This window comes from Rhodoplanes sp. SY1, assembly GCF_046000175.1.
Lineage (GTDB): Bacteria > Pseudomonadota > Alphaproteobacteria > Rhizobiales > Xanthobacteraceae > Rhodoplanes.
Genome location: NZ_JBEOMB010000028.1, coordinates 1 through 57,348, shown reverse-complemented (window position 1 = coordinate 57,348; position 57,348 = coordinate 1). Strand labels below are relative to the sequence as shown.

Genomic DNA, 57,348 nt, shown 5'->3' with positions numbered 1-57,348 from the left:
CGACCGTGCTGGAGCATCACCGCGCCGTCTATCTCCTGCTGCTGGAACGAGAGACCCGCTCGTTCACCGACATCGAGCGCGGCATCCACGCGCAGCGCCTGAAGGCGGCGCTGCAGCGGCTGTGGCGCACCGGCGAGATTCAGCTCGAGCGTCCGGCACTCGACAACGAGATCCGCACCGTCTTCCATTATCTGGAGCAGGTGTTCCCGGATGTCGTCGAGCTGCTCGACCTTCGCTTCCAGCAGGCCTGGCGCGACATCTTCGGGTCCGGCGCCGCGGCGCCGGCGCTGCCGCGGCTCGGCTTCGGCACCTGGGTCGGCGGCGACCGCGACGGCCATCCCGGCGTGACGCCCGAGGTGACGGTGCGGATGCTGGAGCGGCTGCGCGCCGGCGCGCTGCGTCTCCTGCAGACGCGGCTCGGCCAGCTCGCCCAGAAGATCAGTCTCGCGGCCGACGGCGAGGCGATCCCGTCCGGTCTTCGCGAACGTCTCGCGTCGACCGCTTCCTTGTTGGGCGAGTCGAGCCGCGCCGCGATCGCCCGCAATCCGCGCGAGCCGTGGCGGCAGATGGTGAACCTGATGATCGCGCGGCTGGAGCAGACCCGGCTCGGCCGCGACGCGCCGGGCGCCTACGCCGCGCCGGACGCGCTGGTCGAGGATCTGGTCGCGCTGGAGGCGGCGCTGGCCGAAGCCGGCGCCGCGCATGTCGCCGCGGCCGACGTACGGCCCGTCACGGCGCAGGTGCGGGTGTTCGGCTTCCACTTCGCCCGGCTCGACCTGCGCCAGAACAGCTCCTATCACGACCGCGCCATCGCCGGCCTGCTCGCCGCCGCCGGCCTGCCGCGCACCGACTATCCGGAGTGGAGCGAGGCCGAGAAGCTCGCCTTCCTGAACGCCGAGCTGAAGAGCCCGCGGCCGTTCACGGGCGTCCACACCCGGCTCGACGGCGAGGCCGACATGACGGTGCGGATGCTGCACGGGCTGCGCGGCCACATCGAGCGGCACGGCGCCGACGGCATCGGCCCGATGGTGGTCAGCATGACGCGCGGCGTCGCCGACCTGCTCGCCATGTATCTGCTCGCCCGCGAGGGCGGGCTGCTGGTCGAGACGGCCCTCGGCCCCGCCTGCATGCTGCCGGTGGTGCCGCTGTTCGAGACCATCGACGATCTTTCCGCCTGCGACACCATCCTGGACGGCTTCCTGTCACATCCCGTGACCAAGGCGACGCTGGAGCATATCCGCGTGCGGGACGGCCGGGCGACGCCGGAATGCGGCGTCACGCTCGGCTACAGCGACTCCAACAAGGACGGCGGGATTCTCGCGAGCCACTGGGGTCTGCATCGCGCCGAGGAGCGGCTCGCCGCCGTCGCGTGCGGGCACGGCGTGCGGATCGCCTTCTTCCACGGCCGCGGCGGCACCATCGGGCGCGGCGCCGGGCCGACGCATGCCTTCCTGGACGCGCTGCCGGCCGGCACCCTCCAAGGTCGGTTGCGGGTCACCGAGCAGGGCGAGATGATCGCCCAGCAATACGCCAACCGCGTCACCGCGACGTTCCATCTGGAGCGCTTTCTCGCGGGCGTCACCCGCACCTCGCTCCTGCATCGCGGCGGGCCGGTGCCGCCGCATCCGCTCCGCGACGTCTGGCAGGAGGTGGTGACGCGCAGCTACGAGGCGTACCGGACGCTGATCGGCGCCGACGGCTTCGTCGACTTCTTCCGCGCCGCGACCCCGATCGACGCCATCGAGCAGGCCCGCATCGGCTCGCGCCCGAGCCGCCGCACCGGCCGCACCGCGATCGCCGATCTGCGCGCGATCCCGTGGGTGTTCTCGTGGAGCCAGGCGCGCTTCCACCTGCCCGGCTGGTACGGCGTCGGCAGCGCCCTCGACGGGCTGCGCCGCGAGCGCCCCGACGACTTCGCGGCGATCCGGGCCGTGCTGCCGCGCTGGCGCTTTCTCGGCTACGTGCTCCACAATGTCGAGGCGAGCCTGATGATGGCGGACCCCGAGATCATGGGGCTCTACGCCGCGCTGGTCGAGGACGAGGCGCTGCGCGATCGCATCATGGCGACGATCCTGGCCGAGCACGCCCGCACCCGCGATGCCGTGGCGGCGCTGTTCGGCGCGCCCGTGGAGGAGCGCCGCCCGCGCATCCTGCGGATCACCCGGATGCGGGCGCGCGGTCTCGACTGGCTGCACCGCGAGCAGGTGCGCCTCCTGCGCCGCTACCGCGCCGCCCCCGACCCGAAGACACCCGACGCGGCGACGCTCGACGCGCTCCTGCTCACCGTCAACGCCATCGCCATGGGCCAGAAGACCACGGGGTGATCCGACATGCTCCGGCGGCGCATGCCGAGGGATGAAACGTCTCTCCCGATGCTCGGCCTCGCGCCCCGGACAAGGCGCGGCAGGCCGAAGGCCTGGCGCGTCGCAGAGCCGGGGCCCAGAGGCCGCACGACGGGCCGCACGACGGGCCGCACACGACGGGCCGCACGGCAAAGCGTTCGCCGGCCGCCTCGCTCGATCGCCCCTGGGTCCCGGTTCGCGGCGCGTCGCGCCGCGCCCGGGACACGAGGCCTTTGCCGAGGCGACGCAGCGGACCTGCGAGTGTCCGGCTCCCAGCCCCGACTTTCGGCGCGACGCAGCGTCGCGGGCTGGCACATTGCCTGCATGAGATTCGCCCGGCACAGGAGACCGCGTCACCCCCGGCGCAAGCCCTTCGGCCACAGGCAGTCCCGATGAACGCTCCCGCTCCGCTGCGCGACGAGTTCGCCAAATGGTCGGCCGACTTCGACGCCCTGCTCGACGTCTTCTGCGAGGTCGTCGAGGAGCACCGGCCGGCGGCCGGCGTCGCCGGCTTCGTGCGCGGCTGCTTCGAGGCGACCGACGGGCCGCTATCCGACGACGGCCGGGACGGCGCGCTCGCCCGCTGCCAGGCGCTGTCGATCGCCTTCCAGCTCCTCAACATCGTCGAGGAGAACACGGCGAACCAGATGCGCCGCCGCGCCGAGGGCCGCCGCCACGAGCGCGAGCCCGGCCTGTGGCGCCACGACCTCGGCGACCTGCAGGGCCGCGGCCACGACGAGGCGAGCATCCGCCGCACCATCGCGAACGCCTCGCTGGAGCCGGTGCTGACCGCGCATCCGACCGAGGCGAAGCGCGCCACCGTGCTGGAGCATCACCGCGCCCTCTACCTGATGCTACTCGAACGTGAGACCCGCTCGTTCACCGAGATCGAGCTCGGCATCTATCGCCGCCGCCTGCGCGCCGCCCTGCAACGGCTGTGGCGCACCGGCGAGATCCTCTTGGAGCGGCCCGACGTCGAGAGCGAGATCCGCACCGTCCTGCACTACATGGAGACGGTGTTTCCGGACGTCGTCGAGCTTTTGGATCTGCGCTTCCAGGAGGCCTGGAGCGACACGTTCGGCAGCCCCCCGCCGGCGCTGCCGCGGCTCGGCTTCGCGACCTGGGTGGGCGGCGACCGCGACGGCCACCCGTTCGTCACCACCGCGGTGACGATGGGCATGCTGACGCGGCTGCGCGCCGGGGCGCTCGCGCTCCTGCACGCCCGCCTCTCGGCGCTCGCGGTGCGCATCAGCCTCGCCGGCAACGGCGACGACGTGCCGGCGGCGCTGCGCCGCCGCCTCGACGAGACCGCGGCGCTGATCGGCCCCGAGAGCGGCGCGGCACTCGCCCGCAACCGCGGCGAGCCGTGGCGCCAGATGGTGAACCTGATCCTCATGCGGATCGCGCGCACCCGCGACCACGCCGCCGGCGGCTACGAGGCCGCGGCCGAGCTGGTCGCCGACCTGGAGGTCCTGGAGGCGGCCGTGAGCGAGGCCGGCGCGCCCGACATCGCCACCACGGACGTGCGGCCCGTGACGGCGCAGGCGCGCGTCTTCGGCTTCCATTTCGCCCGTCTCGACGTCCGCCAGAACTCCGCCTTCCACGACCGCGCCGTCGCCGGCCTGCTCGCCGCCGCCGGCCATCGCCGCACCGACTATCCGGACTGGAGCGAGGCCGAGAAGCTCGCCTTCCTGGAGCGCGAGCTGACCAGCCCCCGCCCGTTCACGGGCGACCACACGTCGCTCAGTGGCGAGGCCGAGGCGACCGTGTCGCTTCTGCGCGCGCTGCGCCGCCATCTCCTCGCGCACGGGCCGGACGGGCTCGGCCCGCTGGTGATCAGCATGACGCGCAGCGTCTCGGATCTGCTCACGCCCTATCTGCTGGCGCGCGAGGCCGGCCTGCTGATCGAGACGCCGCAAGGGCCGGCCTCGATGATCCCGGTGGTGCCGCTGTTCGAGACCATCGCGGACCTGGCCCGCTGCGACACCATCTTCGACGCCTTCCTGGCGCATCCGATCACCCGCGCGACGCTCACTTATCTGCGCCTGCGCGACGGCAAGGCGGTGCCGGAATGCACCGTGATGCTCGGCTACAGCGACTCCAACAAGGACGGCGGCATTCTGGCCAGCCATTGGGGCCTGCATCTCGCCGAGGAGCGGCTCGCCGCGGTCGGCAGGGCGCATGGCGTGCGGGTCGAGTTCTTCCACGGCCGCGGCGGCACCATCGGCCGCGGCGCCGGGCCGACGCACGCCTTCCTCGACGCGCTGCCGCCCGGCAGCCTGACCGGACGGATGCGCGTCACCGAGCAGGGCGAGGTGATCTCGCAGCAATACGCCAACCGCGTCACCGCGACGTTCCATCTCGAGCGGCTGCTCGCCGGCGTGGTGCGCACGACGATGCTGCACGCCGCCGGCCCGGTGCCGCCGCACCCGCTGCGCGGCCTGTGGCAGGAGGTGGTGGACGAGAGCTTCACGGCCTATCGGCGCCTCGTCGAGACCGACGGCTTCATCGACTTCTTCCGCGCCGCGACGCCGATCGACGCCATCGAGCAGGCCCGCATCGGCTCGCGGCCGAGCCGCCGCACCGGCCGCGCGACGCTCGCCGATCTGCGCGCCATCCCGTGGGTGTTCTCGTGGAGCCAGGCGCGCTTCCATCTGCCCGGCTGGTACGGGGTCGGCAGCGCCATCGCGTGGCTGCAACGCGAGCGCCCCGACGGCTTCGAGCAAATCCGGACCGTGCTGCCGCGCTGGCGCTTCCTCGTCTACGTGCTCCACAATGTCGAGGCGAGCCTCCTCATGGCAAACCCCGCCATGATGACGCTCTATGCCTCGCTGGTCGAGGACGAGGCACTGCGTGACACCATGATGGCGAGCATCGTCGAGGAGCACGAGCGCACCCGCGCCGCCGTCGCGGCGCTGTTCCCGGCCCCGCCCGAGGAGCGCCGGCCGCGCTTCCTGCGCACCATCGAGATGCGGGCCCGCGGCCTCACCTGGCTGCATCACGAGCAGGTGCGCCTGCTGCGCCGCCACCGCGCCGCCCCCGACGAGGCGACGCTCGACGCTCTCCTCCTCACCGTCAACGCCATCGCGATGGGCCAGAAGACCACGGGGTGAGGAGCGGGTTCGTCATTCCGGGGCGGCGCGTCAGCGCCGAACCCGGAATCCAGCCGCGAGTCCAGAGATTGCCGCTGGATTCCGGGTTTGCGGCTTCGCCGCGCCCCGGAATGACCGGCGACTGATCAACCGAACCTCGAAGCTCACCCCTTCGGAAACCCGAAAAACTCGGTCGGGTTGTCGACCAGCATCAGCTGGCGGGTGCGCTCGTCCTCGGCGATCTGCGGGATCAGGTCGACGAGCTCGCCGTCGTTGGGCATGAAGCGCGAGATGTTGGGGTGCGGCCAGTCGGTGCCCCACAGGACGCGCTGCGGCGCGTGCCGGGCCAGCGCGCGGGCGAGCGCGACCGCGTCGGCGAAGGGCGGGCCGGCCCGCGAGATGCGGTCGACCCCGGACAGCTTCACCCAGATGGTGCCGCGGTCGAGCAGCCGCTTGAGCGCCCCGAAGGCGAAGCCCGACGTGCCCTCGGCGACGTCGACGCGGCCGACATGGTCGATCACCACCTTGGCCTTGATCGACGTGATCAGGTCGAGGCTGTCGAGCAGCTCCTTGCCGGTGACGTGGACCTCGACGTGCCAGCCGAACGGCGCGACCTTCTCCATCACGGCCTTCATCCCGTCGAGCGACGGCCGGCCGCCGAGATGGGACAGGAAGTTGAAGCGCACGCCGCACACGCCGGCCGCGTCCAGGCGTGCGATCTCGTCGGCCGGCGTGTCGGGATCGAGCAGCGCGACACCCCGATAGCGCCCGTCCGTGGTCGCCAGGAGATCGAGCAGCGCCCGGTGGTCGGTGCCGTGGCAGGTCGACTGCACGAAGACGCCACGCTCGAAGCCGAGGAAGCGGTGCAGCGCCAGCAGCGTCTCCTTCGGCTGGTCGTGCGGCGTGAACGGCCGCTTCGGCGCATAGGGGAACACGTCCCCCGGGCCGAAGACGTGGAAATGCGAGTCGCAGGCGCCTTGCGGCGGGACGTAGGTGGGCTTTCTCGGATGAGGATCGGGCGGCGGGCAGGTCGGCTCCGGGCTCGGCTGTCGGACCGCATTGGTCGTCGGACTCATGCTCGCCTCCCGCAGGTTGGCGGCTCGTATCGGCCGTCCTGATAGGAGCATACCCCAGAACGGCTGGTCCGGCGACGGCATCGCGCCCTTGGCGAGTGGACTTTCGGTCGCGGTCGGCGCGACCCGGCGCGTGACGTTTTCTCACACCGCGGCGATCGGAGACGCATTGGCCGAGTTCGGCCCGACAGGCGCGAACGCCGCCCTCATGGTGAGGAGCGCTCCGAAGGAGCGCGTCTCGAACCATGCAGCCCGGACGGCCCTTTCGACGTCATCGCCGGGCTTCGACCCGGCGATCCATCTCTCCGCGACAAAGCACTTCTTCGGCGAAGCTGATGGATGCGCGGGTCGAGCCCGCGCATGACGAGTCCCGGTTCGTGCCGACCCGCGTCACATCTGCACGCCCTTGTCGGCGAAGTACTTCAGCGCGCCGGGGTGCCAGGGGATCGAGGAATTGGCCTTGAGCTGGTTCTTGTAGTCGATGCTCGCGGCCTCCTTGTGGACGGCCACGAGGTCGGGCTTCTTGTCGAAGATCGCCTTGACGATGTCGTAAGCCATCTGGTCCGTCATCTTGTCGCTGGTGACCAGCACGTTCCACACCACCGAGATCTTGTTGTCCTTGTCCTGGCCCGGATAGGTGCCGGCCTTGATGGTGTCGGCCGCGTAGAGCTTGCCGTGCTTGGCGTTCATCTTGTCGACCACCTCCGAATGGTCGATCATCTTGATCTTGACGCCCGGGGTCGCGCCGAGATCCGTCACGGCGGCGGTCGGCAGGCCGCCGACCCAGAAGAAGGCGTCGATCTTGCGATCCTTGATGGCGTTGACCGACTCGGCGACGCCGAGCCGCTCGCGCTTCATGTCCTTGTCCTTGTCGAGCCCGGCCGCCTCGATGACGCGGAACGCCATCACCTCGGTGGCGCTGCCGGGTGAGCCGGTGGAGACGCGCTTGCCCTTGAGGTCGGCCATCGTCTCGATGCCGGTGCCCTCGACCGTCACGACATGCATGCGGTTCGGGTAGAGCACCAGGAGGGTGCGGACGTCGATCTTGTTGCCCTTGAACTTGTCCTGGCCCTGCAGTGCGTCGAGCGCCGCGTCGGCCATCGAGAAGCCGACCTCGCTCTGGCCGGAGCCGATCAGCTTGAGATTGTCGACCGAGCCGCCCGTCACCTCGGCGGTCGCCTGGACGTCGGGCAGCGTCTTCGACAGCACGGCGGCGAGCCCGCCGCCCATCGGATAGTAGACGCCGCCGGTGCCGCCGGTGCCGATCGCGATGGTCTTCTGCTGGGCGACCGCGGTGCCGGCGGCGACGAGCGCGAGCGCCGCCGCACCGGCGACGGCGCGGCGGAGTGTCAGGCGGCGGATTTTGATCGTCATGGCGTTCTCCCTTGATGGTCAGGCTTCTTCCGTCGTCTGTCGCGACGGCATTCAGGTGGTCTCATGCAGGCGGCTTCATGCGAGCAGAGCGGTGTCCACCGACGTCGACCCACACTCCGTTCGTTCCCGCGCACGCGGAAATCCAGGGCGTCACGTTCTGCGGCCGCTGGGTCCCCGCCTTCGCGGGAACGAGCGGACCTCGGGGCCGACTTTGACACTGCCGACACAGCTCGATCACGCATGCGCCTGCGCCCGCGTCCTGATCTGCACGAAGAGTAGCAGAGCCACGAGCGCGAGACCAAGCCAGGCGGGCTGCGGCACATCGATACCGAGCGCCCATTCGGTCGCTCCCTCGAGCAGGCTCGGGAACACCAGCAGGAGCCCGGCGAGCGTCCACACCGCCCGCTCGACGCCGGCGACGCGCCGCATCGCGAAGCCTTGCGCCGCCACCGCGAGCGCACCGAGCCCGACCGCGGTCTTCACCGCGATCAGCACGACGTCGATCCAGGTGCCGCCCTTCGGCACCGTCATCAGGAGCCCGACGCCGAACGGGTCGAGGATGAAGACGAACGGCACCAGGAAGGCCGGCAGCGTGTATTTCCACGCCTGCAGGGTGGTGCGGTAGGGATTGCCGCCCGTGATGGCGGCGGCCGCGAACGGCGACAGCGCGGTCGGCGGCGACACCTCGGACAGCACCGCGTAGTAGAAGATGAACATGTGCGCGGCGAAGTCCGGCACGCCGAGCTTGATCAGCGCCGGCGCCGCGATGACGGCGCAGATGATGTAGGAGGCCGTCACCGGCACGGCGAGGCCGACGATCCACACGATCAGGGCCGTGTAGAGCGCGGTGAGGAGCAGGCTGTTGCCCGCATAGGCGAGCACGATCGAGGAGAACTTCAACCCGAGCCCGGTCAGCGTGACGACGCCGACGATGATGCCGGCGCTGGCGCAGGTGGTCGCCGCGTTGAGCACGCCGATCGTGCCGTCGGCCAGCGCCTTGACGAGCTTCCTCGGCCACAGCGCCGTCTCGGGGCGCAGGAACGACAGGCCGAAGGCGAGCAGCGTCGACCAGAACACCGACAGCATCGGCGAGAAGCCGGCCACCATGAAGCCGATCACGGCGATCAGCGAGACGAAGTGGAAGCCGTAGCGCCACAGCATCTGCGGGATGGTGAGGGACGTGTCGTAGGGCACCGTGCGGGCGCCGAACTTCTTCGCGTCGAGCTCCACCATGAACAGGAGAGACAGGTAGTAGAGGGCGGTCGGGATGATCGCCATCCAGATCACGTCGAGATAGCTGATCTTCAGGAACTCGGCGATCAGGAAGGCGGCGGCGCCGAGCACGGGCGGCGACAGGATCGCGCCCAGCCCCCCGGCCGCGAGCAGGCCGCCCGCGGCATTCCGCTCGAAGCCGGCGCGCGCCATCATCGGATAGGCGACGGCGCCGATCGTCACCGTGGTGGCGACGCCGGAGCCGGACGGGCCGCCGAGCAGGAACGAGGAGAGCACCACGGTGCGGCCGGCGCTGTTCGGCTTGCCGCCCATCACGGCGAGCGAGAAGTCGATGAAGAACTTTCCGGCGCCGGAATGCTGCAGGAAGGCGCCGTAGATCGTGAACATGATGATCAGGCTCGACGACACGTCGACGGCGACGCCGAAGATGCCCTCGAGCGTGATGAACAGGTGCCCGACCAGCCGCGTGAAGGTGTAGCCGCGATGCGTCCAGGGCGGCGGCAGCTCGGGCCCGATCAGCGCGTAGACAATGAACAGGATCGCCACCACGGGCATGATCCAGCCGGTGGTGCGGCGCGTCGCCTCGAGCAGCAGGACGATGAAGATCACGCCGAGAATCACGTCGAGCCGGTCCGGCACGGCGGCCCGATCGGTGAACGCCTCGCCGCCCAGCAAGGCGTAGCCGAGAATGCCGACGCAGGCCGCGGCGGCGAGCACGTCCCACCAGCGGATGGCGTTGCGGAAACGCGTCGCGAGCGGGAACAGGAGAAAGCCCAGCACCAGCACGAAGCCGACATGGACGTAGCGCAGCTCCTGGGTCGGCACGATGGCGTAAGCCGCATAGAGGTGGAACAGCGTCGAGACGACCGCGATCGTGGTGACGATCAGGCCGGCGCGGCCTGACAGCCGGTTCGCCGCGCCCTCCTCCTGCTCGATATAGGCCTCGGCCTTGCGCAAGGCCTCGTCCGAGATGGCGCCCTGGGTGGTGAGACGGACGTCGGGCAGCGCCGAGTCGACCGGCGCGGGACGGCCCGAGGAGCCCGGCACGTAGCCGGGCGGTGGCTCCAGCGGCCGGAACGGATGGTCGGCGCCGTAGGCGTGGCTCGACGCGGCGGAGGGCGTCGAGGCCGGTGTCGATGGCGGGGTCGCCCCGGCGGGCGTGGTCGACGGAGGTGGTGCAGCGGGCGTCGTCCCCGCCGGTGTCGCGGCGGTCGTAGGCTGCTCGGCGGGCGCCCCATCCTGCTCCCGGTCACGACGAGACTGCGGCGCGCCGGGCGCGCCGGTCCGCTGGTCCACCATGCGCATGTCCTGCCCTGGGCCGCCCGGACGGGCAGCCGTCACGACGGGCTCTGCGGCCCGCTTCGACCGGAAGCCTCACAGGCCCGCGCGGGAATGTCCAGTGGGACGAACGGATGACGGGAGCACGCGGTGGGCGAGACGGGCGAGACGGGGCCGCCGCACCGCGGCGGCGTCTTCCCTCTCCCCGCACGCGCTGTCTTCCCTCTCCCCGCCGCGCGGGGAGAGGTTCGCCCCCTGTGCGGGGAGAGGTCGTCTGCCGAAGCAATAAAGACTCGCGGAAGCTGTAGAGAGAGGCGTCGCGCCGTCAGATCCGCTCCGGCCGCGCCACCGGGCGACCGTCCTCGCGTGTCACGCGGATGGCGAAGTCGTAGCGGCCGATGTCGAGGCAGATGTCGAGGTCGCCGGGATGCATGTGGGCGACCTCGGGGTCGCGGAACTCGGCGATCTGGCCGCCGGCGAGGATCAGGTCGCGCACCGCGGCGACCGCGCCGGGGCGGCCCTCCAGCAGGTTGCGCAGATGGATGGCGCAGACCTCGTCCTCGTCGGTGCGCTCGCGGCCGGCCCGGCCCATGGCGACCAGCGTCGTGCGGGCCGGTGCGCCGGCCAGCACGGCGCGCGCCGTCGCCGGCGCCGTCACCAGGGCCCCGGCATAGAGGCGGTCCGCCCCGCCGAGCGCGGCGACGATCCCCTGCGTGCCGGCGCTGGTGCGCTGGACGATGGTGCGGCCGGTGACCTCGCGCTGCGACGCCTCGTAGGGGGAGTTGCCGAGGTCGAAGCCCGGCACCTTCACGCCGTCGATCTCGCCGATGACCAGGCTGCCGACGCCGGCGTCGCGCAGCGCGAAGGCGGCGTCGACCGTCTCGGTCATCACGATCTTGTCGGCGCCGCGGGAGAACAGCACGGCCGCCGTGGTGAAGGCGCGGAACACGTCGATGACGACGACGGTCCCGGTGGCGCGGCGAGCCCCCTCGAGCAGGCTGTCGATGACGATCTGCACGCGAAGAGCCCCCCGCCCCGTCGCCCGTCCATGCGTCCGCCTATTCGTCCGTCCGACCGACCGGCCGTGGCCGGTCGATCGTCGCATCGGTCGTCGCGTCCGCGGACGCGGTCGCGGCGCCTACTTCTTGGCCGGCGCGGCGTTCGGGGTCGGCGCCGGAGCGGGAGCCGGAGCCGGAGCAGCGCCGGCCGCCGGAGCGGCAGCCGGGGACGGGCTGGCCTCGGGCTTGTCCATCCGCTCGATCTTGGCCTCCTGGCGCAGCTTGTTCAGGAGCTCGATCTGCGCCTTGCGGGTCACGAAGGTCTCGATCTGGTCCTTCACCTGCTCGAAGGGGGGCGCGGCGCGCTTGCGCTTGTCCTCGAGCTTGATCAGGTGCCAGCCGAACGCGGTCTTCACCGGCTCGGAGACCTGGCCCTTGTCGAGCTTGAAGGCGGCCTCGGAGAACTCCGGCACCATCTGGTCCTTGGTGAACCAGCCGAGATCGCCGCCGTCGGCCTTGCCGGGCGGATCCTCGGTGAGCTCCTTGGCGAGCGTCGCGAAGTCCTCGCCCTTCTTGATCCGGGCGAGCGTCTCCTTGGCCTTCGCCTCGGCCGCGGCGGCCGCCTTCTGGTCGCTCGCGTCGGCGACCCGGAACAGGATGTGGCGCGCATGCGCCTCCTGCTCCTCGCCCATCTGCTTCACCGCCTCCTGATAGACGTGCTGCATCGCGTCGGCGGTGGCGCCGGCCTGGCCGACGTCGCGCAGCATGGTCTCCATCAGGGCCTTGTTGCGCACATAGGCGAGGCGCTTCTTGAAGTCGGCCGTGTCCTGGACCTTCTTGGCCTCGGCCGCCTTGGCGAGCAGCATCATGTCGGTCAGGTAGTTGACCAGCCAGTCGCGCTTGGCCTCCGGGGTGCCGGCCGGGATGTTGGAGCCGACGTCCTCCTCGGCGAGCGCGAGGTCGCTCTGCCGGATCTCGGTGCCGTCGATCTTCGCCACCACCGGATCCTGCGCCGGCGCACTCTGGCCGGCGGCCGGGGCGGGCGCCGTCGCCGGGGTCTGGGCGACGGCCGGGCCGGCCACCAGCGCCGCGGTCACGAGGAGAGCCGTCCCGATACGGGCACGGCGACGCGCCGGGCAGCCCGGACGCGCGGATGAGCTTTGCGTAATCATCGAGAATCCTTGGGAAAGACGGGCTTTCGCACCCGCCGTGACGGCCCCGCACCCTCGCCCAACGCGCTGCGGTTGGCAACCGGAAGGTCTGCTATCGGCAAACGACGGCATGATTGCGGCACGGACGATGACACGTTCGTCATGACAAAGCCTTGAGCGGCAAGGCCCGAGCCGCTTTTCGCCGGGTCCGGGCCGGATTGACAAGGCCCGGACCCCCTCCTATCTGTGCACCGCTCGCCGGTGTAACCCGTGGGATGTGCGACGTCGCGCGTCCGCGTCTTTTCCCCCGATGGCGCCGTGAACGCGGGCTGCTCCGGGCCACAGCGGGTCGCCCGGCGCATCCGGACGGGCCCGCATTCTCCTCGGGGCCGGAACCACCCGAGGCCTAAAGAAAGGACCTCCGGGATGTTCGGCGCTGTCGTCCGCAAGCTGTTCGGTAACGCGAACGACCGGCGCATCCGCGCCTACCGCCCCCGGGTCGACCAGATCAACGCGCTCGAGCCCGAGCTCGCGGCCCTCTCCGACGAGGCGCTGCGCGCCCGCACCGACGCCTTCCGCAAGGAGCTCGCCGCGGGCAAGACGCTCGACGACATCCTGGTGCCGGCCTTCGCCACCGTGCGCGAGGCGGCCAAGCGCACGCTGGGCCAGCGCCACTTCGACGTGCAGCTGATCGGCGGCATGGTGCTGCACGAAGGCGCCATCTCCGAGATGAAGACCGGCGAAGGCAAGACGCTCGTCGCCACCCTCGCCGTCTACCTCAACGCGCTCGCCGGCCGCGGCGTCCACGTCGTCACGGTCAACGACTATCTGGCCAAGCGCGACTCCGAGTGGATGGGCCAGATCTACAAGTTCCTCGGGCTCACGGTCGGCGTCATCGTCCACGGCCTCGACGACGAGCAGCGCAAGGAGCAGTACGCCTGCGACGTCACCTACGGGACCAACAACGAGCTCGGCTTCGACTATCTGCGCGACAACATGAAGTACCGGCTGGAGGACATGGTCCAGCGCGGACACGTCTACGCGATCGTCGACGAGGTCGACTCGATCCTGATCGACGAGGCGCGCACGCCGCTGATCATCTCCGGCCCGCTCGACGACCGCTCCGAGTTCTACAACACGATCGACACCTTCATCCCGCGGCTCGGCAAGGAGGACGTCGAGATCGACGAGAAGCAGCGCACCGTCGTCATGACCGAGATCGGCATGGAGAAGATGGAGCGCATGCTGCGCGAGGCCGGCCAGCTCAAGAGCGACTCGCTCTACGACGTCGAGAACGTTTCGGTCGTCCATCACGTCAACCAGGCGCTGCGCGCCCACAAGCTGTTCCAGCGCGACAAGGACTACATCGTCCGCAACGGCGAGGTGGTCATCATCGACGAGTTCACGGGCCGCATGATGCCGGGCCGGCGCTTCTCGGAGGGCCTCCACCAGGCGCTCGAGGCGAAGGAGCGCCAGCCGGTCCAGCCCGAGAACCAGACGCTCGCCTCGATCACGTTCCAGAACTACTTCCGCATGTACGAGAAGCTGGCCGGCATGACCGGCACGGCACAGACCGAGGCGGACGAGTTCCTCGACATCTACAATCTCGAGGTCGTCGAGGTGCCGACCAACCTGCCGATGCAGCGCATCGACGACGACGACGAGGTCTACCGCACCGCCGCCGAGAAGAACCGCGCGATCCTGACCCTGATCGAGGACTGCAAGGCGCGCGGCCAGCCCGTGCTGGTCGGCACGACGTCGATCGAGAAGTCCGAACAGCTCGCCGACATGCTGCGCGCCAAGGGCTGGGAGGCGCACGACTTCTCCGACCCGAACGCCTTCGCGGCGCTGTATTCGGGCGACGAGGGCGCCACCAAGGCCAAGGTGTTCGCCATCCTGAACGCGCGCTATCACGAGCAGGAGGCCTATATCGTGTCGCAGGCCGGCGTGCCCGGCGCCGTCACGATCGCCACCAACATGGCCGGCCGCGGCACCGACATCCAGCTCGGCGGCAACGCCGACATGCGGGTCCGCCAGGAGCTCGCCGACGTCGCCGACGAGGCCGAGCGCCACGCCCGCATCGAGGAGATCAAGGCTCAGGTGACGCGCCTGAAGGAGAAGGCGCTCGCCGCCGGCGGCCTGTTCGTGCTCGGCACCGAGCGGCACGAGTCGCGCCGCATCGACAACCAGCTGCGCGGCCGCTCCGGCCGCCAGGGCGACCCCGGCCACTCCAAGTTCTTCCTGTCGCTCGAAGACGACCTGATGCGCATCTTCGGGTCGGACAAGCTCGACGGCATGCTGCAGAAGCTCGGCCTGCGCGAGGACGAGGCGATCGTCCATCCGTGGATCAACAAGGCGCTGGAGAAGGCGCAGCAGAAGGTCGAGGCGCGCAACTTCGACCTGCGCAAGAACCTCCTCAAGTTCGACAACGTGATGAACGACCAGCGCAAGGTCATCTTCGAGCAGCGCATCGACTGGATGCGCGACGAGGTGACCAACGAGGTCGTCACCGACATGCGCCGCAGCGTCGTCGACGACCTGGTCGGCAAGCACGTCCCCGAGAATGCCTATCCGGAGCAGTGGGACACGCCCGGCCTGGAGGAGGAGCTCAAGCGCGTGCTCGGCCTCGACCTGCCGGTGCACGACTGGGCCAAGGAAGAGGGCATCGCCGACGAGGAGCTGACCGCCCGCATCGAGCGCAAGGCGGACGAGCACATGGCAGCCAAGGCGGCCCAGTGGGGCCCCGACGTGCTGCGCTACGTCGAGAAGTCGATCCTCCTGCAGTCGCTCGATCATCTGTGGCGCGAGCATCTCGTGATGCTCGACCATCTGCGCAACGTCGTCGGCCTGCGCGGCTACGCCCAGCGCGACCCGCTCAACGAGTACAAGGCCGAGGCCTTCGCCTTGTTCGAGGCGATGAGCCAGAACCTCCGCGAGGCCGTGACGTCGCAGCTGATGCGGGTCGAGATCGTCCAGCAGCAGCCCGACGAGGCGCAGCTCCCCTACATGGAGGCGACCAAGCTCGACCCCTCCACGGGCGAGAACGAGTTCGCGCCGGCCGAGGTCGGCGTCCTGCTCGGCAGCCGCCAGGACGGCGACACCGTCGCGGCCGCGGCGCGCGATCCCAAGAACCCCGCCACCTGGGGCAAGGTGGGCCGCAACGAGGCCTGCCCGTGCGGCTCGGGCAAGAAGTACAAGCACTGCCACGGCCGCTACGCCTGACCGCCATCCGGGCGATCCGCCCGGAGACGACCCGGCCGGAGTAGACCCGGCCGGCGACGGCTACGCGGCGGCGCCGAGCGTCTCGGCCCGCAGGCGGAACAGCCGGGCGAGCGGGCTCTCCGGCTTCGCCGCGGTCCGCTCGGCCGCCAAGGCCGCCGCCAGCCCGCCGTCGCCCGCCCGCAGCGCCGCCTCGATCAGGGTCAGGTCGATCACGTCGCGCTGGGCGTGGCTGCCGCCGAACCGATGGGCGATGCCGCGCACGGTACGCAACAGCCGCACCGTCTCGGCGAAGCGCCCCTCGCCGAAGGCGACGATCGCCTCCGTCACGGGCCGACCGACCTCGCGCGTGAACGCCGCGTTGTCGCCCGGCCCCGCCATGGCGACGCGCTGCGCCTCCATCACGCGCGCCGCCGAGTCCGGGCGGCCGGCACCGACGAAGGCCATCACGGCGTGCACGTCGTTGAAGGCGTAGAGCCCGGCACCGGCGACCGGCTCCCAGGCGTCGGCGAGAACGGCGAAGCGGTCCCCGACATCGATGCCACGAAGATGCAGGCGCCACAGCATCGCCGAGGCGTCGATCATCTCCAGGATCAGGGTCGCCTGCCCGCCCCGGATCGGGCCGTCATAGAGGGCCTTGACGGCATCGATCTCGCCCCGCTCCAGGTGATAGAGCGCGAGGTGCCACCAGTTGTGCACGGCCAGGAAGCTGCCGTCCGACCAGGCGTCCGGCCGGCGCCGCATCCAGGCGATGCCCTCCTCGGTGCGGCCCTGCATCTCCATCACATGGGCGACGGCGTGCTGGGCCCAGGCGTCGCGCGGCTCCGTCTCGACGGCGGCCCGGCCGGCCCGCTCGGCCTCGGCATAGGCGCCGGTCTCCTCCAGCCCGAAGGCCGCCATGCCGAGCACGGCGTGATGCTGGGGCACGGCCGGCGACCAGGCCGGCCGGGCGCGGGCGATGCGGTCGCGCAGCATGCGGGAGTCGCCGCGGAAGAAGTCGAGCTGGTGGCCGGCGAACAGCGCGAGGAGGTCGCGCGGATGCGCGATGGTGACGTCCTCCAGCACGCGCGCTGCCGCGTGCCAGCGGCCGTCGACGAGATGGGCGAGCGCCGCGACATGGCCGCGCTCCTGCGCGGTCGCCGCCCGGTCGGCGACGCCGGCGAGCGCGGCGCGTGCCACCGGCAGGCCGGCCGGCTCGGTGCCGAGCAGATGCAGCCACGCCTTCAAGGCGTGCGCCATCACGAAATCCGGGCTGTCGGTGAGGGCCGCGTCGACGGTCGCCACCGGGTCGTCGCGCAGCAGCACGAGCTGCTGCACGGCGGCGTCGTAATGGCGCGCGGCGGGGGCGCTCGCTCCGGTCAGGCGGTGGCCACGGATGTCCGTCACGATCATGGGGGTGCCTCCCGGCGCGACGCGCCGCTGGTGTCGTGCGAAAAAACGGCCTGGACCCTATCGGCCCGTCCGTCGCGGCATCAGTGAACCCGTGGTGCGGCCCGGTTCACGAAGGCGTCAGTCCTGATTTCAACCGCTTATGGCGCAAGTGCGCGGGGCCGGACCGACCCGCGCCGGCCCCCCCGCCGACAAGACCGTACCCGTGGTACAGTTCGCGATCGCCGCGAACCGGAGCCCCCGCCGATGTCGACCGCGATGCCCCAGCCGCGCCCGCGCCGCCGCGGCGAGACCCGCGAGCGTCTCCTCGCCGCCGCCGAGGCCGCCGTGCTGGCGAAGGGCTTCGCCGCCACCTCGATCGACGAGCTGATCGCGGCGACGGGCCTGACCAAGAGCGGCTTCTTCTATCATTTCAAGGACAAGGGCGAGCTCGCCAAGGCCCTGCTGCGGCGCTATCTGGAGCGCGACGAGGAGATCCTGGACGGCCTGTTCGCCCGCGCCGACGCGCTCAGCGACGACCCGCTGCACGGCTACCTGATCTTCCTGAAGCTGTTCGCCGAGATGCTGGCCGATCTGCCGGGCGCCCATCCGGGGTGCCTCGCGGCGTCCTATTGCTATCAGGAGCAGCTCTTCGACCAGGAGATCCGCGACCTCAACCGCGCCGGCGTGCTGGCCTGGCGGGCGCTTCCGCGCCCGCCTCGACCGTATCGCCGAGCGGACGCCGCCGCGGCTGCCGACCGACCTGGACGCCGTCGCCGACATGGCGGCGACCCTGGTGGAGGGCGGCATCGTGCTGGCGAAGCTGCTGCGCGAGCCGGCCGTGCTGCCCGGCCAGGTGCTCGCCTATCGCGACTACGTCCGGCTCCTGTTCGGAGCGGCGTGATCGCCGTCACTCCTCGGCCGCTGCCGCGGCGGCGGCCGGCTCGGCGGGGTCCGTCTCGGCCTCGGCGTCGGGCTCCTCGGTCGGAGCGGGCTTGGCCGGCTTGGTGTCCGGCTTGACGTTGGGCTTGGCCGGCGGCTTCCAGGAGGCGTCGCGCACCTCCCATTTGCACAGCTTGGTGCCGCTGCGCCGCTCGGCGAGATCGAGATGCACGTGGCTCTCGTGGTAGCCGTCCGAGCCCGGCCCGAGCACGGTCATGAACCGCCCGCAGACCGACTCGGCGAGCGCCGTGCGCACGCCCTTGTCGGCCAGGTGGTCGGTCAGCACCAGATTGCGGCCGCCGCCGAAGCTGACGGCCCGCACGTCGATCGCGTTGCCGGTGCCGTGCTCGCTCATCTTGGCGCCGACGACGCGGTTGCGGGTGCGGCACTCGGTCGAGGAATCGACCAGGAGACCCGTGACCGGGCCGGACGACGCGGTCAGCGCCACCACGTCCTCGCGCACCCATTGGGCGAAGGCCTCGGCCATCGTGCAGCGCAGCCGCGTCTGCGGCTGGAACGGCGCGTGGATCGCGATGCGGCCGCCGCCCGGCAGCCGGATCGCGGTGAGCTTGACGAGCTCGCGCGTCTCGCAGCCGGCCGGGCCGAGCACAGGCGGCTCGGGCTCCGCCTCGGCGAGGCCGGCGAGCCGGGCGAGGCAGGCGGTCTGGGCGGCGTCGCGCTCCGGATCGCCCACCGGTCCGGGGATCGGCAGTCCGGCCTCGTCGCGCGGCGGCCCCGGCCGCGGCAGCGGCGCCGTGACGGGCAGGCCCGCGGGCAACGGCGGCGGCGCGGGCGGCAAGATGATGGTGGTGGAGGCGGAGGCCGGCTGAAAACCCTGCCCTGGCGCGGCGGCCGGCCGCGGCCGCGGCAGCGGCACGGCGGCCCGGTGCGGCATGGGCATGCGCGCCGGCGCGGCGGCCGATGATGATGGGGCTGACGATGATGGGGCTGACGACGACGAGGCGGACGGCGCCACGGTGCCGCGCGGCAGTGGGGGCGCAGCCGACGGCGCGCCTTCGGGCGCCGCGACCGCCACACCGGCCGCGGCGGCCAGAATCATCGCCGCCAATGCAGACCCTCGCATGCGCCCTCGCCGTCCCGCCCGCCGCCGAAGCCGGCCGGCCCCCGTCGCGCCGCAGCCGGCGCCAGAGCGGTCTCGGGCGCCATTGTGGCGGCAGCGGGACGCGCGTTCGCGGGCCCGCCCTGCAAGGGGCGTCGCCTCGCCCGGACGGGCGAGTGCCCCTCCTTACGGGCGAGGCTCAGCCGCGCGCGTCGGCGGCGACCGGGCGCCAGACCAGGAGGCGGCGCTCGATCATGCTGACCAGGATGTCGATGACGATGACGAAGGCGGCCAGCACCGTCATGCCGGCGAACACGCCGGCGACGTCGAACACGCCCTCGGCCTGCTGGATCAGGTAGCCGAGGCCGGCCGCCGAGCCGAGATACTCGCCGACCACGGCGCCGACCACGGCGAAGCCGACCGAGGTGTGCAGCGACGAGAACATCCACGACAGCGCCGACGGCCAGTAGACGTGACGCATCAGCTGGCGCTCGCTCATCCCCAGCATGCGGGCGTTGGCGAGCACGGTCGGGCTCACCTCCTTGACGCCCTGATAGACGTTGAAGAACACCACGAAGAACACCAGCGTGACGCCGAGCGCCACCTTCGACCAGATGCCGAGCCCGAGCCACAGTGCGAAGATCGGCGCCAGCACGACGCGCGGCAGCGCGTTCATCATCTTCACGTAAGGATCGAACACGGCGGCGATCAGCGGCTTCCTGGCGAACCAGAAGCCGACCAGCACGCCGCCGAGCGAGCCGATCACGAAGGCGAGCACCGACTCGGTCAGCGTGATCCACAGATGCATCCAGATCGAGCCGTCGGCGAACCACTTGACGATCCGGGCGGCGACGTCGCCGGGCCGCGAGAAGAAGAACGGCGGCAGCAGGATGGTGCCGAAGATCGGCACGCTGGTCAGCACCTGCCACAGGCCGATGACCGCGACCGCGACGAGAATCTGCAGCGCCAGGAGAGTCAGGCGGGACATCGGCAGCCTCCGCTTCCATGCAGGGCGTCGACCAGGCGCTCCGTCACCTCTCCCCAGCGGGGAGAGGTCGACGCGCAAAGCGCGTCGGGTGAGGGGGTGCCGAGCCCTCCATGAGCGCCGTAAACCCTCACCCCGGTCGCGAGCTGCGCTCGCGCGCGACCCTCTTGTCGCGCAAGCGCGCGACCCTCAGGGAGAGGGTGCGGAGGGCGCGGCGGCTCTTCACACAACGCGACCATCATCCCAATCCCCCGGTCTGAGCGTAGCCCTTCATCACCTCGTCGCGGAGCACCGCCCAGATCTCGCGGTGGAGATCGTGGAAGGCCTTGTCGAGCTTGATCTCGGCGACCTCGCGGGGCCGCGCCAGCGGGATCGTCCAGTCGCCGATGATGCGGGCCGCCGGGCCGGCCGACATGATCACGACGCGGTCGGCGAGCGCGATCGCCTCCTCGAGGTCGTGGGTGACGAACATCACGCCCTTGCGGTCGCTGCTCCACAATTCGAGCAGCAGGTTGCCCATGATCTGCCGGGTCTGCGCGTCGAGCGGGCCGAACGGCTCGTCCATCAGGAGGATCTTCGGGTGGCGGATCAGCACCTGGGCGAGGCCGACGCGCTTGCGCTGGCCGCCCGAGAGCATGTGCGGATAGCGGTCGGCGAAGCCGCCGAGGCCGACCCGGGCGAGCCAGCGCGCCGCCTCCGCGCGCGCCTCCTGCTTCGCCGTGCCGGCGACCTCGAGCCCGATCGCGACGTTCTCGATCGCGGTCTTCCACGGGAACAGCGAATCGGCCTGGAACAGGTAGCCGGCCGATCGGTTGAGGCCGGACAGCGGCGCCCCGAAAATCTCGACCGCTCCGGCGGCGGGCGTCAGCAGCCCGGCGGCGGCGTTGAGCAGGGTCGACTTGCCGCAGCCGGTCGGCCCGACGATGGCGACGAACTCGCCGTCGGCGACCGACAGCGTGGCCTCCCGCACCGCCGTGAAGACCGAGCGGTCGGCGAGCCGGAACGCGATGGTGAGGTCGTCGAGATGCACGGCGCGCGGCGCCGCCGGCTCCCGGGCTGCCGCCTGCTGCACGCCCTTCCCCTTCCCTGATGGCCCATCATGATCCGCGCCGGTCGGCCTGCCGGCGCGGTGACGGATCGCGCAATAGCGTGCGCCGGCGCAAACGTCCATACGCCGAGAGGCGAACCGACCCCGGCGAAGACGCGACGACGACGCGACGACGTCGCGACGGCGACATCGCACCGCGACGTCCCGACGGCCGGCCGGCTTGGCGGCGGGCGCCGGTCGTGGCTTACTTCCCGCGGGGACGCGAACGCCGCACGGGGACGTGCGGGAGAACCGGACGGAGTCCGACACCGGGGTGTCCATGACCGGCAAAACGACGACCGGGATTTCGGCGACCGCGACTTTGAAAACCGCGCCTGCGGCGGCCGGGATGCAGGTTCGCTTCTGGGGCGTGCGCGGCAGCGTCACCTGCCCGGGTCCCGCGACGCTCCGTTACGGCGGCAACACGGCCTGCCTGGAGGTGCGCTGCGGCGACCGGCTGATCATCTTCGACGCCGGCTCCGGCCTGCGCCTGCTCGGCCTGGCGCTCGCCGCCGGCGGGGAGACCGCCGTGCCGGCAACCGGCCGGCCAAAGCCGGTCGACGCCGACATCTTCTTCAGCCACTGCCATCTCGACCATGTCTGGGGCCTGCCGTTCTTCCAGCCGGCCTACGAGCCGGGCGCCCGGCTGCGCCTGTGGGCCGGCCACCTGCTGCCCGACCTGACGCTCGGCGAGGCGATCCGCCGTCTGGTCGGCCATCCGCTGTTCCCGGGCGGCGGCGACTTCTTTCGCGCCGACATCGGCTTCACCGACTTCCGCTGCGGCGACACGCTCAGCCCCCATCCCGGCATCGTGCTCGCCACGGCGCCGCTCGACCATCCGGGCGGCGGCTGCGGCTATCGGCTGGAGTACGGCGGCGCCTCGCTGGCCTATGTGACCGACACCGAGCACCGCGGCGGCGCGCTCGACCCGTCCGTGCTGGCGCTCGCCGCCGACGTCGACCTGTTCGTCTACGACTGCACCTACACGGAGGCCGAGTACGCGGCCCATGCCGGGCGCGGCCATTCGACCTGGCAGCACGGGGTGCGGCTCGCCGCGGCGGCCGGGGCGAAGCGCCTCGCGATCTTCCACCACGACCCCAGCCACGACGACCCGACCCTCGACCGCATCGCCCGCGAGGCCGAGGCGATGCGGCCCGGCACCCTGGTCGCCGCCGAGGGCCTGACGCTGCGGCTGCCCGCCGCCCCGGCCACCCGCCCGGCCGAGATCCGCGAGGACGACGGCACCCCCTGGCTTGTGTGATCCGCTTCACATAACGCGGGCGCGGCAGGGCCTATGGATCCGGCACACAGTCGTTGGAGGTGCCGATGTCCACCGTTCTTGCCCTGCCGCGCGTGAGCGAGACCGAGCGCCGCCCCGCAGCCGGCGCCAAGGCCCCGACCGATGTCGGGCTGATGGCCCGCATGGCGGCCGGCGACCGCGCCGCCCTCCAGGTCTTCTACACGCGACACCATGTCCGCGTGTTCCGCTTCGTCCTGCGCATCCTGGGTGACCGCACCCAGGCCGAGGACGTGATCAGCGAGGTGTTCATCGATGCCTGGCGGCAGGCCGGCCAGTTCGAGGGCCGCTCCGCCGTGTCGACCTGGCTGCTGGCGATCGCCCGCCACAAGGCCTACGCGGTGCTGCGCCGCCGGCCGACCGAGTCGATCGACGACGAGCGCGCCGCCGAGATCGAGGACGACGGCGAGACCCCGGACGTCACGCTGGAGAAGCAGAACCGCGCCGTGATCCTGCGCCGCTGCCTCGACGCCCTGCCGTCCACGCACCGCGAGATCATCGACCTCGTCTACTATCACGAGCGGTCGGTCGCCGACGTCGCCAAGGTGTTCGGCATCCCGGAGAACACCGTGAAGACGCGGCTGTTCTACGCCCGCAAGAAGCTCGCCGGCATGCTGGCCGCCGCCGGCGTCGACCGCGACTGGCTGTGATCTCGAGAGCCGCGGCGTAGCGCCGCGGCGAGACGACTCCCGCTCCCGGACGGCCCGCCGGCGCACCGTGCCGTCGACAGCACGGTTGACAGCCGCGACGGTAAATTCAAAGCTGGTCATACAAAGTAGAACAATGCTCGCACCAGCGCGGGCGATCGGGAGGAAGACCATGAAGACCGTCGTCACGGCCGCGTTCGCGGCCGGGCTCGCCGTGCTGTCGGCGACGCCGAGCACCGCCCAGGAGACGTTCCGGCTGCGCATCGCCTCCGGCCATCCGCCGGTGCAGACCTACGTCAACCTGATCACGACCTTCTTCGTCCCCGAGGTGACCAAGCGGGTCGCCGAACGCACCAAGCACAAGGTGCAGTTCGTCGAGGGCTACGGCGGCTCGATGGTGAAGGTCGCCGACACGCTCGAGGGCGTGCAGTCCGGCATCATCGACATTGGCGGCTACTGCTTCTGCTTCGAGCCCTCCAACCTGCCGCTGCACGCCTTCCAGGTGATGCTGCCGTTCGGCACCATGAGCCCGGCGGCGAGCGTCAAGCTCGCCCGCGAGGTCTACGACCAGGTGCCGTATCTCTCCAAGGTGCTGGAGGACAAGTACAAGCAGCGGCTGCTCGGGCTGATCGCCGACAACGGCTACAATCTCGGCACCACGTTCCCGTGGAAGACCGTCGCCGACCTCAAGGGCCAGAAGATCGCCGGCGCCGGGCTGAACCTGAAGTGGCTCGAATACGCCGGCGCGACGCCGGTGCAGTCCTCGCTGCCCGAGGCCTACACGTCGATGCAGACCGGCGTCTACAACGGCTGGATCATGTTCCCGTCCGGCTGGCTGCAGTTCAAGCTCTACGAGATCGGCAAGCACTATGCCGAGACCGGCTTCGGCGCCATCACCTGGCACGGCCTGACCATGAACACGGCCTCTTTCGCCAAGCTGCCCAAGGAGGTCCAGGACATCATCGTCGAGGTCGGCCGCGAGTACGAGGCGAAGACCGGCAGCGTCAACGAGGAGAACTACCCCAAGCAGCTCGACGAGCTGCGCAAGCTCGGCGTCGACGTGCGCAAGGTGCCGGACGAGGTGCGCGCGGAGTGGGCGCGGTCGCTCGCCGACTGGCCGAAGCAGAAGGCCAAGGAGCTCGACGCCCAGGGCCTGCCCGCCACCCAGGTGCTGGAGCTGACGCTGTCGGCCGCCGAGAAGCACGGCCACAAATGGCCGGTCCGCTACGTGGTGAAATGAAGGACGCGTAGAGAGATCTCTGGTCATTCCGGGGCGGCGCGCAGCGCCGAACCCAGAATCCAGCCGAGAGCTCCGCGCTTGCCGCTGGATTCCGGGTTCGCGCCTTCGGCGCGCCCCGGAATGACAACTCGGTCGATCGTCCCGAACGACCACGCGATCTTCGCGGCCGACATTCCACTCCCGTCGCCCGCCTTCACCCGCGCCCGGAGACCCCGCCCGTGTTCGATCGCCTGACCACGCCCGTGGTCCATCTGCTGCTCGCCGTCGCGGCCCTGATCATCTTCGCGCTCGGGTTCCTGGTCGTCGCCGACGTGATCGGCCGCGGCGTCTTCAACAGCCCGGTCAAGGGGACGCCCGAGCTCGTCTCGATGTCGATCGTGATCGTCTGCTTCCTGCTCGCGGCGCACGCCGTGCAGAGCGGCGGCATGCTGAAGGCTGACGTTCTGGTCGGCGCCTTCGGGGCGCGCGGCCAGGCGTTCTCGGAGCTCGCCTCCGGTGTGCTCGGCGCGCTGTTCTTCGGCCTGATCGTCTGGGGCGGCAGCGAGCCGGCGCTGCGCGCCTTCGTGGCCGGCGAGTACGAGGGCGAGGGCGCGCTGCGCGTGCCGGCCTGGCCGGCCCGCTTTGTCGTCGTCGCCGGCGCCGCGCTGGTCGTCGTCATCTATCTGGCCCGCGCCGTGCGGGCGCTCCGCATCCTGTTCGGCCGCGCCACGCCCCCCGACGTCGCCGCCTGACGTCCCGTTTTCCCGAGTCCTGCGAGGGTTCCGTGTTCGGCCACAGCGAGATGCTGATCGTCGTCCTGCTCGTGCTGGCGCTGGTGTTCGCCGGCGTCCACATCGCCGTCGCGCTCGGTATCACGGCGGCGTTCGGCATCTGGCTCATGATGGGCGACCTCGACGTGGTGCGGACCTTCGTGTCCAACACGGCCTACGAGGCGTTGCGCGACTACGTCTTCGCCGTCATTCCGCTGTTCATGCTGATGGGCGACCTGCTCGCCAAATGCGGCGCGGCGCGCGACATCTACGCGCTCGGCCATCGCTTCAGCAAATGGCTGCCGGCGCAGCTCGCCGCCGCCACCATCGTCTCGAATGCGCTGTTCGGCTTCGTCACCGGCGTGTCGATCGCGGCGGCCGCCGCCTTCTCGCGCATCGCCTATCCGGAGATGAAGCGCTACGGCTACCGGCGCGACTTCGCGCTCGGCTGTGTCGCCGGCAGCTCCTGCCTCGGGATGTTGATCCCGCCCTCGGTGCTGATGATCGTGTGGGCCGTGCTGACCGAGGTGTCGATCGGCAAGCTGTTTCTCGCCGGCGTCATCCCGGGCTTCCTCGCCGCCTTCGGAATGATCGCCTATGTGGTCGTCGCCGCCACGTTGAACCCGGCGCTGGTCGGCGGTGCGTCGCGATTCGGTGCCTCGAAGACGCAGCCGCGCGCCGGCGGCATCACGGTTGGCCGGCCGGCCGACACGGGCGATCCGCCGACCGGGCTGCCGAGCGAGGAGCCGATCGGACCGCTGCTGCGCTCGACCGGCCTCGTCGTCGCGTTGGTGATCGGCGTTCTCGCCGCGATCTGGCTCGGCCTGTGCACGCCCACCGAGGGCGCCGGCGTCGGCGCCGTCGGGGCGCTGGTGCTCGCCCTGATCAAGGGGATCACGCCGCGCGAGATCCGCGACGTGGTCATCGACGTCGGTCGCACCTCGGGGCCGTTGCTGCTGCTCCTGTTCTGCGCCCAGCTCTACTCGCGCGTGCTCTCGATGACCGGCTTCACCGAGGTGGCGAAGTCGTTCCTGCTCGCCACCGGGCTCGGCGCCTGGGGCATCCTGGCCGTCATGGTCGGCATCTGGTTCGTGCTCGGCACGCTGATCGATTCGATCTCGATCATCCTGCTCACCGTGCCGATCTTCGCGCCGATCGCCGCGCATCTCGGCTTTGATCCGCTCGCCTTCGCGATCATCGGCATCCTGGCGATCGAGACCGGCCTGCTGACGCCGCCGTTCGGCATCCTGGTGTTCACCGTGAAGGCCGCCGTGCCCGACAAGTCGGTCGAGCTCGCCGAGATTTTTCGGGGGGCGATCCCCTACTGGTTCGTGCTGCTCGCCGTGGTGATCGGCATCGCGGTGTTTCCGCAGCTCGCCACCTGGCTGCCGAGCCTGTGAGGTCGCCGAGCTCCGCGATGGTCATTCCGGGGCGGCGCACCGCGCCGAGCCCGGAATCCAGCCGAGTGCTCTGAGCTCGTAGCGGGATTCCGGGTTCGCGCCTTCGGCGCGCCCCGGAATGACGGATGGCTATCGACGGAAATCGGCATGAGCTCCGGTCGGACCAGCTTTGTATACGATCCTCGCCGCCGTTCGCCGGATTGCCACGGCCTTGGGCGCGACCTGCCGCCGGTTTGGCCTTGCGGAGGCGCGGGCGCGGCGACATCCTGAACGTCCCACCTCGCCGCTCTCCGGATGGAGCCTCCCCTGACCCGACCCGATCTCGACAGCCAAGGCCTGCGCGGCTTCCTGCGCATGGTCGAAGCCCGGTTTCCGGGCGAGCTCCTGCGCATCGCCGCGCCGGTGCGCCCGCATCTCGACATCACCTCGGCCGTGTTCGAGCTGGAGAAGGCCGGGCGCGACCCGGTGCTGGTGTTCGAGCAGGTCGACGGCCACGCGATGCCGGTGGTCACCAACACGACCGGCAACCGCCGCCTGCTCGCCGCCTGCCTGGACGTCCCGGTCGGCGACCTGCCGACCGCGTTCCGCGAGCGCTGCCAGCGCTACGTCCCCTGCGAGACGGTCGACGCCGCACCCTGGCAGGAGGTGACGCTCGAAGGCGACGCCGTCGATCTCACCACATTGCCGATCCCGATCCACTTCTCGGTCGATGCGGCGCCCTACATCACGGCCGGCCAGCTCGTCGCCCGTGATCCCGTCACCGGCGTCGACACCACCGGCTTCCATCGGCTGATGCTGAAGGGGAGGAACCGGCTCGGCGTGTCGCTGCATTCGCGCCGACGCATGTGGGAGTTCCACCGCCGCGCCGAGGAGCGCGGCGAGCCACTGTCGGTGTCGATCACGCTCGGCGTGCATCCGCTGCACTACATGGGCTCGATGGTCTACGCGTATCCGCCCGCGGTGCGGAAGTTCGAGATCGTCGGCGGCCTGTTCGGCGAACCCTATCGGCTCGCCCGCTGCGTCAACGGGCTCGAGGTGCCGGCCGGCGCCGAGATCGTCATCGAGGGCGAGATCCTGCCGGGCGTGCACGAGCCGGAGGGGCCGTTCGGCGAGTTCACGGGCTACGCATCGTACCGCAGCACTCAGAACGTGTTCGTCGCGCATCGCCTGCACATGCGGCGCGACGCCATGTTCCATTCCGTCGCCTCGGGCATGGCGAAGGATCACATCCTGGTCTCGTGCATCACGCGCGAGGGCGAGATCCTCAACACGCTCCGCCGCAACCTGCCCAACGTGATCGCCGTGCACGTGCCGCACACCACCTGCGGCGCCTTCATGGCCTTCGTGAAGATGCGCAAGACCGCCGAGGGCGAGCCCCAGCAGGCCATCATGGCGGCGCTCGGCACCGAGTTCTACACCAAGTACGTGATCGTCGTGGACGAGGACGTCGACATCTTCGACATGAACGACGTGATGTGGGCCGTGGCGACGCGGGTGCGGGCCGAGCGCGACATCGTGATGGTGCCGGGCTGCAAGGGCGCGATCCTCGACCCGACCTCGGACCCGCAGACCTTCACGCTGACCAAGATGGGCATCGACGCCACCCGCCCGGTCGGCAAGGACTTCGCCGAGCGCCTCACCATCTCGGATGCGCAGCGCGCGCGGGTGCGGGGCATTCTGCAGAGCGCCGGCGTGGCGGTGTGAGGGCGGCGGAGCTGTTCGGGCTCGTGTCCCGGACGCGGTGCATGGCACCGCGAGCCGGGACCCAGGGCGATGATGCGAAGCGCCTCCCGAGAATCGTTGTCGCTCGACCGTCCCAGGGCAACTCCGCGCTCGGGGCTCACCCCCCTCCCCAGCCCTCCCCCACAAGGGGGGAGGGAGCAGGCTGCGGCAAAGCGCCGAGCGCTGCCACGAGACACGAATAGTGAGCACGAGTCTCGAATGGGGAGACGAGGTGCGCGAACGGCGCGGCGTCGCGGTTCCAGCGTTCCCTCCCCCTTGTGGGGGAGGGACAGGGAGGGGGGTAGCCCCACCACGCGCGAACCTGTCTAGGACAGAAGTTCGGCCGACTCGAGAACGGTCAGCGTGCCGCGAAGCTGCGCAGCGTGCCGCGGCGGTTCGAGGCAAGGGCGAGGGCGGCACGCTGGGCCGCGGCAGGGCTTTCGAAGCGGCGCTGATCGAGCGGATAGTATTGGGCGGCCGCGGCGATGAAGGTGTAGTCGTTGCCGCCATCGCGAATCACGATCCCGACCGTGGTGTCGTCGACTTCCACGGCGAAGGCGTTGTGAGTGGTATCGCGTGGTCGTTCCGACGCGGGGCGTGAGAAAGAATCACTCTGAACGAGGCTCATCGTCGGTTCCTTGTCGTATCGGAGCCCACGAAGTCGCTTCGTGGCGCTTTAGCGCTTGGTGACGCGGCGCAAGCTGCTCCATCAAATCCCGCGGCCGCCCGTGCACATATCGTGCCTGCTTGACGGCGAGACGACGATGCCCCGGACGAGGGACCAAGACAAGCCGACGAATATTCTTGTTTTCGATTGTGTCGGAGGCGGAAATTTCGCTGGCGCATCCAACACTAACGAGGTTCTCCACAGGGCGGTAAAGCGTCGCGTTTCGGGTGCGGCGCACAATGCCGCCTTCGCCCGACGGGTCGGGCAGCCCAGCCCGAGCGCCGAACCGGAACGCACGCTGCGGGCCCCGGCGCCGGCGCGACGGAGCCACCGTGACTCCTCGCGGGAGACGTTCTCGAGCGCCTCGACCGTCATCGGCATCGCGACTAAGGTCCGCCCGATTCTCTCAGCGGCACGGCGACGGGGCATGGCGCAGCATTCGGTTTCTTCTCTCGGGCCTTCGCCCGAGCGCCGGCCGAGCGCGCTGTCGGTCCTGAACACGGTGTTCGGGCTGCCCTCGTTCCGGGGCGCCCAGGCCGAGATCGTCGATCATGTCGCGGGCGGCGGGAGCTGCCTCGTCTTGATGCCGACCGGCGGCGGCAAGTCGGTGTGCTACCAGGTGCCGGCGCTGATGCGCGAGGGCTGCGCCGTCGTCGTCTCGCCGCTGATCGCGCTGATGCGCGACCAGGTCGCCGGGCTGATCGAGGCGGGCGTCCGCGCCGCGGTGCTCAACTCGACCCTGTCGTGGAGCGAGGCCGCCGAGGTCGAGCGCCAGGTCGCCGCCGGCGAGCTCGATCTCCTCTACGTGGCGCCGGAGCGGCTGCTGACGCCGCGCTGCCTCGCCCTGCTCGAGCGCGCGCGGCTCGCCCTGTTCGCCATCGACGAGGCGCATTGCGTCTCGCAGTGGGGGCACGACTTCCGCCCGGAATACATCGGCCTCTCGGTGCTGGCCGAGCGGTTCCCGTCGGTGCCGCGCATCGCGCTCACCGCCACGGCCGACGCGCGCACCCGCGCCGAGATCGTCGAGCGGCTCGGTCTGACGGACAGCCCGGTGTTCGTCGCCAGCTTCGACCGCCCCAACATCCGCTACGAGATCGTCGAGAAGAAGAGCCCGCAGCGCCAGCTCGAGGCCTTCATCGCGGAGCGCCACGCCGGCGAGGCCGGGATCGTCTACTGCCTGTCGCGCGGCAAGGTCGAGGACACGGCGGCCGCGCTGGTGCGGGCCGGCATTCCGGCGCTGCCCTATCACGCCGGGCTCGACGCGGCGGTGCGGTCGCGCCATCAGGACCGCTTCGTCGACGAGGACGGCGTCGTGATCGTCGCGACGATCGCGTTCGGCATGGGCATCGACAAGCCGGACGTCCGCTTCGTCGCGCATCTCGACCTGCCGAAGAGCATCGAAGCCTATTATCAGGAGACCGGGCGGGCCGGCCGCGACGGCAAGCCGGCCGAGGCGTGGATGGCCTATGGCGTGTCGGACATCGTCCAGCAGCGCCGGATGATCGACGAATCGACCGGCACGGACGCCTTCAAGCGGGTGTCGCGGGAGAAGCTCGAGGCGCTGGTCGGGCTGGCCGAGACGGCGGGCTGCCGGCGCGCGCATCTGCTCGGCTATTTCGGCGAGCGGTCGGGAGCCACCTGCGGCAACTGCGACAACTGCCTGTCACCTCCAAAACTGTGGGACGGCAGCGTGGCGGCCCAAAAACTTCTCTCCTGCGCCTATCGGACCGGCCAGCGGTTCGGCGTCGCGCATCTGGTCGATGTTCTGCTCGGCCGGCCGAACGAGCGCATCGCGGCGCTGCGCCACGACACGCTCTCGGTCTACGGCATCGGCGCCGAGATGACGGACAAGCAGTGGCGCGCCGTCGCCCGCCAGCTCGTCGCGCTCGGGCATCTGGCGCCCGATCCCGAGGGCTTCGGCGGCCTGCGGCTGACCGACACGGCGCGCGGTGTGCTCAAGGGCGAGACGGCGGTGTGGCTGCGCGAGCCGACCAGCGGGCGGAAGGCCCGCCGCGACCGGCCGCGGGGCGGCGCGACGCTGCCGGCCGACGCGGCGAGCGCCGCGCTGATCGGGCAGCTGAAGGCATGGCGAGCGGGCGTCGCGCGGGCGCGCGGCGTGCCCGCCTTCGTGGTGCTGCACGACACGACGCTCGACGCCATCGCGGCGTCGCGCCCGACCACGCTCGATCAGCTCCGCGGCGTGCCCGGCATCGGCGAGAAGAAGCTCGAGCACTACGGCGGCGACCTGGTCGCCCTGGTGCGGGCCGCCGACACGCCGGAGTGACGAAACTGCTCACACGGTGGTCAGCAAAGGCCCCTGGCACTGACCCGTCATCCTGAGGTGCTCGCCCGCAGGGCGAGCCTCGAAGGATGCGGCCCGGGCCGCCGCCCTTCGAGACCCGGCTTCGCCGGGCACCTCAGGGTGACGGAGAGAGTCGAAGTCGAGGGCCCCCGGCCTGATCCGGCCTTTCGCCGTCACGCCATGTTGTGCAGCCCGGCGTCGACATAGATGGTGTCGCCCGTCATGCCCGACGCGCCGCCGCCGACCAGGAAGGCGACCGTGCGCCCGACCTCGGCGATGTCGACCAGCCGGCCGACCGGGCTGCGCGCCACCGCGTCGGCGACCAGCTCGTCGAAGGCCGCGATGCCGCTCGCCGCCCGCGTCTTGAGCGGCCCCGGCGACACCGCGTAGACCCGCACCCCGGCCTCGCCGAGCTCGGCCGCCAGATAGCGCGTGGTCGCCTCCAGGGCCGCCTTCACGGGCCCCATGACGTTGTAGTTGCTGACCACCTTGTCGGCGCCGTAGTAGCTCATCGTCAGCATGGCGCCGCCCGGCCGCATCAGCGGCTCGGCGAGCCGCGCCATCTCGATGAACGAGTAGCACGACACCCGCATCGCCTGGGCGAAGCCCGCCTCCGAGCAGTCGATCACCCGGCCGTGCAGATCCTCGCGCGGCGCGTAGGCGATCGAGTGGATCAGGAAGTCGAGGTGGCCCCACTCGGTCTTGATGCGGTCGAACACCGCCGCGGTCTCGCCGGCCTTCTCCACGTCGAGCGGCATCAGGAGGCTCGCCTGGATCTGCTCGGCGAGCGGCTGCACATACTTCAGAGCCTTGTCGTTCAGGTAGGTCAGCGCCAGCTCGGCCCCGAAGGCACGCAGCTTGGCGGCGCAGCCGAACGCGATGCTGTGCTCGTTGGCGACGCCGACGACGAGCCCGCGCTTGCCCTTCAGCATGTCGCCGATCCTCGTGTCCGGGTCCCACACCTTGGGCAGCGGATCGATCGGCCTGGCAGCAAAAGTCATGTCTCGGTCCTTCATTGGCATACGCGAGCGCCGCGCGGTCCGGCCCGGAGTCGTCCGGACGAGACCGGCAGAGCGACGCTGAACGCGGCGCGCTCCCGGAGTCGGACGTCCAGAGAGCCCGAAGTCACCGGCGGTCCGTCGAGGACCCGGGCCATGGACGCGGTGACGAACGGAGTGGCGAGCAGCATGGCGGCCGACACGATGCATCCTACCATCACGGTCAGGAGCGGTAACGGCACCATGTCGCATGGCCGAAAACCGATGGCTGATCTGCGTGCGGCGAAATGCTTACGACGTCGACCGGGTCGACAGACGACCGGGCTGGACGCGGTGGCACGCCCGCGCCCCGTTTGATCTGGAACGCGGGCGCGCCGGAGCGACGCCGGCGTGGTGCCTCACGCGGCGTCGGCCCAGCCGACGGCGCTGCGGCCCTTCAGGCCGAGGATGGTCCGTGCCTCGTCCGCAGACGCAATCTCGAGGCTCAGCTCGCGGGCGATACGGACGATCGCCTCGACCTGCTCGGCGCTGCTCGTCGCGAGCCGCCCCGGGCCCATGTAGAGATTGTCCTCGAGCCCCACCCGGACGTTGCCACCCATCGTCATCGCGAGCAGCGTCATCGGGAGCTGGGCGCGGCCGGCCGCGCAGCACGACCAGACGAAGTTTCGAGGCCCGATCACCTTGCGGGCGGTCTCCACCATGAACACGAGGTTCTCCGGCGTCGCCGCGATGCCGCCCAGGATGCCCATCACGAACTGCAGATACAGCGGCGCCTTCAACACGCCGGTGTCGAGCAGATACTTGACGTTGTTGATCATGCCGACGTCGTAGATCTCCAGCTCCGGCTTGGTGCCGACCGCGTCCATGGCCCGCGTGAACGCCGTGATGCTGCGGAACGTGTTGGGGAAGATCAGATCCTCGGTCGACTTGAGATAGGGGATCTCCCAGTCGTATCTCGGCGTCTCGATCTTGTCGGCGAGGCGATGGATGGCGAAGTTCATCGAGCCGGCGTTGAGCGAGGCGAGCTCCGGCCGCAGGATGCCGACCGGCTTCACCCGCTCCTCCGGGCTCATGCCGAGGCCGCCGCCGGTGGTGACGCAGATCGCCGCGTCGCACTGCGCGTGGATGGCCGCGGCGATGTCACGGAACACGCCGATGTCGCTCGACGGACGGCCGTCCTTCGGGTCGCGGGCGTGGATGTGGACGACCGCGGCCCCGGCCTTCGCGGCGCCGACCGCCTGGTCGATCACCATGTCGGGCAGATACGGGAAGTGCGGCGACAGGCTGGGGACGTGGATGCCCCCGGTGATCGCCGCGGTGACGACGAGCTTGCTCATCGTGATCGCTCCTGTCGGTCGCGCGCGGCCGGGTCGCACCCGGCCGGCGAGACCAGCGTGATCGAGCCGCCGCGGACGGCGGCTATCATGCAGCCGGCTTCTCCGCCGGATGCGCGTGGTGGGCGGTGTCGTCCTCGCGGCGGATGCGCAGCGCGACGGCCCGCGTCGAGGGACTGACCTCGGGCTCGAAATACGCCTCGTAGGCTTCCTTCGGCGGAGCGGACGTCAGATAGACGCCGATCAAGGTCGCGACGAGCGACAGGGTGGCACCGACCGCGAACGGATTGGAGAACTCCAGCAGCTTGGCGACCACATAGACGCTGGTCCCGACCAGGATGCCGGCATAGGCTCCCGAGCGGTTCATCCGGCGCCAGAACAGGCCCAGCCAGACCGGCCACATGAAGGCCGCTCCGAACGCGCCGTAGACATAGGTGAAGCCCATCGCGAGCAGGAGCGGCGGCTTGATGGCGCTGAGAACCGAGAGAGTCCCCAGGACCAGCACGGTCCAGCGCAGATGCCGCGTCGCCTTCGCGTCGTCGAGCCGGCCCTCCGGACGGAGGGCCCGGTAGATGTCGTAGTAGAGCGAGGTGCCGCAGTTCAGCAGCATCGAGTTGGCCGTCGAGATCGCCGCCGCCAGGATGGCGACGAGCGTCATGGCGCCGACGAAGGCGGGCGCGTGATCCTGGACGATCAGCGGCATGATGTAGTCGGTGGTCTTGCCGGCCGGCAGGCTGGGCAGCAGCATCTTGGCGCCGAGGCCGATCACGATCAGGCAGACGAAGATCGGGATCAGGACGACCACGGTCCACATCATCTGCAGCACGGCCGCCTTGGTGTTCTTCGGCGCCATGAAGCGGTTGATCCAGTGCGGCGCGACCGATGCCCCGAGCGCGTTCGACATGAAGATGCCCATCAGCACCGACCACCCGAAGGTGCCCTCGGGCGACAGCAGCACCCCGGGCTCCAGCGGCTTGCCGCCGACATTGATCGGTGCGGTGGTCTGCGCGAGGTTGTCGAGGATCGGTCCGATGCCGCCGGTCGCGTAGAGGACGGCGCCGGTGCCGAAGACCAGGCCGATCAGGATCAGCACGGCGTTGAGCGTGTCGGTCGCGGCCACCGACCAGAAGCCGCCGAGCGAGGTCAGCACCAGCAGCGCCAGGAAGGCGAAGATGGCGTACTCGTAGGGAATGCCGGTGATCGTGTTGAACACGATGCCGAAGCCGACGACCTGCAGGTGGCAGAAGATGAAGTAGCCGACGAACATCAGCACGGCGACGACGAGCTGCAGCGCGCTGACCTTCTCGAACGGCTCGAACCGCATGCGGATGAATTCGGGGAAGGTCCGGGCCGGGATCTCGGGGCGACGGACCTTGTAGGCGAGAATCGGCATGATCGACGTGGCGAGGAACCAGCCCGCGACCCAGCCGATGATCGCCGCGACGCCGGTGCGGTAGAGATAGCCCGGCACACCCATCACCGAGGCGACGCTGACCCAGGTGGCGACCGAGGTTCCGACCCCCAGCAGCAGGCCCATCCGGTGGCCGCCGGTGGTGAAGTCGGACAGCGTCTCGACCTGCTTCATGCTCTGCAGGCTGGTCCACGCCAGGAACGCGAGATATCCAGCGAAGACGACGACATAGGAGACGGTCATGGCGCTCATGTCGGCCTCCTATTCGTAACGGAACAGCTTGCCGGTGGCGCCCCAGCGGCGCACGCCGGACCGCTCGATCAGGCTGCACAGATAGACCGCGACGGCGACGCAGAACGCGATGCTCGCCCCCCAGAACAAGAGTGCTGTCAGCATTTTCCATCCCCGTTTCGAGTTGTTGTGCGGATCGGTGCGGGCCCCTGACGGGGCGCACGCCTGGACGGCCCGGATCGGTCAGCGCGCCGTGTAGCCGCCGTCGACCGGGAGCAGGACGCCGGTGATCGACTTGGCGCCCTCGCTGCACAGGAACGCGACGGTCGCGCCGATCTCGGAGGCGTCGATCAGCCGGCGGGTCGGGTGGTTCTGCGTGAAGACCCGGTCCATCGCTTCCTCCTCGGTGCATCCGAGCACCTTGGCCTGATTGGGAAGCTGGCTCTTGATCACGTCGGTCAGCACGGTGCCGGGCAGGATCGCGTTGCAGGTGATGCCCTCGGGCGCCACCTCCAGCGCGACCGCCTTGGTCAGGCCGGCGAGGCCGTGCTTGGCCGAGACATAGGCGGGCTTGTGGGGCGCGGCGATCACGCCCATCACCGACGAGATGTTGACGATGCGGCCCCACTTCCGCTCGAGCATGCCCGGCAGCACGGCCTTGATCAGGTGGAACGGCGCGTCGAGCATCACGGCGCGCAGCAGGTCCCACTTCTCCTCCGGGTAGTCGACGAGCGGCGCCACGTATTGCAGCCCGGCGTCGTTGACCAGAATGTCGATATGGCCGAACGCGCGGATGGCGTCGGCCGCCAGGCCGCGCGTCTGCTCCGGCGAGCTCAGGTCGGCGCCCGAATGGATGACCGTCACGCCATGCGCGTCGGCGATCTCCCGGCACAGGCGCTCCGGCACCCCCGCCGGCGCGATGCCTCCGATCATCAGGTTGCAGCCATGGCCGGCCAGCGCCTGGGCGATCCCCAGCCCGATGCCGCTGGTCGCGCCCGTCACGATCGCATTTCGATTTTTCAGCATGTCTGACCCCGGCAGTTTTAGAGCCCGGGCTACTCTCCGCCTCCACTCTACAACCGTCAAGATCACATATCAGTGATCTGTGATCACACCTATCACGCTGACATCCACTCCCTGCTTGTCGCAGGCGTCACGCCACCGCGATCTGATCGCCGGCCAGTCGGACCAGCCCAGAAGGCGCGGTGTGTGCAGTGCGATAATCAGGGCGGCGAAGGCGCTGGCGCGCGCGCCGCCGGCGGGCCCGTTCGCCCGGGGACGGCCGCCGGCCGCGGTCGATTGACTCCGCCGGATCAGGGACATACACCGAAGCGAAGCGGATCGGCGCTTTACACTGCGACGCGGCGTCGATTGTGACGGCCTGCGCCGTGCGGCATGCTCGCCGGGCTCGGCGCGCCGGATAGTCCATCGATGTACGACAGCCTGCCTTCGATCGACGTCTCCAGCTTGCAGGAGCGGGTGTACCAGAGCCTGCGCCACGCCCTGCTCACCGGCCACTTCCAGCCGGGCGAGCCGATCTCGATTCGCAAGCTCGCCGACTCGCTGGGCACCAGCCCGATGCCGGTGCGCGAGGCCCTCAAGCGGCTGATGGCCGAGAAGGTGCTGGTGCAGTCGTCCAGCCGCCAGATCCGCGTCACCCCGTTCGACCCGAAGCTGCACGAGGAGTTCGTCCGCATCCGGATGGAGATGGAAGGCTACGCGGCCGAGCGGGCGGCGCGGGTGCGCGACGCCGGGCTCCCCGACCGCCTCCGCGCCCACGACGCGGCGATGGTCGAGGCCGCCGCCCAGGGGCGCGCCGACCTCGCCCTCGCGGCAAACAAGGCCTTCCATTTCGAGATCTACCGGGCGGCCGGCTACCCGCAGCTCGTCGAGATCCTGGAGAACCTGTGGCTGCGCACCGGCCCGTTCCTGGGGACGATCGGCCGCGAGCCGGTCAATCTCGACACCTTCTTCGGCAATGGCCACCATTTCCACAGCCGCGCCATCGAGGCGATCGTGGCCCGCGACGGCAAGAAGGCGCGCCGCGCCATCTCCCTCGACATCCGGGTCGGGACGATGTTCCTGCGCAAGGTCTACGTGCCTTACGACGCCGCCCGCACACCGCCGGCCGCACCCACCCGGATCGCCGCCCCGCCCACGAGCTGACCGGCCGGTTGGCGACCGGCACGAAACCTCCGGGAACGAAACCTCCGGGAACGAAACCGCCGGGAACGAAATCTGCTGGAACAGAACCTGCAAGACTTCGTCCCGGTGGCCCGCGCCACCGGCGCCGGACGGTCGCGTTCCCGCGCTCGGCGGCCGGACACCATTGAACCGACTTGATTTCTCGGAGCCGACGGAGAGACCGACATGCCGCTCTACGGCTATCATTGTGCGACGTGCGACAAGGATTTCGAGCTCTTGGTGCGGGCTTCCGACACGCCCGCCTGCCCGACCTGCGGCAGCGCGGCGCTGACGCGCCTCGTCTCCCGCCCGGCAGCGGAGGGCCGCAGCAAGGACCTGATCCGGTCGGCCCGCGCCCAGGCGGCCCGCGAAGGTCATTTCAGCCATTACGGCCGCTCCGAACGACCCAAATGAGCCCGGCCCGAACGATCTCGCCGTGACGGCGCCCGTCACGGCAGGTGGCGGCCTTCGTCGACCCGCACCTCGATCCCGGTCGAGCTCGTCAGATGGAGGACGCAGGCCAGCACCGCGTCCGCCACGGCGTCGGCCGACGTGATCTTCTTCAGCGGCGTGCCCTCGGCGATCTTCTCCAGTGCCCCCGGCGCACGACCGCGCACGAAGCCGGTGTCGACGGCGCCGGGCGACACCGTGACGACCCGGATGCCGGGCGCGAGAATTCTCGCGAGCGCGACCGTGAGGGCGTGCACGCCCGCCTTGGCGGCGCAGTAGGCGAGATTGCTGCCGACCCCGGTGAGCGCCGCCACCGAGCCGATATTGATGATCACGGCCGCGGGCGCCGCCTGCATCAGCGGCAGCAGCGTGCGGATCACGGCGAACGGCCCGCGCAGGTTCACCTTCGTGATCTCGTCGAAGATGTCGTCGGTGAGCGCGGCGAGATCGCGGGTCGGGACGGTGGTGGAGCGGCCGGCCGAGTTCACCAGCACGTCGACCGACCCGAACGCGTCCGCGATCCGCGCAGCCGCGGCCGCGAGGCTCGCGGCGTCGTCGATCGCCATCGGCACCGCGACATGCCCGCTGCCCGGCAGTTCGGCCGCGACACGCGCGGCCTGCGCGGCATCGGAATGGAAGCCGACCACCACCCGGGCGCCACCCGAGGCGAGGAGCCTCGCCGTGGCGAGCCCGATGCCGCTGGTCGCGCCGGTGACGACGGCGGTCTTTCCGGTGAGGTCGAAGCTCATGACGGTCTTTCCGGCTGATCGGCTCTGTCCTTACCCTCTCCCGGAGGGCTGGCGTGGGCACCGATTTCACGCCGCTGGGATCGGCCGCACAGGGACGGTGACGCGGGCATCCTCCAAGGTCGCGGCAAGTGCGGCGTGGCTCCCTCTCCCCAGCGGGGAGAGGGCTGGGGTGAGGGGGTGCCGACGCCGATTGTTTCATCGAGAGGGCGGCACCCCCTCACCCGGATCTCGCGCCGTTGCGCGAGATCCGACCTCTCCCCGCTGGGGAGAGGTGAAAGGTCGCGCCGTTTGTTTCTCACGTCACGCTCCGCAGGTCCGGGTCGCTCGCCAGCGCGGTCTTCAGAATCTTGCCGAGCGGCGAGCGCGGCAGGCCGTCGCGGACCGAGACGCCGGCGAGGCGCTGGATGCGGCCGAGCCGGCCGTTCGCCCATTCGCGCAGCGCGCCGGCCTCAATCTGCCGTCCGGGATGCGGGACCACGAAGGCATAGGGCGTCTCCCCCCAGCGGGCGCTCGCGGCGCCGACCACGGCGGCCTCGGCGACGTCGGGATGGGCGAGCAGCACGGCCTCGAGGTCGCCCGGATAGACGTTGAAGCCGCCCGAGATGATCAGCTCCTTCTTGCGCCCCTGCAGGATCAGGAACCCGTCGGCGTCGAAGGCGCCGAGATCCCCCGAGCGGAAGTACACGCGGCCGTCCGGCGCCTGCCAGCGCAGCGCCGCGTCGGCGTCTGGCCGCCGCCAGTAGCCCGTCATCATGAAGGGCGACCGCCCGACCACCTCCCCGGTCTCGCCTAGCGCGACCTCGCGGCCGTCCTCGCCGATCAGACGGACGTCGTTGCCGGGCGCCGGCCGGCCGACCGTGTGCAGCTTGTCCGGATGCGCGGTCGCGTCGAGGATCAGGGTCACGCCGCCCTCGGTGACGCCGTAGACCTCGACGAACCGACCGGGCCAGCGGGCGAGAATCTCGCGCTTGAGGGCGAGCGCCATCGGCGCGCTGGTGCATTGCGCGACCCGGAAGGTGGAAAGATCGTGATCTCCGAAGCCGGGATGCGCGAGCAGGCGCTGATACTGCACCGGCACCAGCATGGTGTGGGTCGCACGCTGCCGCACCGCGAGGCCGAGCCAGGCGGCGGCGTCGAACTTCTCCATCAGCACCACATGGCCGCCGTGGAACAGCGTCGCCAGCAGCGGCAGCAGCGTGGTGTTGGAGTAGAGCGGCGTGGAGAGCAGCATGACGCTGTCGTCGCCGAGACCGAACAGGCCGCGCGCCGCCTGGCGGTCGCGCATGCCGTGCGAGTGCACGATGCCCTTCGGCACGCCCGTCGTGCCGGACGAGTAGATGATGTTGAAGCCGGCCTCCGGCGGCATCGCGACCGGCCGGGTCGCGGGATCGCCGCGACCGAGAAAGTCGTCGAAGCCGATCACGTCGGCGATGACGGGCGACGGCGCGGCGTCGCCGATCCTGATCACGGGTGCGGCCGCGAGGCCCGCCACGGCGTCGGCCCCCGCCGCATCTACGACGACCAGCGCCGGGTCGCAGTCGGCGATCAGCCGCGCGAGATCGTCGCGATGCAGCGAGGACGGCAGCGGCACCGCGATGCCGCCGACCGCGACGCTGCCCAGATAGGCGACGACGGCCTCGACGCCGTTGCCGGCCAGCAGCGCGATCCGCTCGCCCGGCGCGATGCCGGCGCGGCCGACCGCGCCGGCGAACCGAGCCACCGCATCCGCGAGCCCCCGCCAGCTCAGGCGCTGCGCGCCGACCGTCAGGGCAGCCGCGGCCGGCGCCGCGGCGGCGCGGGCGAAAATGCGGACGAGCACGCTGTCGCGCGGCTCATGCTGCTGTGCCACGGTCGCGCTGCGGGCAACGGCGTCGGTCGCGATGGTGTCGGTCATGCGGCCCTCATGCGTTCGCGACCAGCAGGATGTGCTCGGCGGCGACGGCGGGCCGCTCCGCCCCTTCGATCTCGAAGGTCTGGCGGGTGACGATGCGGGCGCCCATCGCATGCGGCGCGACCGCGACGAGGGCGAGCGCCAGCCGGACCCGCGAGTCGACCGGCACGGGCGCCACGAAGCGCAGCTTGTCGTAGCCGTAGTTGAGCCCCTTGCCGCGCCGGCGGATCGTGTAGATCTGGCGCTGCAGGCGGGGTCCGAGCGACAAGACCAGGAGCCCGTGCGAAATGGTGCGGCCGCCCGGCATCTCGGCCGCGGCGCGCGCCGTGTCGACATGGATCCAGTGGTCGTCGCCGGTCAGCGCCGCGAAGCCGGCGAGCATCGGCTGATCGATGGTCGTCCATGCGGAATGCCCGAGATCCTGCCCCTCGTGGGCCTTCAGATCCATCGGGGTCTCGACCGTGATCATTCCCCTCTTGCCCTTCTCGCGTCGTGCGGTGGCCGGCGTCGTCGGCGCGGGCGGATGGTTTCGGGAACGCCCCGTCGGCACAATCGGGCTCTGGGTGCGTTCCACGATGTGGAACGAACAGGTGGGTCGGCTGCGGCCGGCCCGGTCGGCGCGGTAGATCACCTGGCCGACGATGCCCCATCCCCCCGTTCGTCCCCGCGAAGGCGGGGACCCGGAGGCGACACGGCACGCGGCCCGTGGATCCCCGCTTGCGCGGGGATGAGCGGAACCGGGATCGACAGCAGCAAGTCCCGCCGGAGCAGCGCATGCGAGTCATCGAGATCACCACCCCCGGCGGACCCGAGGTGCTGCGCCTCGCCGAGCGGCCGCGACCGGAGCCCGGCCCCGGCGAGGTGCTGGTCCGGGTCGTCGCCGCCGGCGTGAACCGGCCCGACGTGCAGCAGCGCCGCGGCTTCTACCCGCCGCCGCCCGGCGCCTCCGACATTCCGGGGCTCGACATCGCCGGCGTGGTCGAGGCGGTCGGCGCCGACGTTGATTGGCCGCGACCGGGCGACGCGGTGTGTGCCCTCGTCACCGGCGGCGGCTATGCCGAGCACTGCGTCGTGCCGGCGCCGCAATGCATGCCGCTGCCGGAGGGCTTCGGCTTCGTCCAGGCGGCGGCCCTTCCGGAAGTGTTCATGACGGCGTGGAACAACCTGATCTGGCTCGGGCGACTGGCCGAGGGCGAGACCGTGCTGATGCAGGGCGGCACCAGCGGGGTCGGCCTCGCCGTGATCCAGATCGCCCGGCATCTGCGCCGCGCCCGCGTCTTCGCCACGGCCGGCACGGCGGAGAAGCGCAACGTGCTGGCGGGCTTCGGGGTCGAGGCCGCGGTCGACTACCACGGCGACTGGGACACCGAGTTGCGACGCCTGACCGGCGGCCGCGGCTTCGACGTCATCGTCGACGGCCAGGCCGGCCCCTACACGGCGCGCCAGATGGATCTGCTCGCCGAGGACGGCCGGCTGGTGCTGCTGGCGAGCCATCTCGGGACCCGGGCCGAGATCGACCTGCGCGCCGTGGTGCGGCGCCGGCTCACCCTCACCGGCTCGACGCTGCGGCCGCGCCCGCCCGCCTACAAGGGTCGGCTGGCGAGGGAGCTGATCGATCAGGTGTGGCCGCTGCTCGCCGACGGCAGCATCACGATGCCGATCTGCGCGACGTTCCCGCTCGATGCGGTCGCCGAGGCGCATGCCGTGCTCGACGCCAACGCCCAGATCGGCAAGGTGGTGCTCGTCGTCGATCCGGCCGGCGTGTAAGAGAGGACACGGGCGGGACGACCAGGAAGCGGGGCCGGAAACCGTGACATCGCCGCGTTCGGTCCAGTCGGTCGTCAGGGCGCTGGCGCTGCTGCGCGCCGTCAATCAGCGCCGCGTCTCGACCATCGCGGATCTCCACAAGGACACCGGGCTGCCGAAGCCGACCATCGTGCGCTTGCTCGGCACGCTGGTGGCCGAGGGCTACATCCTCAACGACAAGCATCTGGGCGGCTATTGCGTGACGTCCCTGGCGCCGACGCTCGGCGCCGGCTTCCACGGCGCCCCCATGGTGGTGGAGGCGGCGCGACCGTGGTGCAGCGACCTGACGCGGCGGCTGAAATGGCCGATCGCCATCGCCATGCTGGACGGCGACGCCGTGGCGGTGCGGTTCTCGACGATTCCCGACAGCCCGATGTCGCCGTTCCACGCGACCCTCAACATGCGGCTCAGCCTGGTGTCGCGGGCGCTCGGCCGCGCCTATATCGCGAGCTGCCCGGCGGCCGAGCGCAGCGCGCTGGTGAAGAAGCTGCGCCGCTCGGACAACCCCGAGGACCGGCCCGCCAACCTGACCGCGACCATCGCCGGCGTGCGGGCCTTCGTCGGCACGCACGGCTACGCGATCCGCGATCCCCGCGTCGAGCCGAAGTCCTCGTCCACCATCGCCATGCCGATCCGGCAGGGCGACCGGGTGCTGGCGACCATCGGGCTCACCTATTTCCGCTCCGCCGTCACGGCCAGGACGCTCGACGAGGTGCTGGTGCCGGCGCTGCGGACCGCCGTCGACGGCATCGAGGCGAGCTATGCCAGCCTCGTCGCCGGCCGCATCCCGGCACCGGCCGACGGCGCATCGTGAGGCCTCCGCCGGCGCCCGCAAGGGGCGACGCGCGGGGCATTCCACGATGCGAAACGCGCCGACTTCGCCGTCCCGGCCGCCGGCCCATGCCCTAGGCTCGCCCCGACCGTCGGCCGGCCGGCGCTTGCGCCGCCGTCCCTTGTCCCGCCGTCCCTGCGCCGGCGTGGCCGCATCGCCATCAGCCGCTTCGCCCGAGAAGGACCACCGATGCCCCAGAGCGAGCCCACCCCGCTGTCCGCCGCCGTACCCGACTCGGTCATCGATGGGCTCATGCGCGGGGCCGTCGACCTGCACGTCCACAGCGGCCCCTCGGTGATGCCGCGGCTCGTCGACCATATCGCCGCGCTGGAGGAGGCCGGGGCCGCCGGCATGCGGGCGATCCTGTTCAAGGACCACTATTACCCGACCGCGCCGATCGTCGAGCTGATCCGCGAGCGCCATGCCGGCACCGGGGTCGAGCCGCTCGGCGGCCTCGTGCTCAACAACGCGATGGGCGGATTCAATCCTTATGCGGTCGAGCACGCGCTCAAGCTCGGCACCCGCATCGTGTGGATGCCGACCGTGTCGGCCGCGAACCACATCCGCGAGGGCCACAACAAGAAGCTGCTGGTCGCCAAGTCGGCGATGCGCAAGCCGACCGCCCTCACCGTGGTCGACCCGCACGGCGATCTCGTGCCCGAGGTCATCCCGATCCTGGAGCTGATCGCCGAATACGACGCCGTGCTGTCCTGCGGCCACCTGCACATCAGCGAGGCCTGGGTGCTGTTCGAGGAGGCGAGGAAGCGCGGCTGCAAGCGGCTCCTGGTCAACCACCCGCCCTACACGGTCGGCGCGGTACCCAAGGACGTGAAGCGCCTTCTCGATCTCGGCGTGATGATCGAGCACTCCGCCTGCCTGTTCATCGATTGCCGGTTCAAGGTCTACTCGGCCGAGCAGCTGAGGGCGTGGATCGACGCCGCCGGCGTCGCCAACACGTTCTTCGGCTCCGATCTCGGCCAGGTGGACTGCCCGTCGCCGGTCGAAGGCATGCGCATGATCGCGCGGCTATGCCTGTCGCTCGGCTACAGCGTCGACGAGGTTCGCCAGATGATCTCGACCAACGCCATGCGGCTCGCCGGCATCGGCGCCAACGCGGCCGCGGCGGCGTGACGTCGGCGTGACGGCCGTCGCCCCGACGAGGGCCCGCCGGGCGCCCCGGTTCCGGCGAACGCGCCCGGCTCAGTGCGCCGTCGCCGCGACCCGCGGCCGCTCGGGCGTCACTGCGGCGCCGTCCAGCTCGGCGATGCGGCGATCGATCGCCGCGACGGCGTGGCGCGAGAACGGGCCGAGGTGCAGGTAGAACGCCATCAGCAGCACGATGTAGCGCAGCGCCCCGGGGTTCGACTTCGCCACCTCGACGAACACGGCCCAGAACGGCTCGCGCGCCTCCGGCACGGCGCGGATGATCTGGTGCACGGCCTCGATGCCGCCGAGCCGCTTGCGCGGGTCGCCGTCGGGCAACTCGCGCGGGCGGCCCGTGCGGTCCATCATCGCGGCGAGGCGCGACAGCCGGCCCGCATAGGCGACCGGATCGAAGACGTTCTGCAGGATGGTGCGGTAGTCGACCAGAATGTCGCGCAGCGGCCGCAGGGTGTCGAAGTTGCAGCCGAGCGTGCACTGGTCGCCGCCGGTCTCGACATGCATCACGTCGTGACCCGGATGCAGCCGGCCCTCCTTCTCGAGGCGGCGCGTGAGCTGGGTGCCGGGCAGCGCGTAGAGGAGGCCGACCATGCAGACCGGAATCGCCGTCTCCTCGATGAACTGGGTCATCGAATCGGCGATCGACACCTTCTCGGTGTCGAAGCCGACGATGAAGCCAGCCGTCACGAACATGCCGTAACCGTAGATCTTGTGGATGCACTCGGCGATGTTGCGCTTGGTGTTCTGCTTCTTGCGCATCTGCACCAGCGTCTCGGGATCCGGGCTCTCGATGCCGACGAAGACGGCGAAGAAGTTCGCGTCCTTCATGGCCTGCATCATCTCGTCGTCGTCGGCGAGATTGATCGACGCCTCGGTCGAGAACTCGAACGGGAAGCCGCGCTCCTGCTGCCAGGCGGTGAGGCGCGGCATCAAGGTGCGGATGTTCTTCTTGTTGCCGATGAAGTTGTCGTCGACGAAGTCGACATGGCCGCGCCAGCCGGCGTCGTGCAGCGCCTGCAGCTCGGCGAGAATCTGATCGTTGGTCTTGGTCCGCGGCACCCGGCCGTAGAGCTCGATGATGTCGCAGAACTCGCAGGTGAACGGGCAGCCGCGGGCGTACTGGACGCCAATGTAGAGATAATGGTCGAGCGTGAGCAGATCCCAGCGCGGCAGCGGCGTCTTGGTGATGTCGGCCTGGTACTTCTCGGCCGTGAACACGCCCCCGCGCTCGCCCCGCTCCCACGCCGCGATGAAATCGTCGATGACCAGCTCGGCCTCGCCGATCACCTGGAAATCGGCCTTGGCGTAGAGATGCGGGCTCGACGACACGTCGGGGCCGCCGACGCAGACCGGCTTGCCATGCTGGTGCGCGACGTCGATCAGATGCAGGAAGTCCGGCTGCTGGTTGAGCATGCCGCCGATCATCACGAGATCGGCCCAGGCGATGTCGGCGTCGTCGAGCGTCTCGGTGTTGCGGTTGACGAGCCGCACCTCCCAGTCGGAGGGCAGCATCGCGGCGACCGTGATCAGCCCGAGCGGCGCGGCGGGATAGCGGGCACCGACCAGCTCACAGGCCGCCTTGTAGTGCCAGAACGAGTTCGCGATGAACTCGGGATAGATCATCAGGACGCGGGTGGAGCGCGCAGTCACGTCGGAACTCTCCGTGGCGGGCAGCAGCAACATCCGGAAATGTCACCGCACCTTGCACGGATCGATCCGCACACTCAAGCGTCGATGGCCCTGCCCCGCCGGATTGGTCGCGCCGACGGGACAATAGGTTCGGAGGACGACAGAATTCCGGCTCCGATGAGGCGCCGCGGTAGCATGAAACACCGCAGCGCCGCCGAATTCAGCCGAATCACGGTTAGTCCACCCAGGCCAGTCCGGGCGATGCCGGCCTCGAACTCACCGGTGGATCAGCGTACCGGCGCCGTGATCGGTCAAAAGCTCGAGCAGCACCGCGTGCTCGACCTTGCCGTCCAGGATGACGACGCCTTCGACCCCGGCCTCGAGCGCGTAGATGCAGGTCTCGACCTTGGGGATCATGCCGCCCGAGATGGTGCCGTCGGCGATCAGGCGACGCGCGTCGTCGATCGACAGCTCCTTGATCAGCTGCTTCGACTTGTCGAGCACGCCCGGCACGTCGGTGAGCAGCAGCAGGCGCTTGGCCTTGAGCGCACCGGCGACCGCGCCGGCGAACGTGTCGGCGTTCACGTTGTAGGTGCCGCCCTCGGCCGCGGTCGCGACCGGCGCCAGCACCGGGATCAGCTGCTTTCCGAGGATCTCGTCGAGCACCGTGGTGTCGACCTTGTCGGGCTCGCCGACGAAGCCGAGGTCGACGATCTGCTCGATCCTGGAGCCCGGATCGACCACGGTGCGGCTCACCTTACGGGCCGTCACCATGTTGCCGTCCTTGCCGCACAGGCCGACCGCCTTGCCGCCCGCCTCGTTGATGTAGCCGACGATCTGCTTGTTGATCGAGCCGGCCAGCACCATCTCGACGACCTCGATGGTCGCCGCGTCGGTGATCCGCAGCCCGGCCGCGAACTCCGACTTGATGCCGAGACGCTTCAGCATCCCGCCGATCTGCGGGCCGCCGCCGTGCACCACCACGGGATTGATGGCGGTCTGCTCGAGCAGCACGATGTCGCGGGCGAAGCTCTTGGCGCCGGCCTCCTCGCCCATGGCGTGGCCGCCGTACTTCACCACGACCACCTCCTCGTCGTAGCGCTGCATGTGGGGCAGCGCCTCGATCAGCACGCGGGCGATGTCGTAGGGCGACACGGTCATGGCGGGTCCTCGGGGCAGGCCAAACGGACGGCGCGGCCGGAACGGCGCGCGCGGCGGGTTTTACCGGGCCGCAGGCCGACCGAAAAGGGCCGAATGGGCGCAACCGGGCTGCAGGGCCGCGCCGAGAGGATCACGCGACGGCGGCGGATTCCAGAACCTCGTCGGCATCCGCCATCGAGACGTCGCCGGGCGACGTCATGGCGAGCGCCCCGTGGGCGACGCCGCAGTCGACCGCCGCCTGCGGGCCGCGGCCGGTGAGGAACGCGAAGGCGAGGCCGGACGCGAAGGCGTCGCCGCCGCCCATGCGGTCGTAGATCTCGAGATTCCTCCGCGGGCGCGCCGCATGGACGGTGCCGCCGGCCCACAGCAGAGCGCCCCAATCGTTGAAGCCGGCCGTGCGGGCGTCGCGCAGCGTCGTCGCCGCGACCTTGATGTTCGGATAGGCCGCGGCGGCGGCGGACACGACGGCGACGCCGTTCTCGGGATCGAACTGCGTGGCGCCCGGATGCGGCAACGCGACCTCGACACCGAGGCGGGACAAGAAGTCCTCCTGGTTGCCGATCATCACGTCGACGAACGGCGCGATCGCCCGGTTGACGGTACGGGCCGCGGCCGCGCCGCCGCGCCCCTGCCACAGCGACTCGCGAAAATTGAGGTCGTAGGAGACGACGGTGCCGTGCCGGCGGGCGGCCTGGACGGCCTCCAGCGCGACCGCGGCCGTGCCGTCCGACAGGCCGGCGAAGATGCCGCCGGTGTGGAACCAGCGCACCCCGTCACGGCCGAACAGGCGGTCCCAGTCGATCTCGCCGGGCTGCATCTGCGACGCCGCCGAGTGCCCGCGATCGATGCAGCCGCGCGCCGCACGGCCGCCGAAACCCTTCTCGGTGAAGTTGAGGCCGACCCGGGTGGTGGCGCCGACCGCGTCGGAGGACCGCCAGAGGATCGTCGCGGTGTCGACGCCGCTCGCCAGGATCAGGTCCTCGGCGAGCCGGCCGAGCTCGCTGTCGGGCAGCGCGGTCGCGACGGCGGCGCGCAGCCCGAAGCATTTCCGCAAGGCGCGGGCGACGTTGTACTCGCCACCGCCCTCGCAGACCCGGACGCGACGGGTCTCCCGGACCCGACCGAAGGCCGGGTCGAAGCGCAGCATCACCTCGCCGAGCGCGAGGCAATCCCAGCGCGTGACGCTGGACGGACGAATGGCGAGACCCTCGGACATGATGGACCGGCAGGCGGACGGATCGACGGTGACGTGATCCCGCGCGGGACGCCGATGGATACCCCGGTGGGACCCCGGCGGGTGGCGCCTCGACGCCAAGTAACTATACGGTTACTTAGCGCGAAATCCAGGATCGGACCTCTGCCCGAAAGGCGCGGCGGCGTTGTCCGGCGCGCGGGCCGGCGGCCGGGAGGACGTTCTGGACGGCGTCCTGGAGGACGTCCGGCGCCTCAGCCGCGGAGCATCCGCACGGCGGCGGCGACCGCGAGCGTCAGCCAGCTCAGGATCAGGAGGGTGCCGCCGGTCGGCGCCGCCATCGGGAACAGGCGGTTGCCGACGAAGGCGCGCAGCGCGATGTCGCCGGCGAAGAACACGGTGCCGAGCACGAAGCCGATCAGCGCCGCGAGCGCCAGCGGCCGGAAGGTGAGGCCGGCCGCGACCGCGGCGGTGCCGCCGAGCAGCGCGGCGGCGTGCACCATCAGGATCTGCGCCGCGCTGTCGAGCCCGGCGCCGGGCGCCGCATGCGCCGCGGCGGCCGCGAGCGCCACCCCGGCCGCGCCCATCACGCCGGCGACGAGGACGAAGAACTGGAGGGTCATGAAGGGCTCCGATGAAGGACTCGCGTCGGTCGTTCCGGGCTCGGCGGCGCAGCCGTCGAGACCCGGAATCCAACCCCGTCCGGGACGCCTTCCTTATGGCTGGATTCCGGGTTCCCCGCTACGCGGCCCCCGGAATGACGCGCCACTCCCGGCCTCCCTCACCGCGTCTCGTCCATCAGCCGGGCGACCGCGGCGCGCAGCTCGCCGATGCCGGCGCCGGTGCGCGAGGCGGTGACCAGGATGCCCGGATAGGCGGCGGTGCGCTTCTTCAGCGCCGCCTCGGTCGCGGCCGTGACGGTGGCGAGCTCGGCGGGCTTCGGCTGGTCGGCCTTGGTCAGCACCACCTGATAGCTGACCGCGCTCTCGTCGAGCAGATCGAGCACCGGCGCGTCGGTGTCCTTCAGGCCGTGGCGGGCGTCGATCAGCACATAGACGCGGGCGAGGTTCTGGCGGCCGCGCAGATAGGCGCGGATCAGCTCGGTCCAGGCCGCGACCTTGGCCTTGGGCGCGGCGGCGTAGCCGTAGCCCGGCATGTCGACGAGGCGCAGCCGCTCGCCGGCCGTGAAGAAGATCAGCTCCTGGGTGCGACCCGGCGTCTGCGACGTGCGGGCAAGGCCGTCGCGGCCGGTGAGCGCATTGACGAGGCTCGACTTGCCGACGTTCGAGCGTCCCGCGAAGGCGATCTCGACGCCGAACATCTTCGGCAGCGCGGCCATGTTCGCGGCCGCCGCCATGAACTGCCAGTCGACGGCGAACAGCTTTCGCCCCGCCGACATCTCGGTCGGCGTGAACGGGGCGGGCGCGACGGGCGGGACGGGGGCGATCGGGGCGTCCGGCATGATCCCTCGTCCAATCTGCGAGTCGTCCTGAAACGGGGATGGCCGGGACGAGCCCGGCCATCATGCGGTGTCGTCGGGACGCGGCGCGGCCGCGCCCTATTCGACCTTCCGTTTCGGGATCAGGCCCTTGAGGTTGTCGAACAGCTCGATCTTGGCGCCGTTCTTGCGCATGATCACGGCCTGCTGGATCACCGAGAGCGTGTTGTTCCACGCCCAGTAGATGACCAGGCCCGCCGAGAAGCTCGCCAGCATGAAGGTGAAGATGACCGGCATCCAGTCGAAGATCATCTTCTGGGTCGGATCCGGCGGCGCCGGGTTGAGCTTCATCTGCACCCACATGGTCACGCCCATGATGAGCGGCCAGGCGCCGAGATGCAGGAAGGAGCCGATCACCGGCACGACGGTCGGGTCGAAGGGCAGCAGCCCGAACAGGTTGAACACCGTGGTCGGATCGGGCGCCGAGAGATCGTGGATCCAGCCGAAGAACGGCGCGTGCCGCATCTCGATGGTGACGAACAGCACCTTGTAGAGCGCGAAGAACACCGGGATCTGGATCAGCACCGGCCAGCAGCCGGCGATCGGGTTGATCTTCTCCCGCTTGTAGAGCTCCATCAGCTCCTGCTGTTGCTTGACCTTGTCGTCCGGATAGCGCTCGCGCAGCGCCTGCATCTGCGGCTGCACGGCCTTCATCTTCGCCATCGAGGCGTAGGACTTGTTGGCCAGCGGGAAGAACAGGATCTTGATCAGCACCGTCACCAGCAGGATGGCGACGCCGAAATTGTGGGTCCACTGGAACAGGAAATCGATGGTCCAGAACATCGGCTTGGTGATGAAGTAGAACCACCCCCAGTCGATCAGCAGCTCGAAGCGGTTGAGCTTGAGCGCCGCGTCGTAGGCGTCGACCGTGCCGACCTCCTTGGCGCCGGCGAACAGCCGTCCCATGGCGCTGCCGGTCTGGCCCGGCTGCACCGTGACGGGATCGAGCAGATAGTCGGTCTGGAAGGTGCGCTGATTGCCGAGCTGGGCGGACGAGAACTTCGCCTGCAGGCTCGCCGCCGGATCGGGCAGCAGGGTCGCGGCCCAGTACTTGTCGGTGATGCCGAGCCACGCATTGGTGACCTTGAAGGGGATCACCTTCTTGTCCTGGATGGCCGCGTAGGTGATCTCCTGCAGGCCCTGGTCGCCGAGCACGCCGATCAGGCCCTCGTGCAGGATGTAGTAGCCGAGCGTCTGGGGCGTGCCGTGGCGCGACACGAGCCCGTAAGGATAGAGCGTCACCGGCGCCGTGCCGGTGTTCACCACGTCGTCCTTCACGGTGAACAGGAACTTGTCGTCGACCGTGACGGTGCGGCGGAACTGCAGGCCCTCGCCGTTGTCCCACACCAGCGTCACGGGCTTGGCCGGGGTGAGGGCGCCGGCGCCCTCCTGGGTCCACACCGTATCGGGGCCGGGCAGCTTCACGCCGGTGCCGGCGCCGGCCACCCAGCCGAACTCGGCATAGAAGGGATGCGGCGTGCCGGACGGCGACAGCAGCACGATGGCGGGCGACTTCGGATCGACGGTCTCGCGGAAGCGGACCAGCGCGACGTCGTCGAGGCGGGCGCCCCTGAGGGCGATCGAGCCGCGGATGTTGGGGGTGTCGACCTGGACGCGCGGACCGGCGGCGAGCACCGCCTCGCGCGACTGCTCGGTGGTGACCGGCTGGCCCGGCACCGGCGGCGCCCCGGCCCCCGGGGTCGGCGCCGCGCCCGGCTGCGGCGGCGCGCCGGGCTGCCCGGCCGGCTGGCCGGGGGCCTGAGTCTGCTGGGCCTGCTGCTGCGCCTGCTGGGCCTTCCGCTGCTGCTCCAGCTGCGGCATGCCGAAGAAGAATTGCCAGGCGATCAGCACGACCGCCGACAGGGCGATGGCCAGGAGGACGTTCTTCTGCTCGTTCATGAGGACGCTCGGGCGGTCGGCCGCGGCTCGGGTTCAGGGCCCTGCGCACCGGAGGGCGCAGGAGGCTCGGGCTCGCGCACGGGCCGGTGGACGCGCTTCACGGCACCGACGAAATCGGCGACGCAGCGGTCGAACGGCCGGTCCAGGGCGGCGCGCCGGCCGACGATCACGTAGTCACTGCCGTTCCGGAGTCGTCCCGCGGCGGAAAGCCGCACGACCTCGCGGAGGCGTCGGCGCACCCGGTTGCGCTCGACCGCGGTGCCGACTTTCTTGGTCACAGTGAAGCCGACCCGCGGCGGGCCCGGATCACCCCGCTCGCGCGCCTGGAGGACGAACGCCGGCGTGGGCGCCTTGGCGCCCTTGGCGGCGGCGAGGAAGTCGGCGCGCTGCCGTAACCGTTGCATCGAGGTGACGCCCGGCCGGCATCGGCCGGATCACGCGCTGAGCCGCTTGCGGCCGCGGGCGCGACGGGCGTTGAGCACCTTGCGACCGCCGACGGTCGCCATCCGGGCGCGAAAGCCGTGGCGGCGCTTGCGCACCAGTTTGCTCGGCTGATAGGTCCGCTTCACGGTCTTCTACTCCGCTTTTTCGTGTCGGCCGGACATTGCTGTCGCCGGCGCCTGGTCGGCACGTGTCGCAGATCATCGCTTTTCGGGGATCGGCGCGGCCGAAAATTCAGGGCCGGCTTATACGGGAGGCCCCTGCCCCCGTCAATGCGAGGGAAAAACCCATCGGGGCGGCTCCGATGCCGCGGTCCGGGCGCCCGCGCCGCATCGCCGCACTCCGGCACCGGCGTCCCGCGCGGGCTGCAGGCCGCGCCGCCCGGTGGTGCCCGTCCGCGAACACTCTCCATGGCGAAACGGTAAGAATCCCACGGCGGTAAAGACACGCGGCGGCCGCATTCTCGGTGCACAGGTTCGGGGCTCGGAGTGGACGAGCCCGCGGGGCTCGCGGGATGGTCGACCGGGCGCGTCGGTTGGGCTGATGGACGCTGAAACTCCCCCGAACCTCGCGGCCGGCGCGCCGAGCGCCGGGCCGTCTTCCGGCGGCGCGATCGCGGCCGGTCCGGCAAATGCCACTGCAGGGACGTCCGGCGCGGCCGCGCCCGCCGGCCCGCTCGCCTCGGCGCGCGGCATCGTGCGGCCGCGCTTCGGCCTGTCGGGGCGGCTCCTGGTCCTCACCATCCTGTTCGTGATGCTGGCCGAGGTGCTGATCTACGTCCCCTCGATCGCCAACTTCCGGCTGAGCTACCTGACCGACCGGCTCGCCGCCGCCCACACGGCCGCGCTGGTGCTCGACGCCGCGCCGAGCGGCATGGTGCCGGAGAGCCTCGGCCGCCAGATCCTCGACAGCATCGGGGCGCGCGCCGTCGCCATGAAGATGGGGCGCGAGCGCCGCCTGCTCGCCACCACCGACCTGCCGGCGGCGGTCAGCCAGGACGTCGACGTTCGCAACGACGGCGCCTTCGACGCCATCCTGGACGCCTTCGACACGCTGGCGGTGCTGAAGGACACCGACCTGATCCGCGCCGTCGGCCCCGCCCCGATGGGCGGCGAGTTCGTCGAGATCGTGGTCGAGGCCGGCCCGCTCAAGCAGGCGATGTGGCTCTACTCGCGCAACGTGCTGCTCCTGTCGCTGGTCATCTCGGGCATCACGGCGGCGCTGGTCTATCTCGCCCTGCACGTGCTGTTCGTGCGGCCGCTCCACCGCATCACGGCCAACATGACGGCGTTCCGGGCCAACCCCGAGAACCCGGCCCGCATCGCCCGGCGCTCGACCCGCGAGGACGAGCTCGGCATCGCCGAGCGCGAGCTCGCCGCCATGCAGACCGACCTCGCCTCGATGCTCGCCGAGCGCTACCGGCTCGCAGCCCTCGGGCTCGCCGTGTCGAAGATCAACCACGACCTGCGCAACCTCCTCAACTCGGCGCAGCTCATCTCCGACCGCCTCGGCAGCATCGCCGACCCGCAGGTGCAGCGCTTCGCGCCCAAGCTGATGCTGGCGCTCGAACGCGCCATCGCGTTCTGCGAGACGACGCTCGCCTACGGCCGCGCCCAGGAGCCGCCGCCCGATCGCAAGCCGGTGGCGGTCGACGCGCTGGTGGAGGAGGTGCGCGAATCGCTCGGCCTCGCCACCGACGGACCGATCGGCTGGGTGACGGCGATCGAGCGCGGCCTGACACTGGATGCCGACTACGAGCAGATGCTGCGCGTGCTGGTGAACCTGGTGCGCAACTCCGTCCAGGCGCTGGAGGGCCGCGCCCCCAACGACCCCGGGCGCGATCAGATCCGCATCAGCGGCCGGCGCGAGGGCACGGTCGCGGTGCTGGAGGTCTCCGACACCGGCCCCGGCCTGACGACGCGCGCCCGCGAGCACCTGTTCGAGGCGTTCCGCGGCTCGACCCGCTCCGGCGGCACCGGCCTCGGGCTCGCCATCGCGGCCGAGCTGGTGCGGCTGCACGGCGGCGAGATCGGCCTCGTCGAGGGCACGCTCGGCGCCACGTTCCGGATCGCGATTCCCGACCGCCCGGTCGACCTCATGGACCGCCGCGACCAGCGCGCCCGGGCGTGACCGGGCGCGGCACGCGCCGACGCCCGAAGGCGCGGCACGCGCCGACGCACCAGGGCGCGGGAGCCGGCCTCGCAGCCGCCATGCGCACGGCGCCGTCGCGATCCCGTCACCAATGGCTTGCCAAGCCGGCGGCAACTCGCTAGCTATGCGTCGCCGCGCCCCGGCGTCCCCTGGACGCAAGCGGGCGGACCGGCCACGCGCCCGTAGCTCAGCTGGATAGAGCACCAGACTACGAATCTGGGGGTCGGACGTTCGAATCGTTCCGGGCGCGCCATTTTTCTCTTCTCGAAACATGACCTTGGGTGATCGGCGCGCGAGCCCCCGGTCGGGATTTTTCCGCGTCGGCAGCAGAGCCGCCGAGGTCGTGTCCGCCGCTGCCGCGCGGCGCCGCGTTCTGCGGTGCCGCGCCTCGACCCGTCGTCATCCGCGGTGACGATTACTACGGACGAATCACGGCGGCGGGCCGCCTACAGTGAGCCTGCCGGAAACAGCTCTCCAGCACGCTCACGAGTCACCGATGACCTGGATGCCACGTTACACCGTGTATTTCGTGCCGCCATCCGACAGCGCGATCTATCGGCTCGGCAGCAGCTTGATCGGTTACGATTCCTACTCCGGCGCCGTCGTCCCGCACCCGTTGGATGCGGGGCTCCCCGAGGATTGGCCGGACCTGACGAAAGCGCCGCGCCCTTACGGCCTTCACGTGACGTTCGTGCCGCCGTTCCGCCTCGCCGAAGGGTACGGCGAGACCGATCTGATCCAGTCTTTCTCGGCCTTCTGCGACGAGCCGCGAAGCGTCGCCACGATCGTTCCCGAGGTGCGGGTCATTCGTGATTTCGTCGCGATCGTTCCTCGGCGCGCGAGCGGGATCGTGAAGCAGCTCGCGACGGACTGCCTCACCTATTTCGATCTGTTCCGCGCGCCCTTCACGGCGGCGGATCACGTCCGCCGCCTGGCCCCGAGCTTGAACGAGCGCGAGCGCTGGAACCTCCATCGATGGGGGTATCCGTACGTGCTCAGAGAATTCTTCTTCCACATGACGCTGACCGGCGAGATCGGCTCGGACCGGCGCGACGCGGTCGCCACGCGCTTGTCGACCCTGCTCGCCGACGAGGCGGCGGCGGCCCCGCTTCGCGTCGATCGCGTCGCGCTTCTGAAGCAGGACCAGTCCGGCGAGGGATTTCGGGTCTTGTGCGAGGGCACGATCAGGCACCGGGCCGGCCGCAAGCGATAGACCGCCGGGCCGACCGAAGCGATTCAGCGGGGCCGGCCGTCTCGCACACGCTCGTCGAAGGCCTCCTCGACGGCGCCGGCGACCTCTTCGATGTCGGCAAGGCCGCGAGCGTCCCGAGCGCCGCGTTCTTGTCACCCCGCTTCGGCGTGGTAGATGCTGGCCGGCCGCGCCGGTGACCGCGCGGGCGATTTGCGAGCACCCACGCCGTGAGCACCGCCATGTCGATCGACCGCTACCTCGAACTGTCCGCGCGGGTGCTCACCGAGAGCGCCGCCCACCCGGGGTGCCGGCGCGCCGACGCGGCGGTCGCGGCGATCGCGACGGCGCTGTCGGCCGGGCTGCCGCTCCTGGTGTGCGGCAACGGCGGCTCGGCGTCGGACGCCATGCACATCACGGGCGAGCTGGTCGGCCGCTTCCTGAAGGAGCGGCGGGCGCTGAACTGCATCTGCCTCGCCTCCAACCCGGCCGTGCTCACCGCCTGGTCGAACGACTACAGCTTCGAGACGGTGTTCTCGCGCCAGGTCGAGGCCTATGCGAAGCCGGGCGGCGTCGTCCTCGGCCTCTCGACCTCGGGTAACTCGAAGAACGTGATCCGCGCCTTCGAGGCGGCCCACACGCACGGGATGACGACCATCGCGCTCACCGGCGAGGGGGGCGGCGCGCTCGCGGCGCTCTCCGACATCCTGATCGACGTGCCGTCCCGCGTGACCCCGCAGATCCAGCAGGTGCATCTCTGCCTGTATCACTACATCTGCGAGCAGGTGGAGGCGCGGCTGGTCGCCGACGGCAAGGCGTAGCTCAGCCGGGCGTCCCGGCTCCGCCGGGCCATCCCGCGGCGACGAGACCGTCGAAGGCCGCTCCGATGTCGGCGGCGACCGCGAAGGCCGTCGGCCCGGAGCGCGGCAGGCGCGCGAGCCCCGCCTCCTCGTCGCCGCCATGGCCGGTGCGCACCAGCACGGCCCGCGCGAGCCCCGCCGCCGCGCCCGCTTCGAGATCCGACACCTTGTCGCCGATCACGGCCGACGCCGGCAGGTCGATCGCCAGCATCTCGGCCGCGGCGCGGATCATGCCCGGGTTGGGCTTGCGCCAGGCGTGCGCGGCGACCCGATAGGGTGCCTCGCCCGTGTCGTGATAGGCGCAGGCGAGGACGAGATCGATCCGCGCGCCCGCGGCCGCCAAGCGCCCGATCATCTCCCGCTGCACCACCTCGAACTCGCGCCAGCCGAAATAGCCGCGGGCGATGCCGGCCTGGTTGGTCACCAGCACGACCGGCAGGCCGCGCGCATTGCAGCCGGCGATCGCGCGCGCCGCGCCGTCGAGCAGGCGGACCTTCGCGGGATCCGAGAGATAATGGGTCTCCTCGACGACGACGCCGTCGCGGTCGAGGAACAAGGCGGGCCGGCCGGGCGGCACATCGGCGGCGAGCCGCTCCACCCAGCAGCCGACGCCGTCGTGGAGCCGCGGGTCGGTCGGCGAATCGGACATCTGCACGGGGAGTCTCGGCTCGTTGCGCGACGCGACCGCGGGTCGCTGCGATGATGCGGAGGCCGACCAAAGCGGAGCCGACCGGGCGTGTCAAATCGCTCCACGGCGGGCGCCGGCCGCGCGTCGGACGCGCCCGAAACGCTGGACGGGCGACGCCCGTCCCCGTAAGAAAGCCGCGCAACGAGCGTCACGCCGAGGGAAACCGGCGGCAGAGGACACCACATGAAGCGTGCGTTGATCACCGGCGTCACCGGTCAGGACGGAGCGTATCTGTCGCAGCTCCTGCTCGACAAGGGCTACGACGTCTACGGGCTCGTGCGCCGCAGCAGCGCCTCCGACGTGATGGACGAGAAGCTGCGCTGGCTCGGTGTCGCCGACCGCATCACCATGCTGGACGGCAACCTCA

The 57,348-nt window shown here is 70.7% G+C and carries 47 protein-coding genes, 1 tRNA gene and 1 pseudogene (1 of these 49 only partly in view); 21 read left to right on the top strand and 28 right to left on the bottom strand.

Annotated features, from left to right (window positions below; translation table 11 throughout):
- Together ABTU92_RS09020 and ABTU92_RS09015 are read left to right on the top strand one after the other, a co-directional pair.
- A protein-coding gene (locus ABTU92_RS09020) for a phosphoenolpyruvate carboxylase (protein WP_408089759.1) crosses the window boundary here: on the top strand, positions 1-2,324 show its 3' portion. Its footprint begins 439 nt before the window's first position; the window shows 2,324 of its 2,763 coding nt (coding positions 440-2,763); the start codon falls outside the window, past its left edge; the stop codon is at positions 2,322-2,324.
- A 410-nt stretch (positions 2,325-2,734) separates the two neighbouring features.
- On the top strand, positions 2,735-5,455 hold the full coding sequence (locus ABTU92_RS09015; RefSeq protein ID WP_408089757.1) for a phosphoenolpyruvate carboxylase: 2,721 nt from the start codon (positions 2,735-2,737) through the stop codon (positions 5,453-5,455).
- Positions 5,456-5,598: 143 nt separating this feature from the next.
- Here ABTU92_RS09015 and ABTU92_RS09010 read toward each other — a convergent pair whose 3' ends face one another.
- From ABTU92_RS09010 to ABTU92_RS08990, 5 genes are all read right to left on the bottom strand, one after another.
- A complete protein-coding gene (locus ABTU92_RS09010) occupies positions 5,599-6,510 on the bottom strand; it encodes an amidohydrolase family protein (RefSeq protein WP_408089755.1) in 912 nt (303 codons plus the stop codon).
- A 387-nt stretch (positions 6,511-6,897) separates the two neighbouring features.
- The gene (locus ABTU92_RS09005; RefSeq protein ID WP_408089753.1) at positions 6,898-7,881 is read right to left on the bottom strand and encodes a TAXI family TRAP transporter solute-binding subunit; all 984 of its coding nucleotides are present in this window, start codon (positions 7,879-7,881) and stop codon (positions 6,898-6,900) included.
- A 234-nt stretch (positions 7,882-8,115) separates the two neighbouring features.
- The gene (locus tag ABTU92_RS09000; RefSeq protein WP_408089751.1) at positions 8,116-10,413 is read right to left on the bottom strand and encodes a TRAP transporter permease; all 2,298 of its coding nucleotides are present in this window, start codon (positions 10,411-10,413) and stop codon (positions 8,116-8,118) included.
- 304 nt (positions 10,414-10,717) lie between these two features.
- On the bottom strand, positions 10,718-11,410 hold the full coding sequence (locus ABTU92_RS08995) for a 2-phosphosulfolactate phosphatase (RefSeq protein ID WP_408089749.1): 693 nt from the start codon (positions 11,408-11,410) through the stop codon (positions 10,718-10,720).
- 120 nt (positions 11,411-11,530) lie between these two features.
- Positions 11,531-12,487: a peptidylprolyl isomerase gene (locus tag ABTU92_RS08990; protein ID WP_408089747.1), complete on the bottom strand. Its 957-nt coding sequence runs from the start codon at positions 12,485-12,487 to the stop codon at positions 11,531-11,533.
- Positions 12,488-12,967: 480 nt separating this feature from the next.
- On the opposite strand from ABTU92_RS08990, the gene secA reads away from it, so the two are divergent.
- Positions 12,968-15,763, top strand: coding sequence for a preprotein translocase subunit SecA (gene secA, locus ABTU92_RS08985; RefSeq protein ID WP_408089745.1), 2,796 nt, complete (start codon positions 12,968-12,970; stop codon positions 15,761-15,763).
- Positions 15,764-15,823: 60 nt separating this feature from the next.
- Here the strand turns inward: secA and ABTU92_RS08980 are convergent, their stop codons facing one another.
- Positions 15,824-17,152, bottom strand: a complete 1,329-nt coding sequence (locus tag ABTU92_RS08980) for a tetratricopeptide repeat protein (protein WP_408089743.1) — start codon at positions 17,150-17,152, stop codon at positions 15,824-15,826.
- Positions 17,153-17,395: 243 nt separating this feature from the next.
- Between ABTU92_RS08980 and ABTU92_RS08975 the strand changes: the two are divergent.
- A pseudogene (locus ABTU92_RS08975) lies at positions 17,396-18,032 on the top strand (TetR/AcrR family transcriptional regulator).
- Positions 18,033-18,038: 6 nt separating this feature from the next.
- Here the strand turns inward: ABTU92_RS08975 and ABTU92_RS08970 are convergent.
- The 3 genes from ABTU92_RS08970 to ABTU92_RS08960 all read right to left on the bottom strand — a co-directional run bounded on the left by ABTU92_RS08970 (position 18,039) and on the right by ABTU92_RS08960 (position 21,187).
- Positions 18,039-18,971 (bottom strand): extensin family protein, encoded by a 933-nt coding sequence (locus tag ABTU92_RS08970; protein ID WP_408089741.1) that lies wholly within the window; start codon positions 18,969-18,971, stop codon positions 18,039-18,041.
- A 358-nt stretch (positions 18,972-19,329) separates the two neighbouring features.
- Positions 19,330-20,118, bottom strand: coding sequence for an ABC transporter permease (locus ABTU92_RS08965; RefSeq protein ID WP_408089739.1), 789 nt, complete (start codon positions 20,116-20,118; stop codon positions 19,330-19,332).
- Positions 20,119-20,353: 235 nt separating this feature from the next.
- The gene (locus tag ABTU92_RS08960; RefSeq protein ID WP_408089737.1) at positions 20,354-21,187 is read right to left on the bottom strand and encodes an ABC transporter ATP-binding protein; all 834 of its coding nucleotides are present in this window, start codon (positions 21,185-21,187) and stop codon (positions 20,354-20,356) included.
- Between the two features lie 364 nt (positions 21,188-21,551).
- Here ABTU92_RS08960 and ABTU92_RS08955 point away from each other — a divergent pair, with 364 nt between their 5' ends.
- The 3 genes from ABTU92_RS08955 to ABTU92_RS08945 all read left to right on the top strand — a co-directional run bounded on the left by ABTU92_RS08955 (position 21,552) and on the right by ABTU92_RS08945 (position 24,386).
- Positions 21,552-22,463: an MBL fold metallo-hydrolase gene (locus ABTU92_RS08955; RefSeq protein ID WP_408089735.1), complete on the top strand. Its 912-nt coding sequence runs from the start codon at positions 21,552-21,554 to the stop codon at positions 22,461-22,463.
- A gap of 65 nt (positions 22,464-22,528) precedes the next feature.
- Entirely contained in the window at positions 22,529-23,149 is a 621-nt protein-coding gene (locus ABTU92_RS08950) for a sigma-70 family RNA polymerase sigma factor (RefSeq protein ID WP_408089733.1), read from the top strand.
- 169 nt (positions 23,150-23,318) lie between these two features.
- A complete protein-coding gene (locus ABTU92_RS08945; protein ID WP_408089731.1) occupies positions 23,319-24,386 on the top strand; it encodes a C4-dicarboxylate TRAP transporter substrate-binding protein in 1,068 nt (355 codons plus the stop codon).
- A gap of 23 nt (positions 24,387-24,409) precedes the next feature.
- Here ABTU92_RS08945 and ABTU92_RS08940 read toward each other — a convergent pair whose 3' ends face one another.
- Positions 24,410-24,559, bottom strand: coding sequence for a hypothetical protein (locus ABTU92_RS08940; RefSeq protein ID WP_408089729.1), 150 nt, complete (start codon positions 24,557-24,559; stop codon positions 24,410-24,412).
- Positions 24,560-24,604: 45 nt separating this feature from the next.
- Here ABTU92_RS08940 and ABTU92_RS08935 point away from each other — a divergent pair, with 45 nt between their 5' ends.
- The 3 genes from ABTU92_RS08935 to ABTU92_RS08925 all read left to right on the top strand — a co-directional run bounded on the left by ABTU92_RS08935 (position 24,605) and on the right by ABTU92_RS08925 (position 28,239).
- A complete protein-coding gene (locus ABTU92_RS08935) occupies positions 24,605-25,117 on the top strand; it encodes a TRAP transporter small permease subunit (RefSeq protein ID WP_408089727.1) in 513 nt (170 codons plus the stop codon).
- A 32-nt stretch (positions 25,118-25,149) separates the two neighbouring features.
- Positions 25,150-26,535 carry a TRAP transporter large permease gene (locus tag ABTU92_RS08930; protein WP_408089725.1) on the top strand — a complete coding sequence of 462 codons (1,386 nt, stop codon included), beginning with the start codon at positions 25,150-25,152 and terminating at the stop codon, positions 26,533-26,535.
- 294 nt (positions 26,536-26,829) lie between these two features.
- Entirely contained in the window at positions 26,830-28,239 is a 1,410-nt protein-coding gene (locus ABTU92_RS08925) for a UbiD family decarboxylase (protein WP_408089723.1), read from the top strand.
- Positions 28,240-28,615: 376 nt separating this feature from the next.
- On the opposite strand, the gene ABTU92_RS08920 is transcribed toward ABTU92_RS08925, so the two are convergent.
- Complete coding sequence (locus tag ABTU92_RS08920) at positions 28,616-28,885, bottom strand: hypothetical protein (RefSeq protein ID WP_408089721.1); 270 nt, start codon at positions 28,883-28,885, stop codon at positions 28,616-28,618.
- Between the two features lie 466 nt (positions 28,886-29,351).
- Between ABTU92_RS08920 and recQ the strand changes: the two genes are divergently transcribed.
- Positions 29,352-31,208, top strand: coding sequence for a DNA helicase RecQ (recQ, locus tag ABTU92_RS08915; protein WP_408089719.1), 1,857 nt, complete (start codon positions 29,352-29,354; stop codon positions 31,206-31,208).
- A 191-nt stretch (positions 31,209-31,399) separates the two neighbouring features.
- Here the strand turns inward: recQ and fabI are convergent, their stop codons facing one another.
- The 5 genes from fabI to ABTU92_RS08890 all read right to left on the bottom strand — a co-directional run bounded on the left by fabI (position 31,400) and on the right by ABTU92_RS08890 (position 36,226).
- Complete coding sequence (gene fabI / locus ABTU92_RS08910; RefSeq protein WP_408089717.1) at positions 31,400-32,227, bottom strand: enoyl-ACP reductase FabI; 828 nt, start codon at positions 32,225-32,227, stop codon at positions 31,400-31,402.
- A 395-nt stretch (positions 32,228-32,622) separates the two neighbouring features.
- A complete protein-coding gene (locus tag ABTU92_RS08905) occupies positions 32,623-33,561 on the bottom strand; it encodes a 3-keto-5-aminohexanoate cleavage protein (RefSeq protein ID WP_408089715.1) in 939 nt (312 codons plus the stop codon).
- 85 nt (positions 33,562-33,646) lie between these two features.
- Complete coding sequence (locus ABTU92_RS08900; protein ID WP_408089713.1) at positions 33,647-35,221, bottom strand: sodium:solute symporter; 1,575 nt, start codon at positions 35,219-35,221, stop codon at positions 33,647-33,649.
- 9 nt (positions 35,222-35,230) lie between these two features.
- A complete protein-coding gene (locus ABTU92_RS08895; protein WP_408089711.1) occupies positions 35,231-35,365 on the bottom strand; it encodes a hypothetical protein in 135 nt (44 codons plus the stop codon).
- A 78-nt stretch (positions 35,366-35,443) separates the two neighbouring features.
- A complete protein-coding gene (locus ABTU92_RS08890) occupies positions 35,444-36,226 on the bottom strand; it encodes a 3-hydroxybutyrate dehydrogenase (RefSeq protein WP_408089709.1) in 783 nt (260 codons plus the stop codon).
- Between the two features lie 405 nt (positions 36,227-36,631).
- On the opposite strand from ABTU92_RS08890, the gene ABTU92_RS08885 reads away from it, so the two are divergent.
- Both ABTU92_RS08885 and ABTU92_RS08880 read left to right on the top strand, forming a co-directional pair.
- Positions 36,632-37,366 carry a GntR family transcriptional regulator gene (locus ABTU92_RS08885; RefSeq protein ID WP_408089707.1) on the top strand — a complete coding sequence of 245 codons (735 nt, stop codon included), beginning with the start codon at positions 36,632-36,634 and terminating at the stop codon, positions 37,364-37,366.
- Between the two features lie 204 nt (positions 37,367-37,570).
- The gene (locus ABTU92_RS08880; protein ID WP_408089705.1) at positions 37,571-37,798 is read left to right on the top strand and encodes an FmdB family zinc ribbon protein; all 228 of its coding nucleotides are present in this window, start codon (positions 37,571-37,573) and stop codon (positions 37,796-37,798) included.
- Between the two features lie 35 nt (positions 37,799-37,833).
- Here the strand turns inward: ABTU92_RS08880 and ABTU92_RS08875 are convergent, their stop codons facing one another.
- From ABTU92_RS08875 to ABTU92_RS08865, 3 genes are all read right to left on the bottom strand, one after another.
- Positions 37,834-38,583 (bottom strand): SDR family NAD(P)-dependent oxidoreductase, encoded by a 750-nt coding sequence (locus ABTU92_RS08875; RefSeq protein WP_408089703.1) that lies wholly within the window; start codon positions 38,581-38,583, stop codon positions 37,834-37,836.
- Between the two features lie 295 nt (positions 38,584-38,878).
- Positions 38,879-40,477, bottom strand: a complete 1,599-nt coding sequence (locus ABTU92_RS08870; protein ID WP_408089701.1) for a class I adenylate-forming enzyme family protein — start codon at positions 40,475-40,477, stop codon at positions 38,879-38,881.
- Between the two features lie 7 nt (positions 40,478-40,484).
- Positions 40,485-40,943: a MaoC family dehydratase gene (locus ABTU92_RS08865; RefSeq protein ID WP_408089699.1), complete on the bottom strand. Its 459-nt coding sequence runs from the start codon at positions 40,941-40,943 to the stop codon at positions 40,485-40,487.
- Positions 40,944-41,248: 305 nt separating this feature from the next.
- Between ABTU92_RS08865 and ABTU92_RS08860 the strand changes: the two genes are divergently transcribed.
- The 3 genes from ABTU92_RS08860 to ABTU92_RS08850 all read left to right on the top strand — a co-directional run bounded on the left by ABTU92_RS08860 (position 41,249) and on the right by ABTU92_RS08850 (position 44,243).
- Positions 41,249-42,241, top strand: a complete 993-nt coding sequence (locus ABTU92_RS08860; protein ID WP_408089697.1) for an NAD(P)H-quinone oxidoreductase — start codon at positions 41,249-41,251, stop codon at positions 42,239-42,241.
- A 43-nt stretch (positions 42,242-42,284) separates the two neighbouring features.
- Positions 42,285-43,094, top strand: coding sequence for a DNA-binding transcriptional regulator (locus tag ABTU92_RS08855; RefSeq protein WP_408089695.1), 810 nt, complete (start codon positions 42,285-42,287; stop codon positions 43,092-43,094).
- Between the two features lie 270 nt (positions 43,095-43,364).
- Positions 43,365-44,243: a DUF6282 family protein gene (locus ABTU92_RS08850; protein ID WP_408089693.1), complete on the top strand. Its 879-nt coding sequence runs from the start codon at positions 43,365-43,367 to the stop codon at positions 44,241-44,243.
- Positions 44,244-44,312: 69 nt separating this feature from the next.
- Here ABTU92_RS08850 and ABTU92_RS08845 read toward each other — a convergent pair whose 3' ends face one another.
- The 8 genes from ABTU92_RS08845 to rpmH all read right to left on the bottom strand — a co-directional run bounded on the left by ABTU92_RS08845 (position 44,313) and on the right by rpmH (position 52,221).
- Entirely contained in the window at positions 44,313-45,896 is a 1,584-nt protein-coding gene (locus ABTU92_RS08845; RefSeq protein WP_408089829.1) for a B12-binding domain-containing radical SAM protein, read from the bottom strand.
- Positions 45,897-46,178: 282 nt separating this feature from the next.
- Positions 46,179-47,063 (bottom strand): acetylglutamate kinase, encoded by an 885-nt coding sequence (gene argB, locus ABTU92_RS08840; protein WP_111358732.1) that lies wholly within the window; start codon positions 47,061-47,063, stop codon positions 46,179-46,181.
- Positions 47,064-47,193: 130 nt separating this feature from the next.
- Positions 47,194-48,279 (bottom strand): sugar kinase, encoded by a 1,086-nt coding sequence (locus ABTU92_RS08835; protein ID WP_408089690.1) that lies wholly within the window; start codon positions 48,277-48,279, stop codon positions 47,194-47,196.
- Between the two features lie 230 nt (positions 48,280-48,509).
- Positions 48,510-48,878 carry a DUF423 domain-containing protein gene (locus tag ABTU92_RS08830; protein WP_408089688.1) on the bottom strand — a complete coding sequence of 123 codons (369 nt, stop codon included), beginning with the start codon at positions 48,876-48,878 and terminating at the stop codon, positions 48,510-48,512.
- A gap of 158 nt (positions 48,879-49,036) precedes the next feature.
- The gene (gene yihA, locus ABTU92_RS08825; protein WP_408089827.1) at positions 49,037-49,654 is read right to left on the bottom strand and encodes a ribosome biogenesis GTP-binding protein YihA/YsxC; all 618 of its coding nucleotides are present in this window, start codon (positions 49,652-49,654) and stop codon (positions 49,037-49,039) included.
- A gap of 159 nt (positions 49,655-49,813) precedes the next feature.
- Positions 49,814-51,652, bottom strand: a complete 1,839-nt coding sequence (gene yidC, locus ABTU92_RS08820) for a membrane protein insertase YidC (protein ID WP_408089686.1) — start codon at positions 51,650-51,652, stop codon at positions 49,814-49,816.
- Positions 51,649-52,056: a ribonuclease P protein component gene (gene rnpA / locus ABTU92_RS08815; RefSeq protein ID WP_408089684.1), complete on the bottom strand. Its 408-nt coding sequence runs from the start codon at positions 52,054-52,056 to the stop codon at positions 51,649-51,651. Before rnpA ends, yidC begins: the two co-directional genes overlap by 4 nt.
- Before the next feature lie 30 nt (positions 52,057-52,086).
- Complete coding sequence (gene rpmH / locus ABTU92_RS08810; protein ID WP_111360736.1) at positions 52,087-52,221, bottom strand: 50S ribosomal protein L34; 135 nt, start codon at positions 52,219-52,221, stop codon at positions 52,087-52,089.
- 625 nt (positions 52,222-52,846) lie between these two features.
- On the opposite strand from rpmH, the gene ABTU92_RS08805 reads away from it, so the two are divergent.
- From ABTU92_RS08805 to ABTU92_RS08790, 4 genes are all read left to right on the top strand, one after another.
- Entirely contained in the window at positions 52,847-54,223 is a 1,377-nt protein-coding gene (locus ABTU92_RS08805) for a sensor histidine kinase (RefSeq protein ID WP_408089825.1), read from the top strand.
- A 197-nt stretch (positions 54,224-54,420) separates the two neighbouring features.
- A tRNA-Arg gene (locus ABTU92_RS08800) sits at positions 54,421-54,497 on the top strand.
- A gap of 243 nt (positions 54,498-54,740) precedes the next feature.
- Complete coding sequence (locus tag ABTU92_RS08795) at positions 54,741-55,457, top strand: DUF1045 domain-containing protein (RefSeq protein WP_408089682.1); 717 nt, start codon at positions 54,741-54,743, stop codon at positions 55,455-55,457.
- A 206-nt stretch (positions 55,458-55,663) separates the two neighbouring features.
- Positions 55,664-56,254, top strand: a complete 591-nt coding sequence (locus ABTU92_RS08790; protein ID WP_408089680.1) for an SIS domain-containing protein — start codon at positions 55,664-55,666, stop codon at positions 56,252-56,254.
- A 1-nt stretch (position 56,255) separates the two neighbouring features.
- On the opposite strand, the gene ABTU92_RS08785 is transcribed toward ABTU92_RS08790, so the two are convergent.
- Positions 56,256-56,942: a D-glycero-alpha-D-manno-heptose-1,7-bisphosphate 7-phosphatase gene (locus tag ABTU92_RS08785; protein ID WP_408089823.1), complete on the bottom strand. Its 687-nt coding sequence runs from the start codon at positions 56,940-56,942 to the stop codon at positions 56,256-56,258.
- A gap of 222 nt (positions 56,943-57,164) precedes the next feature.
- Between ABTU92_RS08785 and ABTU92_RS08780 the strand changes: the two genes are divergently transcribed.
- Positions 57,165-57,348, top strand: a 184-nt coding sequence (locus ABTU92_RS08780; RefSeq protein WP_408089678.1) for a GDP-mannose 4,6-dehydratase, incomplete at its 3' end; no start/stop codon positions are given.

Excerpts from the sequence above, each read along its gene's own strand:
- ABTU92_RS08795 (WP_408089682.1), top strand. The coding sequence starts at position 54,741 with ATGACCTGGATGCCACGTTACACCGTGTATTTCGTGCCGCCATCCGAC.
- rnpA (WP_408089684.1), bottom strand. The coding sequence starts at position 52,056 with ATGCAACGGTTACGGCAGCGCGCCGACTTCCTCGCCGCCGCCAAGGGC.
- ABTU92_RS08850 (WP_408089693.1), top strand. The coding sequence starts at position 43,365 with ATGCGCGGGGCCGTCGACCTGCACGTCCACAGCGGCCCCTCGGTGATG.
- ABTU92_RS08865 (WP_408089699.1), bottom strand. The coding sequence starts at position 40,943 with ATGATCACGGTCGAGACCCCGATGGATCTGAAGGCCCACGAGGGGCAG.
- secA (WP_408089745.1), top strand. The coding sequence starts at position 12,968 with ATGTTCGGCGCTGTCGTCCGCAAGCTGTTCGGTAACGCGAACGACCGG.
- ABTU92_RS08860 (WP_408089697.1), top strand. The coding sequence starts at position 41,249 with ATGCGAGTCATCGAGATCACCACCCCCGGCGGACCCGAGGTGCTGCGC.
- ABTU92_RS08940 (WP_408089729.1), bottom strand. The coding sequence starts at position 24,559 with ATGTCGGCCGCGAAGATCGCGTGGTCGTTCGGGACGATCGACCGAGTT.
- ABTU92_RS08885 (WP_408089707.1), top strand. The coding sequence starts at position 36,632 with ATGTACGACAGCCTGCCTTCGATCGACGTCTCCAGCTTGCAGGAGCGG.
- ABTU92_RS08920 (WP_408089721.1), bottom strand. The coding sequence starts at position 28,885 with ATGAGCCTCGTTCAGAGTGATTCTTTCTCACGCCCCGCGTCGGAACGA.
- ABTU92_RS08805 (WP_408089825.1), top strand. The coding sequence starts at position 52,847 with ATGCTGGCCGAGGTGCTGATCTACGTCCCCTCGATCGCCAACTTCCGG.
- ABTU92_RS08870 (WP_408089701.1), bottom strand. The coding sequence starts at position 40,477 with ATGACCGACACCATCGCGACCGACGCCGTTGCCCGCAGCGCGACCGTG.
- ABTU92_RS08925 (WP_408089723.1), top strand. The coding sequence starts at position 26,830 with ATGGAGCCTCCCCTGACCCGACCCGATCTCGACAGCCAAGGCCTGCGC.
- ABTU92_RS09010 (WP_408089755.1), bottom strand. The coding sequence starts at position 6,510 with ATGAGTCCGACGACCAATGCGGTCCGACAGCCGAGCCCGGAGCCGACC.
- ABTU92_RS08890 (WP_408089709.1), bottom strand. The coding sequence starts at position 36,226 with ATGCTGAAAAATCGAAATGCGATCGTGACGGGCGCGACCAGCGGCATC.
- recQ (WP_408089719.1), top strand. The coding sequence starts at position 29,352 with ATGGCGCAGCATTCGGTTTCTTCTCTCGGGCCTTCGCCCGAGCGCCGG.
- ABTU92_RS08830 (WP_408089688.1), bottom strand. The coding sequence starts at position 48,878 with ATGACCCTCCAGTTCTTCGTCCTCGTCGCCGGCGTGATGGGCGCGGCC.
- ABTU92_RS08905 (WP_408089715.1), bottom strand. The coding sequence starts at position 33,561 with ATGAGCAAGCTCGTCGTCACCGCGGCGATCACCGGGGGCATCCACGTC.
- fabI (WP_408089717.1), bottom strand. The coding sequence starts at position 32,227 with ATGACTTTTGCTGCCAGGCCGATCGATCCGCTGCCCAAGGTGTGGGAC.
- yihA (WP_408089827.1), bottom strand. The coding sequence starts at position 49,654 with ATGTCGGCGGGGCGAAAGCTGTTCGCCGTCGACTGGCAGTTCATGGCG.
- yidC (WP_408089686.1), bottom strand. The coding sequence starts at position 51,652 with ATGAACGAGCAGAAGAACGTCCTCCTGGCCATCGCCCTGTCGGCGGTC.
- ABTU92_RS08965 (WP_408089739.1), bottom strand. The coding sequence starts at position 20,118 with ATGTCCCGCCTGACTCTCCTGGCGCTGCAGATTCTCGTCGCGGTCGCG.
- ABTU92_RS08895 (WP_408089711.1), bottom strand. The coding sequence starts at position 35,365 with ATGCTGACAGCACTCTTGTTCTGGGGGGCGAGCATCGCGTTCTGCGTC.
- ABTU92_RS08845 (WP_408089829.1), bottom strand. The coding sequence starts at position 45,896 with ATGATCTATCCCGAGTTCATCGCGAACTCGTTCTGGCACTACAAGGCG.
- ABTU92_RS08835 (WP_408089690.1), bottom strand. The coding sequence starts at position 48,279 with ATGTCCGAGGGTCTCGCCATTCGTCCGTCCAGCGTCACGCGCTGGGAT.
- argB (WP_111358732.1), bottom strand. The coding sequence starts at position 47,063 with ATGACCGTGTCGCCCTACGACATCGCCCGCGTGCTGATCGAGGCGCTG.
- ABTU92_RS08880 (WP_408089705.1), top strand. The coding sequence starts at position 37,571 with ATGCCGCTCTACGGCTATCATTGTGCGACGTGCGACAAGGATTTCGAG.
- ABTU92_RS09005 (WP_408089753.1), bottom strand. The coding sequence starts at position 7,881 with ATGACGATCAAAATCCGCCGCCTGACACTCCGCCGCGCCGTCGCCGGT.
- ABTU92_RS08955 (WP_408089735.1), top strand. The coding sequence starts at position 21,552 with ATGCAGGTTCGCTTCTGGGGCGTGCGCGGCAGCGTCACCTGCCCGGGT.
- ABTU92_RS08785 (WP_408089823.1), bottom strand. The coding sequence starts at position 56,942 with ATGTCCGATTCGCCGACCGACCCGCGGCTCCACGACGGCGTCGGCTGC.
- ABTU92_RS09000 (WP_408089751.1), bottom strand. The coding sequence starts at position 10,413 with ATGGTGGACCAGCGGACCGGCGCGCCCGGCGCGCCGCAGTCTCGTCGT.
- ABTU92_RS08945 (WP_408089731.1), top strand. The coding sequence starts at position 23,319 with ATGAAGACCGTCGTCACGGCCGCGTTCGCGGCCGGGCTCGCCGTGCTG.
- ABTU92_RS08950 (WP_408089733.1), top strand. The coding sequence starts at position 22,529 with ATGTCCACCGTTCTTGCCCTGCCGCGCGTGAGCGAGACCGAGCGCCGC.
- ABTU92_RS08900 (WP_408089713.1), bottom strand. The coding sequence starts at position 35,221 with ATGAGCGCCATGACCGTCTCCTATGTCGTCGTCTTCGCTGGATATCTC.
- ABTU92_RS09015 (WP_408089757.1), top strand. The coding sequence starts at position 2,735 with ATGAACGCTCCCGCTCCGCTGCGCGACGAGTTCGCCAAATGGTCGGCC.
- ABTU92_RS08970 (WP_408089741.1), bottom strand. The coding sequence starts at position 18,971 with ATGCCCATGCCGCACCGGGCCGCCGTGCCGCTGCCGCGGCCGCGGCCG.
- ABTU92_RS08980 (WP_408089743.1), bottom strand. The coding sequence starts at position 17,152 with ATGATCGTGACGGACATCCGTGGCCACCGCCTGACCGGAGCGAGCGCC.
- ABTU92_RS08875 (WP_408089703.1), bottom strand. The coding sequence starts at position 38,583 with ATGAGCTTCGACCTCACCGGAAAGACCGCCGTCGTCACCGGCGCGACC.